The 56,083-nt window shown below is 67.8% G+C and carries 52 protein-coding genes and 3 pseudogenes (2 of these 55 cut by a window edge); 25 read left to right on the forward strand and 30 right to left on the reverse strand.

Features of this window, described 5'->3' with window-relative positions; genetic code table 11:
• The 6 genes from OHA61_RS39090 to OHA61_RS39115 form a co-directional block, all read right to left on the reverse strand.
• Positions 1–454, reverse strand: the 5' portion of a protein-coding gene (locus tag OHA61_RS39090; RefSeq protein ID WP_406307129.1) for a response regulator. Its footprint begins 206 nt before the window's first position; only the first 454 of its 660 coding nucleotides appear in the window; the start codon lies at positions 452–454; its stop codon lies beyond the left edge, outside the window.
• On the reverse strand, positions 454–2,574 hold the full coding sequence (locus OHA61_RS39095; RefSeq protein WP_406307130.1) for a sensor histidine kinase: 2,121 nt from the start codon (positions 2,572–2,574) through the stop codon (positions 454–456). The genes OHA61_RS39090 and OHA61_RS39095 overlap by 1 nt, the downstream gene beginning before the upstream one ends.
• 352 nt (positions 2,575–2,926) lie before the next feature.
• Positions 2,927–3,502 (reverse strand): hypothetical protein, encoded by a 576-nt coding sequence (locus OHA61_RS39100; protein WP_406307131.1) that lies wholly within the window; start codon positions 3,500–3,502, stop codon positions 2,927–2,929.
• Positions 3,503–3,590: 88 nt separating this feature from the next.
• A complete protein-coding gene (locus OHA61_RS39105; RefSeq protein WP_406307132.1) occupies positions 3,591–4,742 on the reverse strand; it encodes an ABC transporter permease in 1,152 nt (383 codons plus the stop codon).
• A gap of 122 nt (positions 4,743–4,864) precedes the next feature.
• Positions 4,865–5,590 (reverse strand): ABC transporter ATP-binding protein, encoded by a 726-nt coding sequence (locus OHA61_RS39110; protein ID WP_406307133.1) that lies wholly within the window; start codon positions 5,588–5,590, stop codon positions 4,865–4,867.
• Between the two features lie 5 nt (positions 5,591–5,595).
• Positions 5,596–7,047: a peptidoglycan-binding protein gene (locus OHA61_RS39115; RefSeq protein ID WP_406307134.1), complete on the reverse strand. Its 1,452-nt coding sequence runs from the start codon at positions 7,045–7,047 to the stop codon at positions 5,596–5,598.
• A gap of 335 nt (positions 7,048–7,382) precedes the next feature.
• Here OHA61_RS39115 and OHA61_RS39120 point away from each other — a divergent pair, with 335 nt between their 5' ends.
• On the forward strand, positions 7,383–8,090 hold the full coding sequence (locus OHA61_RS39120; protein ID WP_406307135.1) for a response regulator transcription factor: 708 nt from the start codon (positions 7,383–7,385) through the stop codon (positions 8,088–8,090).
• Position 8,091: 1 nt separating this feature from the next.
• Positions 8,092–9,981: a sensor histidine kinase gene (locus OHA61_RS39125; protein WP_406307137.1), complete on the forward strand. Its 1,890-nt coding sequence runs from the start codon at positions 8,092–8,094 to the stop codon at positions 9,979–9,981.
• Positions 9,982–10,363: 382 nt separating this feature from the next.
• On the opposite strand, the gene OHA61_RS39130 is transcribed toward OHA61_RS39125, so the two are convergent.
• On the reverse strand, positions 10,364–10,954 hold the full coding sequence (locus OHA61_RS39130) for a flavodoxin family protein (RefSeq protein WP_406307138.1): 591 nt from the start codon (positions 10,952–10,954) through the stop codon (positions 10,364–10,366).
• A 110-nt stretch (positions 10,955–11,064) separates the two neighbouring features.
• On the opposite strand from OHA61_RS39130, the gene OHA61_RS39135 reads away from it, so the two are divergent.
• Positions 11,065–11,499, forward strand: a complete 435-nt coding sequence (locus OHA61_RS39135; protein WP_406307139.1) for a winged helix-turn-helix transcriptional regulator — start codon at positions 11,065–11,067, stop codon at positions 11,497–11,499.
• Between the two features lie 578 nt (positions 11,500–12,077).
• On the forward strand, positions 12,078–13,658 hold the full coding sequence (locus tag OHA61_RS39140) for a carboxylesterase/lipase family protein (RefSeq protein ID WP_406307140.1): 1,581 nt from the start codon (positions 12,078–12,080) through the stop codon (positions 13,656–13,658).
• 378 nt (positions 13,659–14,036) lie between these two features.
• On the opposite strand, the gene OHA61_RS39145 is transcribed toward OHA61_RS39140, so the two are convergent.
• The gene (locus tag OHA61_RS39145; RefSeq protein ID WP_406307141.1) at positions 14,037–14,915 is read right to left on the reverse strand and encodes a tyrosinase family protein; all 879 of its coding nucleotides are present in this window, start codon (positions 14,913–14,915) and stop codon (positions 14,037–14,039) included.
• 37 nt (positions 14,916–14,952) lie between these two features.
• On the reverse strand, positions 14,953–15,399 hold the full coding sequence (locus OHA61_RS39150) for a tyrosinase cofactor (RefSeq protein ID WP_406307142.1): 447 nt from the start codon (positions 15,397–15,399) through the stop codon (positions 14,953–14,955).
• Between the two features lie 883 nt (positions 15,400–16,282).
• Here OHA61_RS39150 and OHA61_RS39155 point away from each other — a divergent pair.
• Complete coding sequence (locus tag OHA61_RS39155; protein ID WP_406307143.1) at positions 16,283–16,516, forward strand: hypothetical protein; 234 nt, start codon at positions 16,283–16,285, stop codon at positions 16,514–16,516.
• Positions 16,517–16,608: 92 nt separating this feature from the next.
• Here OHA61_RS39155 and OHA61_RS39160 read toward each other — a convergent pair whose 3' ends face one another.
• Positions 16,609–18,624, reverse strand: coding sequence for a DUF1996 domain-containing protein (locus tag OHA61_RS39160; RefSeq protein ID WP_406307144.1), 2,016 nt, complete (start codon positions 18,622–18,624; stop codon positions 16,609–16,611).
• A gap of 248 nt (positions 18,625–18,872) precedes the next feature.
• Here OHA61_RS39160 and OHA61_RS39165 point away from each other — a divergent pair, with 248 nt between their 5' ends.
• The 7 genes from OHA61_RS39165 (at position 18,873) to OHA61_RS39195 (ending at position 27,211) form a co-directional block, all read left to right on the forward strand.
• Positions 18,873–20,861 carry a pentapeptide repeat-containing protein gene (locus OHA61_RS39165; protein ID WP_406307619.1) on the forward strand — a complete coding sequence of 663 codons (1,989 nt, stop codon included), beginning with the start codon at positions 18,873–18,875 and terminating at the stop codon, positions 20,859–20,861.
• A 315-nt stretch (positions 20,862–21,176) separates the two neighbouring features.
• Entirely contained in the window at positions 21,177–21,776 is a 600-nt protein-coding gene (locus OHA61_RS39170; protein WP_406307145.1) for a TetR/AcrR family transcriptional regulator, read from the forward strand.
• Positions 21,773–23,401, forward strand: coding sequence for an isovaleryl-CoA dehydrogenase (locus tag OHA61_RS39175; RefSeq protein ID WP_361906044.1), 1,629 nt, complete (start codon positions 21,773–21,775; stop codon positions 23,399–23,401). The genes OHA61_RS39170 and OHA61_RS39175 overlap by 4 nt, the downstream gene beginning before the upstream one ends.
• A 232-nt stretch (positions 23,402–23,633) precedes the next feature.
• Positions 23,634–23,852 (forward strand): hypothetical protein, encoded by a 219-nt coding sequence (locus OHA61_RS39180; RefSeq protein WP_406307146.1) that lies wholly within the window; start codon positions 23,634–23,636, stop codon positions 23,850–23,852.
• 256 nt (positions 23,853–24,108) lie between these two features.
• Entirely contained in the window at positions 24,109–24,666 is a 558-nt protein-coding gene (locus OHA61_RS39185) for a PadR family transcriptional regulator (protein WP_406307147.1), read from the forward strand.
• A gap of 106 nt (positions 24,667–24,772) precedes the next feature.
• Complete coding sequence (locus tag OHA61_RS39190; RefSeq protein WP_406307148.1) at positions 24,773–26,494, forward strand: acyl-CoA dehydrogenase family protein; 1,722 nt, start codon at positions 24,773–24,775, stop codon at positions 26,492–26,494.
• 432 nt (positions 26,495–26,926) lie between these two features.
• Entirely contained in the window at positions 26,927–27,211 is a 285-nt protein-coding gene (locus OHA61_RS39195; RefSeq protein ID WP_406307149.1) for a hypothetical protein, read from the forward strand.
• Positions 27,212–27,293: 82 nt separating this feature from the next.
• Here OHA61_RS39195 and OHA61_RS39200 read toward each other — a convergent pair whose 3' ends face one another.
• The 3 genes from OHA61_RS39200 to OHA61_RS39210 form a co-directional block, all read right to left on the reverse strand.
• A complete protein-coding gene (locus OHA61_RS39200; RefSeq protein WP_406307150.1) occupies positions 27,294–27,542 on the reverse strand; it encodes a hypothetical protein in 249 nt (82 codons plus the stop codon).
• A 381-nt stretch (positions 27,543–27,923) separates the two neighbouring features.
• A complete protein-coding gene (locus OHA61_RS39205; protein WP_406307151.1) occupies positions 27,924–29,018 on the reverse strand; it encodes a lipocalin-like domain-containing protein in 1,095 nt (364 codons plus the stop codon).
• A 72-nt stretch (positions 29,019–29,090) separates the two neighbouring features.
• Positions 29,091–29,915, reverse strand: a complete 825-nt coding sequence (locus tag OHA61_RS39210) for a crotonase/enoyl-CoA hydratase family protein (RefSeq protein ID WP_406307152.1) — start codon at positions 29,913–29,915, stop codon at positions 29,091–29,093.
• Between the two features lie 59 nt (positions 29,916–29,974).
• Between OHA61_RS39210 and OHA61_RS39215 the strand changes: the two genes are divergently transcribed.
• From OHA61_RS39215 to OHA61_RS39235, 5 genes and pseudogenes are all read left to right on the forward strand, one after another.
• On the forward strand, positions 29,975–30,733 hold the full coding sequence (locus OHA61_RS39215) for a DJ-1/PfpI family protein (protein WP_406307153.1): 759 nt from the start codon (positions 29,975–29,977) through the stop codon (positions 30,731–30,733).
• Positions 30,717–30,935, forward strand: a complete 219-nt coding sequence (locus OHA61_RS39220; protein WP_406307154.1) for a hypothetical protein — start codon at positions 30,717–30,719, stop codon at positions 30,933–30,935. Before OHA61_RS39215 ends, OHA61_RS39220 begins: the two co-directional genes overlap by 17 nt.
• A 143-nt stretch (positions 30,936–31,078) precedes the next feature.
• Positions 31,079–31,201 (forward strand): annotated as a pseudogene (locus OHA61_RS39225) (IS5/IS1182 family transposase); the annotation flags it as partial.
• A gap of 45 nt (positions 31,202–31,246) precedes the next feature.
• Entirely contained in the window at positions 31,247–31,525 is a 279-nt protein-coding gene (locus OHA61_RS39230) for a hypothetical protein (RefSeq protein ID WP_406307640.1), read from the forward strand.
• 113 nt (positions 31,526–31,638) lie between these two features.
• Positions 31,639–31,767: a DNA-binding protein gene (locus OHA61_RS39235; protein ID WP_406307155.1), complete on the forward strand. Its 129-nt coding sequence runs from the start codon at positions 31,639–31,641 to the stop codon at positions 31,765–31,767.
• A gap of 182 nt (positions 31,768–31,949) precedes the next feature.
• On the opposite strand, the gene OHA61_RS39240 is transcribed toward OHA61_RS39235, so the two are convergent.
• A complete protein-coding gene (locus OHA61_RS39240; protein ID WP_406307156.1) occupies positions 31,950–32,417 on the reverse strand; it encodes a hypothetical protein in 468 nt (155 codons plus the stop codon).
• A 346-nt stretch (positions 32,418–32,763) separates the two neighbouring features.
• On the opposite strand from OHA61_RS39240, the gene OHA61_RS39245 reads away from it, so the two are divergent.
• Together OHA61_RS39245 and OHA61_RS39250 are read left to right on the forward strand one after the other, a co-directional pair.
• The gene (locus OHA61_RS39245) at positions 32,764–33,552 is read left to right on the forward strand and encodes a DUF3824 domain-containing protein (RefSeq protein ID WP_406307157.1); all 789 of its coding nucleotides are present in this window, start codon (positions 32,764–32,766) and stop codon (positions 33,550–33,552) included.
• A 344-nt stretch (positions 33,553–33,896) separates the two neighbouring features.
• Positions 33,897–34,634 carry an SAM-dependent methyltransferase gene (locus OHA61_RS39250; RefSeq protein ID WP_406307158.1) on the forward strand — a complete coding sequence of 246 codons (738 nt, stop codon included), beginning with the start codon at positions 33,897–33,899 and terminating at the stop codon, positions 34,632–34,634.
• Between the two features lie 730 nt (positions 34,635–35,364).
• Here OHA61_RS39250 and OHA61_RS39255 read toward each other — a convergent pair.
• Positions 35,365–35,589, reverse strand: a complete 225-nt coding sequence (locus tag OHA61_RS39255) for a DUF2750 domain-containing protein (RefSeq protein WP_406307159.1) — start codon at positions 35,587–35,589, stop codon at positions 35,365–35,367.
• Positions 35,590–35,878: 289 nt separating this feature from the next.
• Positions 35,879–36,451, reverse strand: a complete 573-nt coding sequence (locus OHA61_RS39260) for a DUF3455 domain-containing protein (protein ID WP_406307160.1) — start codon at positions 36,449–36,451, stop codon at positions 35,879–35,881.
• Positions 36,452–37,324: 873 nt separating this feature from the next.
• Here OHA61_RS39260 and OHA61_RS39265 point away from each other — a divergent pair.
• From OHA61_RS39265 to OHA61_RS39275, 3 genes are all read left to right on the forward strand, one after another.
• Positions 37,325–37,579, forward strand: coding sequence for a hypothetical protein (locus tag OHA61_RS39265; protein ID WP_406263021.1), 255 nt, complete (start codon positions 37,325–37,327; stop codon positions 37,577–37,579).
• 172 nt (positions 37,580–37,751) lie between these two features.
• Positions 37,752–38,960: a T4 RnlA family RNA ligase gene (locus OHA61_RS39270; protein WP_406307161.1), complete on the forward strand. Its 1,209-nt coding sequence runs from the start codon at positions 37,752–37,754 to the stop codon at positions 38,958–38,960.
• Between the two features lie 2 nt (positions 38,961–38,962).
• Positions 38,963–39,877: an AAA family ATPase gene (locus tag OHA61_RS39275; RefSeq protein ID WP_406307162.1), complete on the forward strand. Its 915-nt coding sequence runs from the start codon at positions 38,963–38,965 to the stop codon at positions 39,875–39,877.
• A 227-nt stretch (positions 39,878–40,104) separates the two neighbouring features.
• Here OHA61_RS39275 and OHA61_RS39280 read toward each other — a convergent pair whose 3' ends face one another.
• From OHA61_RS39280 to OHA61_RS39315, 8 genes are all read right to left on the reverse strand, one after another.
• Positions 40,105–40,623 carry an RICIN domain-containing protein gene (locus OHA61_RS39280; RefSeq protein ID WP_324973809.1) on the reverse strand — a complete coding sequence of 173 codons (519 nt, stop codon included), beginning with the start codon at positions 40,621–40,623 and terminating at the stop codon, positions 40,105–40,107.
• An 847-nt stretch (positions 40,624–41,470) separates the two neighbouring features.
• A complete protein-coding gene (locus OHA61_RS39285; RefSeq protein ID WP_406307163.1) occupies positions 41,471–42,643 on the reverse strand; it encodes a hypothetical protein in 1,173 nt (390 codons plus the stop codon).
• 370 nt (positions 42,644–43,013) lie between these two features.
• On the reverse strand, positions 43,014–44,243 hold the full coding sequence (locus OHA61_RS39290) for a hypothetical protein (RefSeq protein ID WP_406307164.1): 1,230 nt from the start codon (positions 44,241–44,243) through the stop codon (positions 43,014–43,016).
• Between the two features lie 32 nt (positions 44,244–44,275).
• Positions 44,276–45,421: a glycosyltransferase family 39 protein gene (locus OHA61_RS39295; RefSeq protein WP_406307620.1), complete on the reverse strand. Its 1,146-nt coding sequence runs from the start codon at positions 45,419–45,421 to the stop codon at positions 44,276–44,278.
• Between the two features lie 173 nt (positions 45,422–45,594).
• A complete protein-coding gene (locus OHA61_RS39300; protein WP_406307165.1) occupies positions 45,595–46,875 on the reverse strand; it encodes a glycosyltransferase in 1,281 nt (426 codons plus the stop codon).
• A gap of 160 nt (positions 46,876–47,035) precedes the next feature.
• Positions 47,036–47,527, reverse strand: a complete 492-nt coding sequence (locus OHA61_RS39305; RefSeq protein WP_406307166.1) for a hypothetical protein — start codon at positions 47,525–47,527, stop codon at positions 47,036–47,038.
• Between the two features lie 10 nt (positions 47,528–47,537).
• Positions 47,538–48,044, reverse strand: coding sequence for a SigE family RNA polymerase sigma factor (locus OHA61_RS39310; RefSeq protein WP_405594374.1), 507 nt, complete (start codon positions 48,042–48,044; stop codon positions 47,538–47,540).
• Positions 48,045–48,069: 25 nt separating this feature from the next.
• Positions 48,070–48,267: a DUF397 domain-containing protein gene (locus OHA61_RS39315; protein ID WP_406307167.1), complete on the reverse strand. Its 198-nt coding sequence runs from the start codon at positions 48,265–48,267 to the stop codon at positions 48,070–48,072.
• 1,107 nt (positions 48,268–49,374) lie between these two features.
• On the opposite strand from OHA61_RS39315, the gene OHA61_RS39320 reads away from it, so the two are divergent.
• Positions 49,375–50,994: a PucR family transcriptional regulator gene (locus tag OHA61_RS39320; RefSeq protein WP_406307168.1), complete on the forward strand. Its 1,620-nt coding sequence runs from the start codon at positions 49,375–49,377 to the stop codon at positions 50,992–50,994.
• On the opposite strand, the gene OHA61_RS39325 is transcribed toward OHA61_RS39320, so the two are convergent.
• From OHA61_RS39325 to OHA61_RS39335, 3 genes and pseudogenes are all read right to left on the reverse strand, one after another.
• Positions 50,970–52,463: a serine/threonine protein kinase gene (locus tag OHA61_RS39325; protein WP_406307169.1), complete on the reverse strand. Its 1,494-nt coding sequence runs from the start codon at positions 52,461–52,463 to the stop codon at positions 50,970–50,972. The two genes, OHA61_RS39320 and OHA61_RS39325, sit on opposite strands and share 25 nt — an antisense overlap.
• On the reverse strand, positions 52,456–53,325 hold the full coding sequence (locus OHA61_RS39330; RefSeq protein ID WP_406307170.1) for an FHA domain-containing protein: 870 nt from the start codon (positions 53,323–53,325) through the stop codon (positions 52,456–52,458). Before OHA61_RS39330 ends, OHA61_RS39325 begins: the two co-directional genes overlap by 8 nt.
• Before the next feature lie 213 nt (positions 53,326–53,538).
• Positions 53,539–53,664: pseudogene (locus OHA61_RS39335) on the reverse strand (IS110 family transposase); the annotation flags it as partial.
• A gap of 165 nt (positions 53,665–53,829) precedes the next feature.
• Here OHA61_RS39335 and OHA61_RS39340 point away from each other — a divergent pair.
• A complete protein-coding gene (locus OHA61_RS39340) occupies positions 53,830–54,093 on the forward strand; it encodes a transposase domain-containing protein (protein WP_406307171.1) in 264 nt (87 codons plus the stop codon).
• A gap of 108 nt (positions 54,094–54,201) precedes the next feature.
• Here OHA61_RS39340 and OHA61_RS39345 read toward each other — a convergent pair whose 3' ends face one another.
• A complete protein-coding gene (locus tag OHA61_RS39345; protein WP_406307172.1) occupies positions 54,202–54,402 on the reverse strand; it encodes a hypothetical protein in 201 nt (66 codons plus the stop codon).
• Positions 54,403–54,488: 86 nt separating this feature from the next.
• On the opposite strand from OHA61_RS39345, the pseudogene OHA61_RS39350 reads away from it, so the two are divergent.
• A pseudogene (locus OHA61_RS39350) lies at positions 54,489–54,695 on the forward strand (ATP-binding protein); the annotation flags it as partial.
• A gap of 600 nt (positions 54,696–55,295) precedes the next feature.
• On the opposite strand, the gene OHA61_RS39355 reads toward OHA61_RS39350, so the two are convergent.
• Positions 55,296–55,430, reverse strand: a complete 135-nt coding sequence (locus OHA61_RS39355; protein ID WP_406307173.1) for a hypothetical protein — start codon at positions 55,428–55,430, stop codon at positions 55,296–55,298.
• A gap of 342 nt (positions 55,431–55,772) precedes the next feature.
• A protein-coding gene (locus OHA61_RS39360; RefSeq protein WP_406307174.1) for a transposase crosses the window boundary here: on the reverse strand, positions 55,773–56,083 show its 3' portion. Its footprint extends 364 nt past the window's final position; only the last 311 of its 675 coding nucleotides appear in the window; the start codon falls outside the window, past its right edge — the gene reads right to left on this strand; it ends in the stop codon at positions 55,773–55,775.

Genomic DNA, 56,083 nt, shown 5'->3' on the forward strand with positions numbered 1-56,083 from the left:
AGGCTCCGTCGCGGCGGGCGGTGCGTAGTTGGTCGAACCAGGGGCGCATGCGGGCGGTGTCGGATAGGTGGAAGATCCAGGCGCCAGCGGCTACGTCGCGCACGGCGCGGGTGATCTGTGTGACGTCTCCGGCTTTGAGGAGGAAGCCGGAGGCGCCGGCGCGCATGGCGGCCATCACGGTGGGGTCTGCTTCGTGTTCCGAGTGGACCAGGACCTTGGTGCCGGGCCGGGCGCGCTGGATCTCCTGGGTGGCCCACAGGCCATCACCGCCTGGCATCCGCACGTCCATGACTACGACATCGGGTTGGAACTCAAGGACGCGACTGACCGCTGTGCGGCCGTCGCATGCCTCGGCGACCACGGTGATGCCGGGATCCGACTCCAGTAATACGCGCAGGCCGTAGCGGGTGAAGGGGTGGTCGTCGGCGATCACGACGCGAATGCCCTGATCCATCACACGCTCCTGCTCGGCTCGGCGAGGACCGTGTCTTCTGCGCCTGGCACGCTGACGGGCAGGTAAGCGACGACCTCGGTACCGCCGCCGTTCCGTGGCCGGATCTCGCAGCTGCCTCCGATCTCGGCGGCACGCTCGCGCATGGATCCCACCCCCACCCCAGGGCGTATCCGGGCAGGAAGGCCCTGTCCGTCGTCGGCGACCGTCATCTGGAGGGCGTCGTCGCCCACTTCAAGGGATACCCAGCAGTTGGCGGCTTGGGCGTGCCGCAGCACATTGGCCACTGCCTCGACCAGGACCCAGTAGGTGGCCTCTTCAACTGCCGCGGCAAGGCGGGGAATGTGCTGCGGCAGATCTGTGTGTACGGCCAGGGACACGCGGTCGGTGTAGGCCAAGACAGCCTCGCGCAGCCCGAGCTGGTCGACCGGCGAGCGCAAACCCATGGAGATCCGGCGCAGGTCCTGGGCGCCTTGCCGGATGTGGACCAGAGCGGTGTTCAGCAGGTCACAGGTGGCGTCGGGATTGGTCCGCAGCTGTGCGGTGGCCGCTTGAAGGGTCCAGGTGGCGCCGGTGAGGACCGGCCCAACGCCGTCATGGAGGTCGCGGGCCAGGCGGCGTCGCTCTTCCGCCCGTACAGCGACGGCGTGCTCTTGCGAGCGCAGAAGTGCCAGCGACAGCCGAACACCGGCGGCGGCCTGAGCGATGTGCCGGGCAACATCCCGTAACAGCCGCAGATCCGCAGCAGACAAAACCTCACCGGGCGCCCGTGCTCCCACCAGCAGAGTGCCGATCTCTTCTCCCTGATGCGCCAGCATCAGCCGCAACGCGACCGGGGATTCGGTTCCGTGAGCGGCGACGCGGGCACTGCCCGCGTCAGGCGCGGTGGCGTCATCGAGCTCGATGGCCACGTATGGCAGGCGCATTACCTCGGCCACCGTCGCAGCAGCCTGCGGCAGCACGTTCTTCGGATCATTGGTCGCTCCCAGGCGGCGGCCGAGCTGGGCCAGCGCCGCATACGGATCATCCCGCAGGCCGTACACGAGCCGGCTCACCACACGGTGCAACAGGCTGCGCAGCGGCTGCAGCGCGACGGCCACCACGCCGGTCGCCAGCAGCGGGGCCATGCCAGAGGCGGAGTGCTGCAGCACAAGCCCGAAAAGGCTCACGGACCCGATGTAGAGGCCGACTACGACGCCCGTCAGCCCCGCATAGAGCAGCGACCGGCTCAGGATGCGGTCGATGTCGAACAGATTGTGGCGCACGATCGCGATGGCGATGGACGCGCTCAGCACGACGGGGACCAAGTCCATCGCGATCGACTCGGCAGGGCCGTCCAGCATGGTGATGTGCACCGTCACCAGGAGGACGGTCGTCATCACCGCCCAGGCCACCCACTTCAGCTGCTGGCGCATTACGTCAGCAGATCCACGGAAGCGGAACAGCAGTGAGGCGGCCGACAGCAGGAAGGGGGTCAGATTGATCAAGATCGACACGACGCCCACGTTCTCCAGTGCGACCGACAGCGCAGGAAGACCGACCGGGTTGGGCGTCGAGGGGAAGTATTCTCCGCCGCCGAGAGGTCCTGGCAGGAATGCTGCGATCAACAGCACCAGTACGCCACACCCGCCGACGTACCAGGCCGGAATACGCCAGCGTCCAGAGGGCAGTTGGCCGTTCGGGAACAGCAGAAACAGGAAGAAGACCGGGAAGATGAAAAGAACGAAGGACCAGTTCGACACCCACGCCGCCAGGACTCCACCCAGGAGCCCTCGAGGAATCGCATAGAGCCCATAGGCGTGGGCCAGCAGATCGACAGCGGACCCGAGCCCAGCGAGCAGCAGCAGCCAGCCTGCCGGATTGCGTGGCTGGCGGGTCGACACGACCAGCCCCGGCAGCGTAAACAGCAAGCCGGTCACCGCCTCGATAACCATCAGCCACCACGGATGCCATTCGGGACGAGGCTCCGCTCGTGACAGGACCGCGAAGACCACCGTCACAGCCGCTACGACCAGCGTGGCGATCCACAAGATCCAGGCGGTTCGTTTCTGCGGCAGCTTCGCCAGCAGGGGCGCAGTGCTCGGGATCGTGCGTGCCTCTTGGCTTCCCGCGAGCTCGTTCATGGCTCACCTCCAGTACGGGCACTGTCGGCGGGCGGTGATCCCGGCAACAAGGGAGCCGTTTCCCGGGCATCCGGGAATGGCCACGCCAGCATTGCGGTGAGCCGGCCTCACCTGACAGGGCGTACCAAGGGGCGCGAGGGGGTCCAGTGGAGCTCTTCGGTGTGCGGGTCGCAGGACCACGCTTTGATCGTCCCGGCTTCGACGAGGTGGTCGAGCAGTGGGCCGAGCCCTGCGGCTGTGGTGCCGCACGGCTGAGCCGGTCGGTTTCAACGCCGGTGTGTGCGCGGGTGGCGGACACGCTCCTGCGGAACCCGGCCGGTCGGGCCGCCGTGTTCGGCGGTGCAGCCCGGGGCTATTTCGCGAGGAACGCTTCGGCCTCGCACTTCTTGGCCCATGTGAAGGCGTGGTCATCCACGTTTGAGTCGTCGAGCGCGAGCAATCCGTCGTCCTGGACAGTCGCTTTGACGTTGTGGGCGCGCAGGCACTTCACCCAGCGGTCGGCTTTCTCCCGGAAGTCCGGATCCTCTCTGGCGGCCCGCATCGTCAGGAGTTCAGGCTCCTTGCTCCCGCAGGTCTTCTGGGCTTCCGCGTACGTCGCGTCCTGGCGAAAGGGGCCTTTGTAGCTGCCGTCCGCGTTCTTCAACATCTTGACCCCCTTCTTGGCCAGGCAGTCCATCCATACCTGGCTCACCCTGTTCGACTCCTCCTCGGAGGTGTCCGGCCTGATGAGGGGCCGCTCGTTCTGCGCCGGCGGTGACGACGACGCCTTTGTGGGGTCCGTTACGCTCGCGACGCCCGCGTCACGCGCGTCCTCGGTCGAATCGGCCCCGCCTCCGCATGCCCCGAGCAGGCCTGTTGCGGCGAGCGCGGCGACGGTCGCGAGCAGGCGCACGGCGCTTGGTGAACGGGGCACATCGGCAGTGTGCATGGTGTGATCCTCTCCTGTGCGTTCCAGAAACGGGTAGGGGTGCGATGTGGGTAGGTGGTGGTCGGGTGGCTGCCGCCGGGGCACCGCGTCAGGCTGAGGCCAGTGCCGTGGTGGGGGAGAGCCGGGAGGCGCGTACGGCCGGGTATACGCCGGCGACGACGCCGACGAGTAACGCGCCGCAGAGCCCACTGCTCACCGCAGCGAGTGGGATGACCGGCGGCCACTCCTTGTACGCCGCGTAGCCCATGGTGCCGAGCACGCCGAGGGTGATTCCGGCGAGGCCACCGAGGCTGGACAGTGCGATCGATTCGGTGAGGAACTGGCCGCGGATCTGGCCCCGGTTGGCGCCCAGCGCGCGACGCAGTCCGATCTCTCGGCGGCGTTCCAGTACTGAGATGACCATGGTGTTGGCGACGCCGATGCCGCCGACCAGCAGCGCGACACCGGCCAGGCCGATGAACAGCCCGGAGAACGTGGCCTCGGTGGAGCGTTTCGCGGCCAGGGCGTCCGACGGTCGGCTGACCTGCACCTCGCTCGGGGACTGCGGGCTGATCGTGGCGGGGAGTACCGCGTGCACATCCTCGACCGCCGCTTCGTCCGCCTGGAGGAACAGTTGAGTCGGCCGGAGGTCGAAGCCGAGCGTGCTGTGGGCGGCCTCCCAGCCGACGAGAACGGAGCGGTCGATGTCCGGGGTCAGCGGGACGGAACGCAGGATCCCGATGACACTGAACCACCGGTCGTTGATCAGTACGAGCGGTGGCGGATCACTGGGGCGCAGGTCGGGGTAGCCGAGACGAGCCGCCGCGACCGTGCCGAGAACGGCGGTGGGGATCCGTCCGGTGGCCTTGGAGAGGTAATGGCCGGAGCGGACCTTCGCGTTGATCACGTCGAGCAGGTTCGGCTGGGCGGCCAGCACCGTCATTCCGGAGGCGTCGAGCGGACCCTGCTGGTCGGAACGCCGCACCACGGCGTGAGTGTTGGCCACCGCGGTCACAGCGTTCACGGGTCCGATGCGCTTGACCATCGCGACCGACTCGGGCGGGAACGAGGCCGGCTCGTCACCCAAGGTTTTGTTCGCGACGGCTTGGAGCCGATCGGTGCCGAGCGCGGTCAGCTCCTCGTTCAGGGCCTTCTGGCTGGAGGCCGGGATCCCGGTGACCACGATCATCGTGGCGATGCCGATGGAGATGCCGAGAGCGGACAGCGCCGCCCGAATCCGCCGGGTGCGAATGCCGATCATCCCGAGGCGAAGCAGATCGGCGGGCGAGAGCCGAACGGGCCGGTGCAGCGGAGTCGTTGCGGACGGGTGCCGCCCGCGTGTCGACAGGTACCACTGCGTGGCGCGGCGCCACGGGGCCCCCGTCACGGCGCGACCCCGGTGGCGCCGATCCTGTCGCTGTCGGTGTCCCTGTCGGCAGCGGTGTCGGTGATGATGCGGCCGTCCTGGATCTCCACCCGCCGTGGCAGATGCGCGGCGATGTCCCGGTCGTGGGTGATGAGCGCGATCGTGGTCCCCTCCTTGTTGAGCTGGGTGAGCAGTTCCAGCACCGCATGTCCGTTCGCGGTGTCCAGCGCGCCGGTCGGCTCGTCCGCGAGTACGAGCGTGGGTTCATGGACGAGAGCCCGGGCGATGGCCACCCGCTGGCGTTCGCCGCCGGAGAGTTGGTGCGGTCGGTGGCCAGCCCGGGGGGCCAGGCCCACCCGCTCCAGCGCGGCGAGGGCGAGCGGGCGGCGCCGCTTCCTCGGAACCCCGGCGTAGAGCAGACCGGTGGCCACGTTCTCGGTGGCGGTCAGCCCCTCGGAGAGGTGGAACTGCTGGAAGACGAAGCCGAGCCAGCGTCCCCGCAGGGCGGACAGTTGCCGGTCCGGCAGGGTGGTGACGTCCTGACCGGCGATCACGACGGTACCGCTGGTCGGCAGGTCGAGGGTGCCCATGATGTTCAGCAGGGTGGACTTGCCCGAGCCGGACGGGCCGACGATGGCCAGGAGTTCGCCCTCCCGTATCTCCAGACAGACCCCGGCCAGAGCCTTGACCCCGCCGGGGTATTCGACCGTGGCGTCACGTACCGACAGGACCGGGGTGTGCACGGCCGTCACGATGACGTCACCACCGAGGTGCCTTCGGCTATGCCGTCGCCGGTGATCTCGGCCATACCCTTGGCGATCAGTCCGGTCTTCACCGCGACGACCCGCCCGTCGGCGGTGCGCAGCCCGTAGCCGCCCTCGCGGAGCGCGAGCAGCGCGGTGACCGGAACCACGAGTACCCCGGCCCGGGTCTCGGAGACGAACTCCACCTGGACCGGCGCCGAGTCGAGTTTCTTCACCTTGTCCGGGTCCTTGAGCGCGACCGTGACGGTCATCTTCGCCGGTCCGGGTCCCTGCTCCGGTGCCTCGGCGGCGGTGCCGACGCCGGCCACCGTGCCGGCGGCCGAGGCGCCGTCCGGGAGGCGTACGGTCACCGGATCGCCGCGTCTGATGGAGCCCGCTTGCGAGGTGTCCACCGCCACGGTCACGGCCTTGGCGGTCGAGGTCACCTTCAGCAGCGGCGCAGCGGCTGCGTCACCCACCTGGGCGCTGGCACTGTCCACCCGGACTGCGCCGTTGAGCACCGCCACGTCACCGGGCGCGATCACACCGGTGGACGGCATCCCCATGCGGGTCTGCCAGCGTTTGATCGCCTGCACCAGCTTGTCTGTGAGGACGCCGTCACCGTGCTTGACCTTCACCCGCGTGACCGTACCGGCGCCTTCGGGGGACCCCGTTCCCGCTGTCGCTGTTCCCGGCGAGGCGACGGGGCCCGTACCGGAGTCCTGAGGCGCCGGGCTCGCGCCGTCGGCCCTTCCCTTGCCGGGGGAGGTCGAGGGTTTGGCCGAGGCGGAGTTGCCGGGTGTCGCGTCCTGTTCGCCGCCCGTCGGCGCCGTGTTGTTGGCCGGAGTGGTCACGGTGACGACGTGACCCGGCGAGGGCTGGGACCCGATGTCGTAATCCAGGGCCCGCAGGTTGTCGGCGATCACCTTCACGTCCCGCCCGACCAGGTTCCGGCCCTCGAGACGCCTGTAGAGGGGAACGGTGCCGTAGAAGACCGGCACCGGGCGGTCGTCGACGCGGTACAACTCCTTGCCCCGGGACACTGTCGTCCCGGCGGCGGCAAGCCATGTCACGATGCCGTCTTTTGCCCCTTTGAACGCCTGCGGCTTGGCGTAGCCGAGTGTGCCGTCGAGGGACCGGCTGTCGGACAGATCCTTTCGTACGACCTTGACCGTACTCGTCTTCGGCTCCGCCTTGGAAGGCTTCGAACTGCCGCCCTCTCCCCACGGCACCCCCACCACGATTCCCGCCCCGGCCAGCCCGATCACGAGCGCGGCAGCGATGATCAGGTTACGCCGCCGCCTGTTTGACGCACCGGCGCTGGTGGTGGCGGTGCTTGCGCCGGTGGGATCCTCGTCGGTCTGGATTTGGCCCCTTCCGTTTGGTGCAACTGCCCTGATGGTGATGGTGGCATCGTCGTCCGGCCGGGTGCCGGGGGCGCCTCCCTGGCGGGTCACCGCGAGACCACCGCGGCGGACGGGCGAAGGACCACCACCCCTGCCGCGCCGCAGGAACGGGGGCCGTCGTCTGGGACACCTGTGCGGCCCCGGACGTGACTCCACACGGCCGGTTCGGTGGCTTGAGCGGTGTCTCGGATCATGCGGAAGACTCCCAGAGTGACGCGGACGACCGCCGTGAACGCGGACACGTCCGGCGGTCGGAAGCGAGCCATGGGCCCGACTTCGGGTGCAGAGCCGACCATGCCTCACTGGTATCAGGACGCCCTCAGCACAAAGTATTCAGATTGTCAGAATGGCGAGCCCGACCGAAGCCCCTGCTTATAGTCACCGTCATGAGTGCACGGATCCTGGTCGCGGAAGACGACGCCAGGCAGGCACAGGTGCTGCGGATGTACCTGGAGTCCGAGGGGTACAGCGCGATCGTCGTGCACGACGGGCGCTCGGCGATCGACGCTGTCCGCCGACTCCAGCCGGACCTGCTCGTCCTCGATGTGATGATGCCGAACGTCGACGGACTCGATGTGTGCCGGATCCTGCGCCAGGAATCGGCCATGCCGGTCCTGATGCTGACCGCCAGGTCCAGTGAGAACGACTTGCTCCTCGGCCTCGACCTCGGTGCCGACGACTACATGACCAAGCCCTACAGTCCACGCGAGCTGATGGCCAGGGTCCGAACCCTGCTGCGCCGCGTCGAGCGCGCCGCGCCACCGGACGACGGGGTCCTGCGGGTGGGAGCGATCACGGTGGACCCGCTCCGGCACGAGGTATGGGGGGCATCCGGCCAGCCCGTCACGTGCACCCGCGGGGAGTTCAGCATCCTGTCGGCCATGGTGGCCGAGCCCGGCCGGGTGTTCACCCGCCAGCAACTCCTGGAGCGCACCCGGGGCTGGGACGTCTACTCGACCAGTCGCACCATCGACATGCACGTCATGAACCTGCGGAAGAAACTCGAACTCGACCCGCGCCGCCCCACCCACCTGATCACCGTCCACGGCATCGGCTACAAGCTGACCCCGGGAACCGGCCCGGCAGGGAACTGAGGTGCGCCGCTCCGGGGTTGCGCTGCACAACAGCCTCTTCGTCCGGCTGCTCGCCGCGTCTTTGCTGGTCGCGGCCTGCGCCGTGGCCGCGACCACCTGGCTGGCCGTCACCACCACGACACGGGCGATCAGCACGGAACAGGGCCGGTCGTCGAAGGCCGACGCCGGCATCTACGACGCCCTGATCGGCTACTCGGCCACGCACACCGACTGGGGCGGCGTGCAGTCACTGGTCCGCGAGCTCGCGGCGCGGACCGGCAGAGCGATCACCCTCACCACCGCCGCCCGCACCATCCTCGCCAGCTCCGAGTCGACCGTGCGTGTTCCGGACCGGCCGGCCGCCTCCGTCGACCCGCTGCGACTCGACCCGGTCCTGTCCCGTGAGAGCACCATCGGCCCGATCGACCCGCGCGCGGTGGGCCCGTTCCTCCTGGAGGGCGAGGACCGGGAGCTTGTCCGGGAGAGAGTGCAAAAGATCACCGACTGTCTCACCGAAGGAGGGGTCGCCACCAAGGTCAACCCTCTGCCCAGCGGGCGTTCGACGATCCAGCCCACCGGGCCCGAATCCGAAATCAGAGTGAAGCTGATGGAAGCCTGCGGCATCGATCTGCTCAAGGTGCCCACGTCGTTGGAGGAAATGCCGCTCACCCAAGTCAGCGAACTGGCTTCGGAGTGCCTCAAGCAGCAGGCAAGACCACCTGTCGAGGTATTCGCCGACTTTTCCTGGCGCTTCACCGGCCACAGCGAGCGCCAGGAGTACTCCGACCGCGCCGCGCAGGAGTGCGTGAACGAAGGCCGCCGACAGCAGCTGCGGCCCTATGTCTCGCCCCCCGTCCTGCTCTTCGTCGCCGATCCAGGACATCCGACCACCGAGACCGTCAAGCTCTCGACGGCGAACACCCTACGGATCTCGGGCGCCGCGGGCATCGTCCTGACCGTCACCTGCGCTGTGACCATCCTGCTGGGCCTCCGCCTGGTCCGACCGCTGCGCGCCCTGATCACGGCAGCCCAACGCCCCGCCGACGAGGCGGTGCGGGTCCCCGTGCTGACCAAGGACGAGATCGGCCACGTTGCCGCTGCCTTCAACGACCTCGCCGAGCGAAGGGAGTCCCTGGAGCTGCAGCGCAGGGCGATGGTCAGCGACGTTGCGCACGAACTGCGTACCCCGCTGACCAACATCCGCAGCTGGCTGGAGGCGGCTCAGGACGGTCTGACACCGACCGATCAGCAGTTGCTCGCCCTTCTCCTGGACGAGGCGATGCTGCTCCAGCACATCATCGAGGACCTGCGTGACCTTGCCGAGGCCGAGGCCGGCAGTCTCGTACTGCATCGTGAACCGCTGCCCGTGCGGCATGTACTGGAACACGTCGCGGTGGCGCACCATGGGGCCGCCGGTCCTGCGGGCGTCGAGCTTGCGATCGAGGCCGCCGAGGAACTCGAGGTGCACGCCGATCCGGTGCGGTTGCGTCAGGTGATCAGCAACCTGGTCTCCAACGCGGTCAGGCACACACCGAGCGGGGGCCGCGTCGTCCTGCGGTCCCGGGTGGAGGGCACAGAGCTGGTCGTGGAAGTCGCCGACTCCGGGAGTGGTATCGATGCGGCGGATCTGCCTCATGTCTTCGACCGGTTCTGGCGGGCGGACAAGTCCCGCAACCGGCAGACCGGCGGCAGCGGCCTCGGGCTGGCCATCACCCGCAAACTGACCGAGGCACACCACGGCACCGTCTCGGTCGTCAGCACACCCGGCGTCGGCTCCGTGTTCACCGTCCGACTCCCGTGCGGCGACGCCCTCGACGAAGGCGCACCACGCGCGTCATCCCCAGAAGTGAACGCCGGGCGGGCACCGTGCGGTCCTGATCCGCGACGATCCGCTCGGCCATCCACCTTCTGACAGCTCCCCTTTCGCCCCCGGCCTCGCACAGGGCTCTTGTGACATACCTCCTTCGCTCTCTGCCAGGTCAGTTCAGCAGCTGGTTCTCCAGGACGACCGTCTGGCGGCGGGACGGCCAGGGTGTCGCGCTTCCGCGATTGGACGATCAGTGCCAGGGTGTCGCCCGCGGCGATGTATGCCTGCCGGGTCTGAACAACGCGGTACATCGACGCCGCGGTCGCCCGGCTCCGCGCGGAGGGCCATGCGTTCGACGGGACCGAATGCAACGGGGACTGAGGCAGACACCTGGCACGCTTCCTCATTACCGCCACCAACAGGACACAGCGGAGGGGCCCGTCACCGATGTGACGGGCCCCTCCGCTGCGTGCGGCCTTGTACGGCGTCAGGCGGCGACGGCCGCCCGGCCTGCGATGAACGTGCGGGCGGTCTCCGCCACGCGGCCGCCGAGGTGCTGGGCGGTCGCGATGTCGGCCTTGTGTACGCCCTCCGGCCCCTCGTCGGAGTTCGTCTGGGCCGCGGCGCCGGAGAAGAAGCCGAGTCGGTTGAGGTCGTGCTCGGAGCCCTCGGTGGAGTTCCATCCGGGCTTCAGTCCGAGGTTCACCCAGTGCATGCCGTGCTGAGCGGCAAGCGTCGCGAAGTACTGCAGGGTGTGCAGCTTGTCGCCGCTCTTGGAGCCGGAGTTGGAGAAGCCGGCCGCCAGTTTGTTCTTCCAGGCGTCGGTGAACCAGCGCTTGGACGAGTCCTCGGCGAACTTGTGGAACGCGCCGGAGGCGGTCCCCATGTAGGTGGGTGACCCGAAGACGATGGCGTCGGAGCCGTCGAGCAGCTCCCACTGGGCTTCGTCGATCTCGTCGACCTTGATCAGGTGGACGGTGGCGCCGGCGGCGGCCGCTCCGTCGCGGACGGCATCGGCGATGACGGCGGTGTGGCCGTAGCCGGAGTGGTAGGCGATCGAGATAACAGGGGTGGGCACGGTAGTGGCTCCTCGAAAGCGATGTGCTCGGCGTTGGTGACCTCAGGGAAGCACTAACTTTTGTAAAGCGCAACCCTATGGTTAGCGCTGTGCGCGAGTATGGTTGCTGTATGGAGACCAGCGAGACCAGGCCCCAGGAAGAGAACAGCGGAGCCGGTACGGCCGATGACCTCGCCTTTGACGCGTTTTCCCGCAACTGCCCGTCGCGCGGCACGCTGGAGCACGTCACCGGCCGTTGGGGCAGCCTCACGCTCGGAGCCCTGCAAGAAGGCACGTTCCGCTTCAACGAGCTGCGCCGCCGGGTCGACGGCGTGAGCGAGAAGATGCTGTCCCGGACCCTGCATGCCCTGGAGCGCGACGGTCTCGTACACCGGGAGGCGCAGCCGACGAACCCGCCGCGGGTCGACTATGAGCTCACCCCACTGGGTCACGAGGTCGCCGAGCGGCTACTGGGCCTCATCCACTGCCTGGAGGGCCGGATGCCCGAGGTGCTGGCGGCGCGGGAGCGTTACGACGAGATGCGCGAGGGCATAGGCAGCCGCTGACAGCAGGGGCGCAGGGCCCTCACCGGTTCGTAGCCCACGCATCGCCCCGGCCGTCGCTAAGAAGCCCGGCGAGCTGGTCGCGGACGCGGCGCCGGAGACGGTCCAGGAGTGCCCGCGGGAGCCTGTGGACGACGCTGCGGGGGGCTCGGTCGGCGACCTGCCAGACGGTATGGACGATGGAGCCGCTGATCGGGAGCCGAGCGGAGTGGCCGCGATGTTGTGGACGTGGTTTGGGGTTGACCGTTGACCAACCGATCTCGCCGTCACGGTGTCCGCAGGTGGCCCCAACCTGAGCCGCTCCGCCCTCTTGAGGTGTGGACGTTCGCGAAGTTTCCCAGCCCGAGGTTCACGATCTTCCCCAAGGGGAAGGCGGCTCCGGTCGTCACCAGGTTCATGCCCGGGGTGGCGGTACAGCTTGATGGCTGCCGCCAGCCCGTTGGATCAGGGCCGGGCCGTCAAGGGTGGGCGCAGCTCGTCGCGGTGGTGACACCCGGAGGCTCAGGGTGGGGTTAGCACCACCCGGCGGTCGGTGGCTGACTGGCTGCTCGCTGGATCGCCAACTTCATACGCTCGTCTACATGTTGAAGCGGACAGCACACGCATCCATCGCCATCGCCCTCGCTGCAGGCACCGCGGGCGCTGTTGGCACCGCCGTTGCGGCGGGCCGTGGTGACGCCTCATTGGTACGGACCGACAGGGGCGCCGTACGCGGCACGGTGACCGACGCCATGCGTACCTTCCAGGGGATTCCCTACGCCGCCCCGCCCACCGGCGAGCGCCGCTGGGCGCCCCCCGCGCCCGCCAGGAGGTGGCACGGTGTCCGGGACGCCACCGAGCCGGGCACCGCCTGCCCCCAGACCGGCCTCATCCCGCCGGTCGGGCCCAAGTCCGACGACGAGGACTGCCTCTTCCTCAACGTCACCACTCCGCGCACCGCCTCCACCAAGCCCCGCCCCGTGATGGTGTATCTGCACGGCGGCGACCACACGGACGGCGAGGGCGCCATGCACGGTGCCCAGCGGTTGGCCGCCCAGGGCGATGTGATCGTGGTGACAGTCAACTACCGGCTCGCCGCCCTCGGCTACCTCGCCCATCCGGACCTGGAAAAGCGCGGTGAGTCCGGCAACTACGGCTTCCGCGACCAGCAGGCGGCCCTGCGCTGGGTGCAACGCAACGCAACCGCCTTCGGCGGCGACCCTGACAACGTCACCCTCTTCGGCCAGTCCGCCGGCGGCTACAGCACCTGCGCCCATTTGGTCGCCCCCTCATCGGCCGGCCTCTTCGACCGGGTCATCCAACAAAGTGCCCCATGCACGGCCACCATGGGCCAACGGGACCGTGAGGACGCCCTGGCGGAGGGCGAGGCGACCGCTGCCGGGATCGAGAAGGAGCACAGTCTGGACGACTGGCGCACCGCCTCCCCCGAGCAACTGGTGAATCCCTTCGGTATGGGCCCCGAATACACGCCCGTCTACGGCAGTAAGCTACTGCCCCGCACCCCGCAGGAGGCGTTCGCCACTGGGCAGTACAACAAAGTCCCCGTCCTGCAGGGCATCAACCGCGACGAAGAGCGGGCCAGAGTCTACGGCCTTGAGCTGGCCAAGAAAGCCGCCACCGGCGACCCGGACGCGCAGATCGACCAAGCCGACTACCACGCCCGCCTGAAAGAGGAGTTCGGCAAGGAGCAAGCCTCCGTCATCGCCGCCCGCTACCCCATCAGCACCTACGACAACTCACCGGCCCTTGCCCTCGCGGCGGCCCTGACCGACGGCAACTGGGCCCGGCACTCCGTCGACAGCGGTCGGGCGCTGTCCGGCCACACGCCCACCTACAGCTACGAATTCGCCGACAGCGAGGTCCCCTGGTACTCGGATGCGAACTACCAGAAGCCCGGGTTCGAGGTGGGAGCCGCGCACACCTTTGAGCTCCCGTACCTCTTCGAGCTCGACGCCTACGAATCGCTTACCCCGGAGCAGCAGGGCCTGTCCAGCGAGATGATCCGCATCTGGACGCACTTCGCCCGCACGGGCAAGACGCACTGGAAAACCACCACCCCGGCGGCACCGAACGTGGAGTCCCTCGCCTCGGGCCCGGGCGGCATCCACCCGGTGGACTCCGCCAAGGAGCACCGCTACGACTTCTGGAAATCACTTGGCTGACCGAGGCAGCCGGGGTGCAGCCCGGTTGCCGTCATAGACGCGGCCTCCAGGCTCTGCGCAGGGTGGGACGACGCCGAAAGAACTGCGACGTCGCCGGTGCGGAACCGCTGTGACATCGCGATGGTTTGAAGATCACCCCGGCGCGGTCCAGGAGGTAGTCGCGGTCACGGATGGTCGCCGGCGCTGTGCCCAGCGGCGAACTCTTCGAGGCCGGGGAAGAGGGCGGTATTGACCGTCCCGGTGCGCTCATACTGCTCTTTGCACAGCCGCCGGCAGGCCGATGACGCAGACCGGTGTGGACTGGGCGGGAATGCTTGTGTGCCTGCCCCCACAAGGTCAGAGCCAAGCGGCGGTATCCGCCTTGGGACGGGGTGTGTCTCAGCTGTGCAAGGTGCTGCGTGAAGTGAGGCCGGTGCTCGCCCTTTCGCCCAATCCATCGGTGTCGTAGGTGTAGTAGGCCGTGTGGTCAAGCATGTCGGCGGGGGTGACATCGTTCCAGGGCCGCATGGTTGCGTGCAGATCCACGACGTTGGTGGTGGCGGTGGCCGGCAGGTAGCTGGAATCGGGGTGCAGCCTCTGCCAGTCGGCCCACAGCTTGTCTATGAACGTGTGATGGAGCCAGAAGACGGGATCGTTGGGCGAGGCGCCGGTGGCCATATGGCCGCCTACCCACATATGCACCCTGTTGTGCAGATTCAGACCGCGCCAACCTTCCAAGAGGTTTCGAAAGCCGCTGGAGGCGCTGTTCCACGGGGGCATGTCGTAGGTCTCGATGGCCAATACGGAATCGACGTCCGCCCGGGTGGGAAGCGACACTGCGCCGTCGCCGAGCCTGCGCCGCAGGAAGGGGCGCGTGTCCACGCCCGTGCGGATCGACCAGCTTCCGGCGAGGTGAGCAAAGGGGCCGCTCATGACCTGCCCGTCACGGACACGTCCTGTGCCGCCGAGAAAGTCCGCGCTCCACAGAGAGGAGCCGATCTCCCGGTCCACCGTCCAGTCCCAGTAGGGCAGTGTCACAGAAGGGTCTATCTCCTGCAGCGCGGTCTCGAACTGCAGAAGGAACCTGCGATGCCACGGGAGGAACGACGGTGAACGATGCCCCACCCGCGGCCCGCGGTCCGTGTCGCTCATGATGAACTCGTTGTGCGTTTCGACGTAGAAGTCGTAGCTCCCGCGGCGTTTGAGCTCCAGCACAGCGTTGACGAAGGTGCGCTTCTCCCTACCGGTGAGACTGGCCTGGTTCTTGCGGACTGCCATGAGGCTGCTCCTCTCGGATCTGTTGCGCGCGGTGAATTCAGGCTTGAGGTGTGAGGTCGGCACCGGCCAGGTTGTCGACGGCTGAGCGGGCCGCTGCCCGCGGGCCGGCAAAGAGCTCGTAGTGGTCGACGATGCTGACCCATGTCCCGTCCACGTTCTGCATCACGTGCAGTTCGGTGCCGTCCACCAGCACGAGGTAGCCGGGGTCCTCGTGGTGGTGGCCTGATGCCACCGGAATTCCCTGTATGCGACGCCCCCGGTACAACTCGTCGAACGGCGCCGGACCTTCACATTGCTCTCCCTGGTGCGGGAGTCGGCCCTTGCCATGTCCGTCCGGTCCGGACCTGACGCTGTGTGTCCGGGCCTTTGCCGCCGGGGCCGCTGCCGCTGCCGTCGCACCAGCAGCTATTGCAGCCATGCAGCCTCGCATCACTCGTCGTCGCGTGAAAGTCGGCACACTGTCTCCCATCGTGAGTTCGCTCATGGAAAGCTTCCGAGCTCTACTGGACCCGGGCCCCGGATGGTGTCAGGCGCCCCAGCCGACAGGAAGAGGAGCAGGGACCAATGCGGTCACCCTGTGCTTAATTCCTCAACTTCCCAGGAACGGAGAACATCCGCAGCACCCGGTTCGATCTCCTCCGGGGCAGGAAAGTTGTGGCACATAGCGAGGCGCTGCAGAAAGATTTACGTGATGTGCAGATTCTGAGGACGTGTTCCCTCGCGCGAACGCGGCGTGAAGTCATCGCCCATCCCAAGCCCCGAAGACGGGGAATGGGCTCACCAATTGTTCGCTCGTGGGCCGCATCTGGGGAATCAAACCGGAGGGAGGCTGGGGGCAGAGCGTGCCGTCGCGCCGGGGCACACGCCCGTGGGTGTCCCAGTGGCCTACCTGGCTTGCATGAGGGCTCGGTCTGCGGCTCGGGGCTGGGCAGCATGGCAGCTGGGAGGTCACTTCCGCGCACCAGAAAGTGGTTCGCCGGCCTGGGTGTTGCGTGGGTAGCGTCGCTGTCCACGACCTCGTCTCTGCGGACCGAGCGGCTGCTCCTGGAGCTGTACGTACGGGCTGCCGTGACGGTAGGTCAGTCGGCCACAGCGTGAACTGATAACTGGGTTAAAAGTGCTGATCTGGCGTTCGTATCCACAGAAAAGCGATGCATCACACTGCTGGGCACGAGTGTTCCAGCGGCATAGCCGGCCGGACGCCCGACAGACAGGGAGGAAGAACATGCCGATCACTCAGAACCAGGGTTCTACCCCTCGGGGAGCCAGACGGTGACCTGTTCGAGCGGCAGGCGAGTCGGTTACATCGATCCGGGATCCGCGTTGACGGTCCGGAACGTCCAGGCCGAAAGGCTGGCACCTGCGAGGTGGCGATCGCCTGCACCCACGGAGAGCCGGATGCCCTGGAAGCGCAGATCAGCGCGAACGGCAGGACCCCGGGCACCTTCTCCTTCGACCCCACCGAGGCCTACAACACCCCTCGCTGGGTGACCATACCGCTGGTCCTTGCCGCTGGATCGAACACCATCCGCTTAGAGAATCCCTCGGGAGCGGCTCCGGACATCGACGTGGTCAGCGTGCCAGGCGCCCCCACCGGCTGAGCGTCGGGGCATGCGCCGCAGGCCGAACACCGCAGGCGGCCCTGGCCGGGCCCGCGTCGCGGATCCCGGCCAGGGCCGATGCGAAGCCCACTTCACCGATGACGGGCGGCCTCACGGCGCTTGCCCGCACGGAGAAGCACAATGCCTGCGATCAGCAGCACGGCTCCGGCCGCGGAGGGCCACAATTGGGCGCCGGTAGATGCAAGTCCGCCCTCTGCGGTCTGCGGCCTGCCGGCGCCGTCCGGCACCGGTTGGTTCCCACCGGACTCCGGCTTGCCTTGCGCACGGGGAGTTGCGGCATCCGATGCCACGGCGGCCTTCGGCTTCTGCACCTCTGGCGTGGCGGACGGCTTGCCTTGCGCACGGGGAGTTGCGGCATCCGATGCCACGGCGGCCTTCGGCTTCTGCACCTCTGGCGTGGCGGACGGCTCGCCCTGCGCAGGGGGAGTGCCGACGGCCGGACCGGCCGGGTTCTCGGGCCTCTGCTCCTCATTCGCGGGATCCTGCGTGTCCTGCGCACCGGGAGTGGCCGCACCGGAGGGCTCATCCGCGGGCTCTTCTGTATTGCTGGCCGGAGGGGTGGCCGGGTCGCCGGAGCCGCACTTGCGTCCGTCGTTGATGCAGCGAACCAACTCCTGCATGAGGTCGTCATCGAAGACGTTGATGAAGTCGCCGTGGTCGGTGACCGGCTTGTGCAGCTGCTCGGGGAAGGAGTCGACCGCGAACACAGCGGGGTTGTCCCCCTCGAGGGCCGGCGGCGGCACGTTGTAAACGATCCGCTGCACGAGCTGCGGGATGGCCCGGAAGCCGTTCGCGCAGCGGCCGTTCTGGTCGGCGAAAGCTACGTGCGTACGATGGTTGGCACTGTCGATGTTCTGGCCGTCCCAGCAACTCTGGAACTTGAAGGAGCGGACCACCTGGCTGCCTTCGGGGCAGATCGGGTACTTGTCCTTCAGCTGACGATCCTCGAACCCGGTGCAGCTCCAGGAGGCATTGGCGTTTGCGTTGCCGTTGACATGGGCTTTGGCGTCACCTGTGATGATCCGCAGGAAGCGGGGCATCGCGGTTACCTTGCCGACCGGGCTTCCAACGAAATTCAGCGTGACCTGAGACGGAGTCTGGATCTCTCCGACATTCTGGTCCTTGCCGCCGCCGTCCGCATTGGCGTCGTTCTCGTTCTGGCCGTTCCGCAGACGCAGAACCGGCCAGTAGTAAGTCGATTTGTCCCCTTGATTACGGCAGGTGGTCTCCCCGCCTGCGAGATCGTCGTCGCTCGCAAACGCGTCGTTGGCCTGATTGCCCACGTAGTCGTGCATGTGGTGGGCACCGTTGCTCACACCGGGGGCGACGATCACGTTGTCCGGGTTGAACTTTCCGTTCGCGTTGACACCGCAGTCGGTGGCGAACACGCCGCGGGAGGCGTCCCCCAGCTCATCGGGCTTGCGGACGTTGGGCTGCACGGCCTCGATGTCGACGAAGTCGGAGGCCTTGGGGCCATTGCCGGTCTGGCCGCCGTCACCGCTGCCGTTGCCGGCCTGATTGCCGTTGTCCTGCTTGCCGTCGCCGTTCTGGCCATCGCCCTGGTCCTGGCCCTGTCCCTGGTTCTTGCCCTCGTCCGTGTCGTCCACCTGCAAGGTGCACGGCGCCAGCGCCTCCAGTACCTGCGGACGCGTACCCGTCACCCGGCTGACGGCTGCAGAGATGCGGTCGATGCTCGCTGCGCGCTTGTCCTTCAGCGGCTCGAGGACGGCCTTCTGGGCGAACTGCGGATCCTTGCCTATCTGCTCCTTCTGGTCCACGAACCGCTGGTACGCCTCAGTGATCTGGCTGTCCATCGTGGCCAGTTCACGGTCGACCTCGGGCTTCGCCGTCTCCGGAACCTCGGGCAGCGCGTTGGCAACCTCAGGGCATTTGATGGTGGACGCAGAGGATTCGGCGCTCCGGGTCTGGCTCTGCTGTTGCTCGCCACCGGTCGAAGAACCCCACACTTCGCCGGCAGAGGCGTAGGAGTTGACCGCGATGAGACCACCCCCGCCCAGCATCAGCGCAATCGAGGCAACGAAAGCTCTCCCGCCTCGTCTTGAGCGTCTTCTGGCTGAATGTCCCATTGCAACTCCTATGCTTCATAGCCGGTCGGCCCGGTACCTGGCCCGGCTGCGGGGGAAGCGCTGAACTACATACGGAAGTGGCGCGTGATGCGTTCAGTCCATGAAGGATTTCGTAGCAACATCCAAACCGGGCTGCGACACCCGGTTGACCTGCCGGCGTATCGCCGCTCAGGCCGGCGCAGGTGCCAGCGCCGACTGGGGCCGGATGTGGCAACTGTCCGGGGGTGCCGGAACGTCTTTGGGTCATGATGCATCCGAGCCCCGATCTCCCGCCGCGCTGGCCGCACTGCGGCCACGGTGCGGCGCAGGCCGCCCCGGTTGGCTGCCGCGGCATCCACGTCCCCGGACACGACGCCTGCCTGGCCCACCTGGACGATGCTGATCGCACCGCCTATCTGGCCACCCTGGCCCCCGGCGCCGATATCGACCACCGCGGCACCGTCTTCACCGAGGAACTGCTGAGCGAACTGCTCACCGCGCTCAGGGACTTGGCCACAGACCGGCCCTGCCTCGGTCGCGCCCAGTTCGGCGGGGCGAAGTTCAGCGGCGACGCCCGGTTCGGCTGGGCGAAGATCGGCGGCGACGCCTCGTTCAACGGCGTGGAGATCGGCGGCGATGCCCGGTTCAATGGCGTGGAGATTGGCGGCGACGCCTGGTTCGACGGCGTGGAGATCGGCGGCGACGCCTCGTTCAGCGGGGCGGAGATTGGCGGCGACGCCTGGTTCGACGGCGCGAAATTCGGCGGACACGCCCGGTTCGACGGGACGAAGATCGGCGGCCACGCCGGATTCCGCAGCGCGGAAATCGGCGGCCACACCTCGTTCGACGCGGCGGAGATCGGCGGCCACGCCGGATTCCGCGATGCGAAGTTCAGCGGCGACGCATGGTTCAGCAAGGCGGAGATCGGCAGCTACGCCGGATTCCGCGGGGCGGAGATCGGCGGCGACGCCTCGTTCAGCCAGGCGAAGATCGGCGGCGACGCCTGGTTCGGCTGGGCGGAGTTCAACGGTGACGCCCGGTTCAACGGCGTGGAGATCGGCGGCGACGCCTCGTTCAGCCAGGCGAAGATCGGCGGCGACGCCCGGTTCGGCGGGGCGTTGATCGGCGGCGACGCCCAGTTCCTGGGGGTGTTGTTTGAACGCGCTGCAGTGATGGGGCCGCTGGCCTGCACGGGGACGCTGGATCTGTCGGAGGCGGTGTTCGAGAAGGCGGTGATCATCGAGGCGGCAACGGCGGCCTTGATGTGCTGGCGGACGCGGTGGGCCCAGACTGCCGCGCTGCGACTGCGGCACGCCACCGTGGATCTGAGCGACGCGGTTCTGGAATACCCGGTGAGCATCGCCGCCCGCTCCCGGCCCTTCATCGTAGACAGCGAAGAGATGGCCGAAGCCGGCCTGACGGATCCCCGCGTACGGGCCGTATCGCTGCGAGGTGTGGACGCGGCGCATTTGGTGCTCACCGACATCGACCTCACCGACTGCCGGTTCGCCGGGACCGTCCACCTCGACCAGTTGCGGCTGGAAGGGCGATACACCCTGGCCGCCGCCCCCTCCGGTCTGCGTCGACGCGGGATGCGACCAATGCGCTGGACGCCGCGCCGGACGCTGGCCGAAGAGCACCACTGGCGAGCCGGCCGCGGCACTGCCACGAGCGGCTGGAAGCCCGCACCGGAGGGGGAAGAGGTACTGGAACCGGCCGCGCTGGCACCGGTCTATCGGCAACTGCGCAAGGCCTTCGAAGACGGCAAGCATGAACCAGGCGCCGCCGACTTCTACTACGGCGAGATGGAGATGCGCCGCCACGCCGACGACATCCCGTGGGCCGAGCGGAGTCTGCTCACCGCGTACTGGGCGCTGTCCGGCTATGGCCTACGGGCCTCTCGTGCTCTGGGATGGTTGCTGGCAGCCATGACCGCCACCGTGCTGGCGATGATGCTCTGGGGCCTGCCGCAGGGCGACCCGAAGCCCACCAGCACCGGCACACTCACCGGCCGCAGCATCACGACGACCACCGAGACACCCGATCCGGTCAACCCCGACGGGCCGTTCCGTGAGCGTCTGCTGTCGACCGAGCGGTTCGAGAAGTCCCTGCGGGTGGTGATCAACTCGGTGGTGTTCCGCTCCTCCGGCCAGGACCTGACCACCACCGGCACCTACACCGAGATGGCCACCCGCCTCACCGAACCAGTACTGCTGGGCCTGGCCGTCCTGGCCATCCGCGGCCGCGTCAAACGCTGACAGCTGCCGCTCCCGCCTCTCTTGTGTCACTGGAGGGTGGTGGCGTGGCCGTGCGGAGCCGCGGTGGGTCTCGGGTGCCCGCCACGGCCCGGGGGTGCCAGCCGGGATAGCGGCGGACTTGGTAGTCGTCCAGGCCGCGCGCCTGCTTCGCGGTCTGGAAGCATTCCTCAACGGCCCACCGGCTGCCTGCAATGCGGATGCGGACCGCTTCGTGCCGTCGGAGGGCGCGCCCGGAGCCGTCCCTTCGTGTGCTGTCGGGAACTCGGTAGCGGACGCCTCTTGAGCCAAACAAATGAACCATGGTTCACTTCTTGTGTGGCCTACCGCAGAACACCCGAGATGCAGGCCCGGCTGACCGCTCTGCGCGGGCGGATCCTCACGGCCGCGCTGGACATCGTCGCCGAGCAGGGCTACGCAGGCTGCTCGGTCGCCACCGTCGCCGCGCGGGCCGATGTGGCGACCGGCAGCGTCTACCGCCACTTCCCGGCCAAGTCCGACCTGGTGGCGGAGGTCTTCCGTACCGCGTCGCAGCGCGAGATCGACGCGGTGACCCGGGCGGCGGACCTGGAAGAGACCATGGACGCCCGGCTGGCCGCGATCGTCGAGACCTTCGCCGGCCGCGCCCTCGCGTCGCCCCGGCTCGCCTATGCCCTGCTCGCCGAGCCCGTGGACCCCGCCGTCGACTCCGAGCGCCTGGCCTTCCGCCGCGCCTACGCCGACGGCTTCGCCCGCTACATCACCGAGGGCATCGCCCGTGGTGAACTGCCCGATCAGGACCCCGAGGTGAGCGCCACCGCGATGGTCGGCGCCATCAGCGAAGCCCTGGTCGGGCCCCTCGCGGCCGGTTCGGCCGGGCCCGACACCATTCCCGCCCTCATCGCCTTCGCCCGCCGCGCCCTAGGAGTCCAGCCGTGACGACGCATGACGTGTTCAACCAGGTACCCGAGCTCGTGGGCCACGACACCGCCGAGGACCTCGCCCTGCTCGATGGTCTCGTCCGCGAGGGCGCGGGCTGGGCCACCGACGAGGTGCACCGGCTCGGGCGACTTTCGGGCTCCGCCGAGGCCCAGGAGTGGGGACGGCTGGCCAACGAGCATCCGCCGGTTCTGCGTACGCATGACCGGTACGGGCACCGCATCGACACCGTGGAGTTCCACCCGGCCTGGCACGAGCTGATGCGCACCGCCGTGACTCACGGCCTGCACGCCGCGGTCTGGGCCGACGACCGCGAGGGTGCGCACGTCGCCCGCGCCGCCAAGTTCTACACCTGGCGGGCCGAAGCGGGCCACGGCTGCCCCGTCTCCATGACCTACGCCGCGATACCTGCCCTGCGCCAGAGCCCCGAACTGGCCGGCCAGTACGAGCCGTTGCTGTCGGCGGGATCGTACGACTTCGGGCTGCGCGCGCCGCTCACCAAGACCGGACTCCTGGCCGGCATGTCGATGACCGAGAAGCAGGGCGGCTCCGACGTCCGCGCCAACACCACCAGGGCACAGCCGCATGCGGACGGCTCGTACCGCCTGACCGGGCACAAGTGGTTCACCTCCGCGCCGATGTGCGACGTGTTCCTGACGCTCGCCCAGGCACCCGAAGGCCTGTCCTGTTTCCTGGTCCCGCGTGTGCTGCCCGACGGTACGCTCAACCCGCTGCGGCTGATGCGTCTGAAGGACAAGCTCGGCAACAAGTCCAACGCGTCCTCGGAGGTGGAGTACGAGAACGCGGTCGCCTGGCGTGTGGGCGACGAGGGCCGGGGCGTGCGCACGATCATCGAGATGGTCAACATGACCCGGCTGGACTGTGTGATCGGTGCCGCGTCCGGGATGCGACAGGGTGTGGTCACGGCCACTCACCACGCCGTGCACCGGCAGGCATTCGGTAAGTACCTCGTCGACCAACCGCTGATGCGCAACGTCCTGGCCGATCTGGCGGTCGAGTCCGAGGCCGCGACCGTGCTCATGTTGCGGCTGGCCGGTGCCACCGACCGGTCCGTGCGCGGCGACGCGTCCGAGACAGTGTTCAAGCGCCTTGCACTGGCCGTCAGCAAGTACTGGGTCTGTAAGCGCTGGCCGGCGCACACCGCCGAGGCGCTGGAGTGTCTGGGAGGCAACGGATACGTCGAGGAGTCGGGCATGCCCCGGCTGTTCCGCGAATCCCCGCTGATGTCCATCTGGGAGGGATCGGGCAACGTCGCCGCACTGGACGTGCTGCGGGCCATGGCCAAGGAGCCGCAGGCGGTGGAGGCGTTCTTCACCGAGGTGTCTGCCGCCACCGGAGCCGATGCGAGGCTGGACGACGCCGTGCGCCGGCTGCGAGCCGAGCTCGCCGACCTGGAGGACATCGAGATGAGGGCGCGCCGCATCGTCGAGCGGATGGCGCTGGTGCTCCAGGGTTCCCTGCTCGTCCGGTACGGGCACCCGGCAGTGACCGACGCCTTCTGCGCCTCCCGGCTGGGCGGCGACTGGGGCCATGCCCTGGGCACTCTTCCGTCCGGTGTCGACCTCGCTGCGATCATCGCCCGAGCCACGCCGAAGGTGAACTGACCGGCTCGTGCCGACCAGTGCGTTCGGAGGCCGGGAGCTTGCCCATCGAAGGGCGCTGCCCGGCTGAACAGCGCCTCGTGCGGCTCGACAAGCTGACCCCACGTTTCCTGCCGTGACCACCGTGCGCTCGACGATGTGACGTTGGGCCAGGACGGCCTCTGTCCCGCAGCCCGGTTCCAGTCACTCACACAGGGGAGCAGCGCCGCTCTTCCGGGTTCGACCTGCCGGGACGGTGGCGGCGCTGCTTCCGTCGGTGGGCGGTCTGTATCTGTCCTGGGCGGCGTTCTGCGCCGATCGGCAGGAGGCGGCCGAGGGGCGTGGACACTGCGTGGCCGAGATCGCTGATTGGCTGGCGGTCTCGGTGCGCGGTCAATGGGACGCCGAGGCTCGGGTGCGTCGACTGAACGACCCCTACCGCGGGACGACCACACCGATCGGCACCTGGCGCTAGTTCGAAGCGTCGGTGGCATACGTACCGCGGCTCTCCACATCGAAGCGCACTTCCCCCTCGATGCGAGTGCGCAGAGCCTTCTCCAGGGCCGCCACGTCCATCGCTGGTTCTCACTCTCGTCGGTCGCCCGAGTACCCGTGCAGCGCCGTCGAAACCGTCGTGGCGCTGCAGCTCTGCCCGGCCTCAGGGGTGAGCCGTGTCTCACCCGGGCGGTGCCCACTTGTCTATGCAACGAGTTGCATAGAAAGATCGTGGCATGGCGCTCGAACACGCGATCCTCGTCTCTCTGCTGGAGCAGCCGGGCTCCGGCTATGAGCTGGCCCGGCGGTTCGAGCGGTCCATCGGTTACTTCTGGACCGCCACCCATCAGCAGATCTACCGCGTCCTCAAGCGAATGGAGAGCGGTGGCTGGATCGACGTCCGCGAGGTCCCGCAGCAGGCCAGGCCCGACAAGAAGGAGTACTCCGTCGCCGCCCCCGGCCGGGCCGCCCTCTCCCAGTGGCTGCACGAGCCGATCGAACCCGAGAGTGTCCGACACGACCTCGCCGTGAAGATCCGTGGTGCGGCCTTCGATGACCCGGCCGCGCTGATCCGGGAGGTCGAGCGGCACCACCAGACGCACACCCGCCGCCTCGCGCACTATCTCGCAGGAGAGCTGCGTGACTTCACCGGACCCAAGGCCCCAAGAAAGCCCGACGCCGCGCAGGAACTCCAGCATGTCGTGCTGCGCGGCGGCATCGCGTACGAGCGGATGACGCTCGCCTGGCTCGACGACGTACTCGCGACCCTCCACCGGCTCGGGGCCGAGCGCTGAACCGCACAACGCGCCACCGCCGGCCCCGACGACTCCGTTCACCGTCCCGCACCTGGTGCTCTCCAACCCGCCAACCCTCAACTCTCAGGCCGAAAGGCGAACATCCATGGCCGACCCGCTGCTGTTCAACCCGCGCACCTACGACCCGGCGCACTTCGACCCCGAGACCCGCAGGCTGCTGCGCGCTACCGTCGACTGGTTCGAAGATCGCGGCAAGCGCAGGCTGATCGAGGACTATCGCTCCCGTGCCTGGCTGGCGGATTTCCTTGCGTTCTCCGCCAAGGAAGGGCTGTTCGCGACCTTCCTCACGCCGGCCTCCGACGCCCGCCGGCAGGACGACAAGCGGTGGGACACCGCCCGGATCGCCGCCCTCAACGAGATCTTCGGCTTCTACGGGCTCGACTACTGGTACGCCTGGCAGGTCACCATCCTCGGTCTCGGCCCGGTCTGGCAGAGCGACAACGCCGCAGCCCGCACCCGCGCGGCCGAACTCCTCTCCCAGGGCGAGGTGTTCGCCTTCGGCCTGTCGGAGAAGGCTCACGGCGCCGACATCTACTCCACCGACATGCTGCTGGAGCCCGACGGGGACGGCGGCTTCCGGGCCAGCGGCTCCAAGTACTACATCGGCAACGGCAACGCCGCCGGTCTCGTCTCCGTCTTCGGCCGCCGCATCGACATCGAGGGCCCGGACGGCTACGTCTTCTTCGCCGCCGACAGCCGTCACCCGGCGTACCACCTCGTCAAGAACGTCGTCGACTCCTCGAAGTACGTCAGCGAGTTCCGCCTCGACAACTACCCGGTCGGCCCGGACGACATACTGCATACCGGCCGCGCCGCCTTCGACGCCGCCCTCAACACCGTCAACGTCGGCAAGTTCAACCTCTGCACCGCCTCGATAGGCATCTGTGAACACGCGATGTACGAGGCCGTCACCCACGCGCACAATCGCATCCTCTACGGCCGCCCCGTCACCGCATTCCCGCATGTACGTCGCGAGCTGACCGATGCGTACGTCCGCCTCGTCGGCATGAAGCTGTTCAGCGACCGAGCCGTCGACTACTTCCGCTGCGCCGGACCCGACGACCGCCGCTACCTGCTCTTCAACCCCATGACGAAGATGAAGGTGACCACCGAGGGTGAGAAGGTCATCGACCTGATGTGGGACGTCATCGCCGCCAAGGGCTTTGAGAAGGACACCTACTTCGCCCAGGCCGCCACCGAGATCCGTGGGCTGCCCAAGCTGGAAGGCACGGTCCACGTCAACCTCGCGCTGATCCTCAAGTTCATGCGCAACCACCTGCTGCGCCCGGCCGAGTACGCGCCCGTGCCGACCCGCCTCGACGCGGCCGACGACACGTTCCTCTTCCGGCAGGGACCGGCCCGCGGTCTGGGCTCCGTACAGTTCCACGACTGGCGCCCCGCCTACGACGCGTATGCCGATGTGCCCAACGTCGGGCGCTTCCGGGAGCAGGCGGACGCCCTGTGCGAGTTCGTCACCGCCGCCGCGCCCGACGAGGAGCAGAGCCGCGACCTCGATCTTCTCCTTTCCGTCGGCCAGCTGTTCGCGCTCGTCGTGCACGGCCAGCTGATCCTGGAACAGGCACGCCTGACCGGCCTGGACGAGGACGTGCTCGACGAACTGTTCGCCGTCCTCGTACGCGACTTCTCCGCGCACGCCGTCGAGCTGCACGGCAAGGACTCCGCCACCGAGGAGCAGCAGCTCTGGGCGCTGGCCTCGGTACGGCGTCCGGTCGTCGACGACGCCCGCTCGGCGCGTGTCTGGGAGCGGGTCGAGGCGTTGTCCGGGGCGTACGAGATGGCGCCATAACAACGGAGCAAGCCGGGCTGCCCGCCCGCGATGCCCGTAAGGGCGCCGGAAGCCACGGCGCTCCCCGCGGCTCGGAGGTGGGCAGCCGGGGTGCGACGCCCGGGACCAGATGTGCAAGGCGAGGGCCAGCAGTGTGTAGCCGGCCGCGGTGACCGTGAACAGCGCGACGGCGGCTCGCACAGCGGCGCGCGGTGCTTGCAGGGCCGGTCGTATCCCGCCATCGTGCTCGGCCAGGGGGACACCTCAGACGACCGGTGCACCCCGGTGGCTGGTCGTGTCTCGCCAGACCGTCCCTCCTGGGCGCAGTGGCGAATGGCCGCCTGGGATGCATGGGCGGCGCTGCAGTGCGACGATTGAATTCAGCGAACGGTCACTGAACATGCTCGCGGGGCACGAGAGCGAGTGGCGCCTTCTGATGTCAGGAGAAACGTCATGACCACACAAAGGCCTCTTTCTGACTTTCCATCAGCAGTCGGCGTCCAATCGCCAATGGGCGCTTGTGGCATTATGAAGCACTTTGCAGCACTGGGCGCGAAAGAAATTGAAGAAGAGGAGAGGCGCCTCGGGTTCCTGAACAACAGGCTTCGGAACGAGTCGGATCCGGTCAAGGCCGAGCAGTTGAGGCAAGATATCGCTGCTCTGGAAGCGGAGCTGGAGAGTGACAGGCTCGCGCAGACCGTCATCGAGGAAGAGATTTCTGCGCGGTGCGGGCCGTAGCCGACTTTCGTGACGGTCCGTCGGTTGTTTGCCAGTTGTGCCGCCAATTGGTGGAGCCAGTCCCGTAGCGAACTTTCTCTCGTCACGGCTCCCAGTCGAGTACGGGAGCGCGCGATCGCAGGGAAGCGGCCGCCGGAGTCAGGCGCAGCACCAGGTCTCGGAGTGCGGCAGCGACAGGCGAGGACGACTGGGCGACGACGCCGATGCGCTCTGCACGCCGGGCAATCATCTGGGTGCGTGGGCGGCGCGCGAGGTCGTGGGCGGCGAGCCCGTCGTCGCCGTCGAGGGCCGCAGCGAGTTCGACCGCAGCGGCCCTCTCTGCGAAGCTCACTTGGCGTAACCGCCGAGGCCAGACCCGCAGTCTGAAATACGTCGTGGAGGGCCGTCTCGTACGCTCGATCAGCCTCCAGGGGGTTCTACTGTCTGACCTCCCAGTCCGCCGGCGAGTTGGCGGAGGTCATGGGCAACGCCGTGTGAGCCGTGGCGTGTCGCGGGGAACAGCGAAGCATGCGCTGGGCGCCGTATGTGGCTGCTAGGTCACATCCAGCGAGACATGGTGCTCTCGTCACTGGCGAACATCTGCTGCGGTCTCTCACTCGAATGTCCAAATGGGTTCTCACTGGGTTAGGTCGCTCTGTCTGCCAACCACCTCGAAGCCGAACGCACTTCACCCCTGTGCCGACGCCCTGTCAGTCCCTCGTAGCCCGTTCCGTCAGGCATGGTGCCCGATGACGGGAATGCGGACGGGCCCCGTCTCGTGCGGGTCGCCATCTTGCGCGGGTGCCTTCGGGGCGAAGTGCAGCAACTCCCAAAGGGTGTGGCCCGTCACCGTCTGCGAGCGACTCACCCCTCCGAGCCGCAGCTCAACGGCGCCCAGGAACCGGTGATAGGCGCCCGCTGTGCCGAAGTCGAGGAGAAAGGCGTCTTCCTCGTGACGGAAGGTGATCGTGTAGGTGTCGTCATGGTCGGCCACCCGGTATTCCAGCTCTGACCCGACCAGCACGTGCGTTGTGGGATGGACGCTGGTGCCACGCTCGGCGAAGCCGACGGAATCACTCCCGACCGCCGAGACCACGACATCACCGGACCGGGTCACCAGGACTGCCGGGAGCAACGCTCTGTCGTACTGCTCGTGGCTGACGAACATCAGGGTGACAACCGTGTATTCGCCGAGCTGTGCACGGCCCCAGTACCAGTGGTCCAGCACTTTGCGCGGTGCGACGTTCCCCCAGTTGTGGTCGTGGTAGCCGCTGCCGGTCAGTTGTCGGGTCTCCCCGTCGAGGGCCAGCGTAGCGAAGACGGAGCCACGGGCGACTGTGGGCAGCCAGGCGATGTACTGCTCTTCGTCCGCGCCGAAGAACGCGTGTCCCGTCGCAGGCCGCCAGGGAGGGACCTGCGCGGAGAGCTTCAGGTCGAGCACCATGTTCTCGATCTCGACATGGATGGTGTAGCCCTCAGGACCGCCACGAAATGTGTTGTTCCCAATGGTGACGTCGCACTGCTGCGTGGACGCCCGGAATTCGTGTGGCGCAGCGGTGTGTGTCCTGTCGATTCTTGATCCGTCGGCACGGGTCAAGGTGACCAGGACGAAGGGTGTCAGCGGCGCCTTGGGGGAAACAAAGGGCGGTTTCGTGTGGAACTCGACGGTCAGGGTGGACCCGTCCTCCAGGTGGGCGTCGCAGTACCACCATTCGAAGGTGCCGTCGACCGCGCCGGTGCGCAGACCGTCCTCCCACGTCTGGACGACATCGGGTATCAGGTTGAGCCGCTCGTAGTGGCGAGGCTGGTCGCCAATGACAGCAGGCATGTGTGGTCTCCTCTTGTCCGCAGGCCGGATAGCCCGGCCTGCCAGGTCGCAGGAACGTACGGAGAGGTCTGATCAGGTGCCCGTGAATTCGGGCGCGCGGCGGTCCACCATCGATGTGATGCCTTCCGCCGCGTCGGCTGTCGCGAACAGTCGCGGCCCCGCATCGCTGCGCAGGCTCAATGCCGAGGCCGCGATCTCTTCCACCAGCCCGGCGCGCGCGTCAGCCATCGTGGCCTGTACGGCGAGCGGGGCCTGGCGGGCTATGCGATGAGCCAATTCCAGCGCGCGCTCGAGCTGCTGCCCTGCTGGCACGACCTCCTGGACAACGCCCAGATGCAAAGCCTCCCGTGCGTCGAATTGGTCGCCCGTCAGCAGATACCGCATCGCGTTGCCCCAGCCAACGCGCTGCGGGAGACGGACGGTTGCTCCACCGAGCGGGACAATGCCGCGTGTGACTTCCTGCTGCCCGAAGACACTGTCCTCCGCAGCGATGCAGATCTCGCTGTTCAGTACGAGCTCCAGACCAGCCGTGAAACACCGGCCGTGAACTGCGACCACGACCGGTTTGCCGGCTGCCTCGCCGTACATGCCCCAGGGGTCACGGCCGTCCTCGGGGATGATCCCTTCGCCACCGGTAGCGAGGCGCGGCGCCAGGGACGCGAGATCGAGACCGCCCGTGAAATGGGCGCCCACGCCGCTTACCACCGCGACGCGGAGCGCATGGTCGTCGGACAGTCTTGCCAGGGCGTACGACAGGTCCGTGATCATGTCGGAGTCGATGGCGTTGGCCTTCTCCGGCCGATTGAGTGTGATGCGCAGGACCGGCCCCTCCCGCTCGACGAGTACCTTGGCCGGCTGCGCAGATGGTTGTGCTGACGGCGTGCGAGTGGATGACATGCGCTCACCGTAGGGAGCATTCTGATGCAGAATGCGACATGCGAAGGGGATTCTGCGACATGAAGACAGGCGTGGTGGCCCTCAGCGGATGCTGGGACTCAGGGCTGACTACCATTCTCGATGTCCTGCGGACCGCTGACGCTGCTCGGCCACGTGTGGACCGGAACATCCCGCCGCTCGAGACCCTGACCGTCGCAACCTGCCTCGATCCGGTACACACTGCCGGAGGTCTTACGGTGCCGGTGGACCGCACCATCGATGACTGTGCGGCGGACACCGACGTCGACCTGCTCGTTGTTCCCGCCCTCGCCGCCCAAAGTCCCGCGATGATGGTCGACGCTCTGATGCGTGAGGAGACGCAGGCCGTCCGCGCAACGCTGCGGCTCTGGGCCGCAGAAGGCCGGGACCTCGCCGCTGCGTGCACGGGCACGTTCGTCCTTGCGGAGGCGGGGCTGCTCGATCACCGTCACGCCACGACGAGCTGGTGGTTGAGCGACATCTTTCGGCACCGGTATCCCGCTGTGGAGCTGGACATGTCCCGGATGGTGGTTCTCGACGGCAACATCGCCACGGCCGGTGCCGCGTTTGCTCACATCGACCTCGCGATGAGTCTCGTTGCCCGGGTCAGCCCGGCGCTGGCCAGGGAGACGGCGAGCGCCCTGCTCATCGATGAACGTCCTGCAGAGAGCGTCAACGCGGTGACCCACTACCTTTCGGACCACGATCAACTGGACCCCGGGCACGTGGTACGTCGGCAAGCTCGCCGGTATCAAGGAATACATTGCCCACTACAGGCGGCCGGTGCTCGTCGCCGGTGACGCACCCAGTGACTGGTTCATGCTCTTCGACACCGATGTGCAGTCCGGCGGTGAACGGGTGTGGGTCAACCGCAAGCAGAAGTACACCGACGCGCTGCAGTTGGAGAGGGCCAAGCGGGCCGATGAGCAGAAGGAGGCGGGAGTTCGCGTCGACGCCGACCGCAACTGGATCGTCGTCAAGCCTGCAGAGATCGGCGGCTGAGCGCGCGCACCCCTGCACACTGAGCACCACCCCGAACTTCGGCGCTGCGGCTGGGCGGTAAGCCCGGCCGCAGCGCCTTGCGGTGCCGACCGGGCATTCCGTCAGGACGCGATGTGCCCAGAGGGGGGCTTGGTGCTGCTCCGGTCGGGCGGATCCCGCGAAGCGGACTCGGCAGGCCAAGAACCCGCCCTGCGGTCGTCCTTGCGGATCGCGCCTATTCTTCCCGCGCGATCCGTGGGCACCTCCGTCGACGCGGCATCCGCGCCACAGGCCTGCCCATCGAGTCCCTCGGCTTCAGCAGAGTCGTGCAGATGGCGCGCGTCTCCGAGGACGGACACGGCGGCCACGACGTCGAGGCGTCCGCGAACGGCGTCGCCCCCGCGGCGACCGCCACACCGATGGCCGAACCGCAGGGCTCCCGGAACTACTCGGGCGTGTGGGTGTCCCGCTACGAGTACTTCTCCAGCGGCCGTGATTCGTCCTTCACCGGCCAGCACTACGTGGTCGTGCTCCAGCACGGCAACCGCCTCACAGTCCGCAGCCTGCCCGGTTCCAGCGACTCGCCGCTGACAATGGATTTCTGGAGATAGACGGTCACGTCGCCACCGGTACGTGGACCGAGCAGACTTCGACCGAGGGCTACTACCGAGGCGCCCGTTATCACGGGGCGATTCAGCTGCTCGTCGAGCCGACCGGGCGGCGCATGACGGGCAAGTGGGTCGGCTTCGGCAAGGAGTTCGACGTGAACACCGGACCGTGGGAGCTCGTGTTCCAGGACCCGTCGACGAACAAGGCGACGCTCGCGGCCTACAACAAGCGGCCCGACGCCTGATTCTGGACGCACGAAGGCGCCCCCTGCCCCCGAAGGCTTGAGTTCACCCTGATCGCCGAACCCCGAGGCGCAGCCTGACTGGCTGCGCCCCGTCCCGGGCGGGGGCGAGCAGCTTGGAGGTGACTTGTTCACGGGTCTGGCGGCTTCGGTTTGCTCTTTGGGAGGCGTGGTGGGTGTGGATGTCAGCGTGTCGGGGTGAGGGTGGCGCGCATGGCATCCATCAGGGTTTTGCGGGCGGCTCGGAATGCTCGTCGTGCCGCTGTGCACACCTCGTCTTCGCGTGTGGCTCCGCTGACGACGGCGTCGCGGTAGTCGACCAGGCCCTGCGTTGCTGATATCACTAACTCCACCACGGCGGGAGGTGCCGACAGCTCCAGTTGGTATTGCTTGGCGAAGACCTCGTGGTCGCGCATTGCCTGGTTAGCGGCCAGCCTTCGCTCGTCCAGTGGCTGCCCGACATCGGCGCTCGCCCGGGATATCTCGTCACGAGCTGAGGCGATTGCCTCTAGGTACTTCACGTAGAGCAGACGCAGCGTCTCTTGTTCATGTGCTCGGCTCTCCCGTTTCCATCGCACGCGGTCGGCGAGCAATGTCGCCCCCACGCCCACGATTGCGCCCAGACCTGTCCCCGCGAGCGTCATCCACTCCATGCGGTTGGAGTGTAGGCACGCGTGTCCCTGTAATTGCCGGGTTCTGCAACCCTGCTGGATCGCTGGGAGCGGGGCGTCGCTCATCGTGGCCCGGGGGAGTTGATGCGGTAGCTCTCGCAGGGTGAAGTTCCCGTGACAACCCGTCAACGGCTCGATTAGAGACCTCAACCGGATTGCGAGTGAGGGGGTGCTGTGCAGGGCTGGGGTTTGTGCCGCGAAGGCGCGGTACTGATGGTCCTGACAGCCTGCCGCGGTGCCCGCGCAGGCGTGGGGTTAGGGTTTCCGGGTCGCCGTGTCCGGCGATGACGACTGGCATGTCATGGTCATGAATCTGAGGGGGATTTCCGTGGCGACTCCGCCACCGCCGTACGGCAACGGCTCGCACGCCTGGGGGTCGCAGCCCGTCAGCCCGTATGCACTGCCTCCGGGCCCGTACTCGCCGCAAGCCAACTCCTTTCCGCCACCGCAGGGCGCCGCCTCCCCCTACCCGCCTGGCCCCTACGCGCCGCAGGCGGCCGTGCCCGCGTGTCACATCTGTGGGGCGCTGCCCGCCGTTCCCGCCACTGTGCGGGGTCATCAGGGCATCGTCGTCGTGATGCGGTTCCTGAGCCTGCGCGGGCCCTTCTGCCGGGACTGTGGCCTCTCCACCGTCCGCGACATGTCCGCGAAGACCCTGTGGCAGGGCTGGTGGGGACCGCTGTCCGTGGTCATCGCGCTCGTCACCCTGCTGGCGAACCTCGCCCCGTGGGGTCGCTTCCGTAAGCTCGCCGCCCCGACGGGGGGCTTCCGACCGGCGCTTGCCCCGGGCAGGCCGCTGACGCGCCGACCCGAGGCTCTGGTCTTCCTGGTGCCGATGCTGCTGGTCGCCGTCGCGATCCCGGCCCTGTTCGTGACCGGCGTGCTGGTCGGTGACGGCAGCGCGCCCACGCTCCCGGTCGGCGCGTGTGTGCGCAACGACGGCGACTGGGCCGACCAGGACTTGCAGATCACCGACTGCGGTGCACCCGGCGCCGAGTACAAGGTGACGCGCCGACTGGAGAAGGCCGGTTCGACATGCGCCGGCGGCGACTACCTGGCCGACCCCAAGTACGGCCCGGACGGTGCGACCATCTCCTGCCTCGAGCCGCTTCACTAGCCCCTCCGGTGGCTCCCTGGCAGCGACCGGAGCCGCCGGATGCCAGGGGCAAATCGCTGGCTTCGGTCCGCTGCTACCACGTCGGTTGAATGTCTTTGCAAGTAAGGACACGGACTTCGCTCGCCAGCTGCGCGCCCGTGCTGACGGGTGACCGGCCAGTCGGCGCCACAGCAGAACCAGGCGGCGCCGCAGTGCCGTCGTGCCGCTTCGCGATCTCAGATCCAAGATCTGAGGGCGAGAAATGACTCCGCCCTGAGTGCCCGGGTGTTGCAGTTGTCCGGTACCCGTTCAGCTATGGGGTTAAGCAGATGCGAAGAGCGTCCGACCCTGACAGGCTGCGCGGCATGGACCGCGAAATGATCTCTCGGCTGTCACGTGCTGGTCACCCCATCAACAGCCCTCTTGACGATGCGTCGGTGCGCCGACTGCTTCATCGAACCGTGGTCCGGGGCGATGAACGCGTGCTCGACCTCGGCTGCGGTGGGGCGGCTTGGCTCCTGCGGACCCTGGCCGCTCATCCGGATGTGACCGCCGAGGGCGTCGACAACTCAGCTCAGGCCCTGGCCGAGGCCCGGAAGGATGCGGCCGATCTGGGAGTCGAACAACGACTCGTACTTCACCACTTGGACGCCACGGAGTTCGCGTCTCCCCACCCCTTCGACGCAGTGCTCAGCGTCGGTGCCACCCATGCCTTCGGCGGTCTCCTGCCCACCCTCGACGCTGCCCACAGATACCTCGTCCCCGGCGGCCGTGTCCTGGTCGGCGATGCCTATTGGGAGTGCGAGCCCACCACCGAAGCCCGCGAGATGCTGGGCGAGTACGAGGACCTGGCGACCACTTTGGACCGCGTCGTCGCCCACGGCTGGACCCCTGTCTTCGGACACATCAGCACTCGCCAGGAACTCGACGACTTCGAGTGGTGTTGGTCCGGATCCCTGGCGACGTGGGCGCTGGACCACCCTGAGGACCCCGACAGCGCCGAGGTTCTCGCCGTTGCCTCCACCCACCGCTCTCAATGGCTGCACAGCTATCGCGACAGCTTCGGCTTCATCACCCTTGTACTTCGCCGAACCTCCGAGTGACCACGGCGGGTGGCAGGCCAGGGGCCCGGTGCCCCGATCCTGCAGGGCATTGCCCCGGATGGAAGTGATGGCGCCGTGGGCTGCTGTTCGACCCGCGATGGAGACGGGCACTTGCGCCCCCTTGCTCCCAGCAGCAACCCCGGTACTCCCAGCACCACCCGCCAGCGGAGGTAAAGCTCACCGATACGCATACCCCCGGCCAGGTGGAGTCAGAACTCACCTTCCACTGGCCTCACTTCTCACCAATGGAGCCACCCTCTATGCATCGGGGCGGCCTCCGCACCCGAGAATTGAGCCACGGTCCATTCGGGGCTGCAACGACACCGGGTTCGCCAGCGGAGGATGAAATGCCGCAAGGACACATCACATCGCCTCCGGGTGGTGGGGATCCTCACGTGGACAGGAGGAGGTCCCCAGCTCAACTCTCACAACGAACTTGACCGGAGGCGAACGTGACCTCAGCGCGGTGCGGCGGGTCTTCGGTACAAGTCCTTCCTGTACCGCCAGGACCGTTTCCCCGAGGTTGCCTGCAAACGGCGCTGGTCACCGACTGGATGCACTCATTTGCTGGCGCCGACTGCTCGCTGAGGCACCGACGGTGGAGGGCTAATCAGCATCGGCAAGCCGTTTCAGCACTTCCACAAGGGTGAAGCTCCACCCCACGAGACGGGGACCGGACCAGTTGATGCCGATAAGCAGACCGTCCCGGCCCGCGGCTGGAAGTTCCACATCACGCCAGACATCCAACGGCATCGACTCCACCCACAGGCTCGAACCCCAGACGGCAGGCCGCCCGCGCAGCGCGAGCCGCAGACGACCAGAAGGGCAGGCTGCGCCTGCCGTTGGCTCCCAGAGGCGCGGGGCAACCGTCGCCGTTCCGGATAAACCAGACCTTCTCTGTCGCACGGACATCGCGAAAGAAGGCCGCCGCTTGAGCAAAGCTCTTAGAGAGCATCTGATCAGCGTTCAGGCTGACTTGACCGCTTCTCCCGGTTCGATTCGCCAGGATGGTGTGGATTCTCCTGCGAGAGCGCAAAGGGTGTAGCAGAGGGCTCGGTGCTGGGCATTTTCCCTCTATGGGTGGGGTGTTGTGGGGTGAGCCGGTCGCGCCTCGGCCCAGGGCGCCCGGCCGACTGTTCCGGCCGGGCGCCTGCACGGAGTCCTGTGCTTTCACCGATCAACTGTCAGGCGGTGCGAAGGACTCTGCGATCCCCTCGTGGGGGAGCGCCCGAATGCTCTGCGTGTCAGGGGCGTGCCGGAGGTGTGGGTGCCGAGGTGCGCCGGCACACACTGATGAACTCGTAGTCGGCGCCGTAGGGCACTTCGGCGGTCGGAGTCTTCGCCGGGTCACAGGATCCGGCCGGGGCCACGCCGCCGCTGGTGTTCACGCGGCGGATCTTCACCACCTCGGCCAGTTTGCCGGTGGACTTGCCCGATTGTGTGGCGGTCAGCTCCAGTTCAGGGATATTGCCCGGGCCGTGCGGGGTCTTGCTCACCACCTTGCCGGTCACTGCGCTGCCGTCCCGGGCGATCCACTGTGGGGGGCCCGAGTCCGGGCTGACGAACGAGTGCTTGATGCCGCCCTGAAGCGTGGCGCGGACGCCGCGCTGGGTGAAGGCGAAGGTGCCATCCGCCTGCTGGGTGCAGGCGTAGATCTGGACGCCGGAGACCACCGATGCCCGGAGGGTGCGCTCGACGGTGCCCTGAGCTACGGCAGTGGCATGGGGCGCGTCGGCTTGTGCCGCGGTCTGAGAGGCGAAGCCGGATCCGGTAGTCACGGCGAAGCCGCCCGCGACTATGCCGGCGCCTGCGACCACCCAGGCAATCTTCTTTCTCCGGGTAGCGGTTCGTTTCCTTGACATTCCACTCCTCATTTCGTCATCGCCTGCCGAGAGTTGAGAATCGCACCGTGGAAGCGTGAAGGATGCATTCCAGGGCGAGGTGGTGCGCGCTTTCCGGTCAGCCTCTCCATTCTCCGGAGCGGATGTCAACCCAGGACAACCCTCTTACCGGAGCCACTTGGGCGGTGATTGCCGGGATCCGTCCCGGCTATTCGACCGGTGCAGAGATCTGCTCTGCGCCCTGATGTACGTGTCGGGTCCACCAGGCACTCAGGTGTCGCCGAACTGCTTGCAAGAACATGCCGGGAGGCGGTGCCGGGGGAGTGTCCAAACCCCGGTGTGAGGAGCACTTATCAAGGATAACTGCAGGTCAGGGTGGATCTGGGAGACCTCGTTTGTGTTCCCTTCGGGGGCCCCGAAATCTTTTGGTCTGAGAACCGAAACGCTACACCGGAGCGACCGAAAAATTACGGTCCGCGGGCCCTTGCGCTTGCCTGCGTCCACCGTGCCCTGATGTCATGGCCCCTCGCCCTGTGCGCCTCCCTCGTCAGGTTTTCCGAGAATGCTGTCAGCGCGCGATTCGGGTCGACGGCGGGAAGGCGGCGGGAGAAGCGTTTCCGGACTTCCGGAGGTGATCTGCGTTGTTTTCCCAACCTGTCTGCCCGGTGACTGTTTCGCCCTTCTCGCCACAGAGCGGCCTTGCGTCAGGACCGTTGCAAGAATTCGGGTCTGAGCAGTGCGCGCGCTTCGGTCTCCGCCACGTCAGGGCCGGGTATGAGTACCTGAGGACGAACCAGCTGAGTACGATGCCGGATTCCCGCCCCGGCGGCCGCTGATCGAATGAGAACCATGAATCCTGACGCACGGCGGCGCGCCCGTATGCAGCACGTCACCTGCACCGGCACGGCCCTGGCCATGGCCCTGCTCCCGCTCGTTGTCGGCGCGCTGCTGGCCAAGGCCATGGCGGCGGATCCCCTGACGCCGGTGAACGCGTTGATCACCAGCGGTGGGCAGCGTGCACGCATCTCACCATCTGAATGGCGCAGATCCAGCAGGAACGCGGCAGCCGCGCTGCGCAGATGGAAGGCCGCCGAGCGCATGTGACCGGACTCCGGGCTACCTGCGCCGACGCTGCGTCACTGTCGGGCCCCTGATCGCGCCACGCCCCCACCGCCACCCCGTCCTCGAGCGAAAACGAGCGGAACCTGCAGGTAAATCGGTATTCACCCGGGCCTCCCGCACGTGAGAATCAAGGACCACTACCGGGAGGAACACAATGAGCCAGGCGTACCTGACTCTCCACGAGCTGCTGCCGCCACAGGAGTTGGCGGCAGCCCTCGATGCCGGGCACGTATCGCGCAAGGCGCACCCCGAACTGCCGCTGTCCATCTACACGTACACTCGGACATGTCAGTACGAGCGCGTGTGGAACCAAGTGACCACGCGTTGCCGTGGCCTGGTCGCCGACGACGACACCGGGGAGATCGTCGCGCTTCCGCTGCCGAAGTTCTTCAACGTCGGCGAGCATGAGGCCGGTCGGCCGTACGCGCCCGCTCTCCCGGACGAGCCGTTCGAGGTGTACGACAAGGTCGACGGCAGCCTCGCAGTGGTGTTCCACTACGCGGGCCGGTGGCGGGTCGCGTCCAAGGGGTCCTTCATCAGCACCCAGGCCACCTGGGCCCAGCGCCTGCTCGACGGCAAGGACACCTCAGCCCTGCTCCCCGGAGTGACCTACCTCGCTGAGATCCTCTACCCGCAGAACCGGATCGTGGTCGACTACGGCGACCGCCGGGACCTGGTCCTCCTGGCTGCCTTTGCCAAGGACGGCACGGAAGTTCCCCTGGCACAGGCCGCCGCCGACTGGCAGGGCATCGGCTCGGTCGTCACCGTCTGGCCCGCCATGCCACTCGCCGAACTGCTCGCCCTGGCCGAGGTCAACCAGCTGCCCGGAGGGCGGACCGCCGAAGGCACCGACGCCGAGGGCTTCGTGCTGCGCTTCGAGTCGGGTGTACGGGCCAAGGCCAAGCTCTCCGAGTACATACGGCTCCACAAGGTGCTCACCGGCGTCACCGAGCGGGACATCTGGCGCAGCCACGGTATTCAGCGCTTCGCCGGCCTGCCCGCCAAGCAGCTGGCCCAAGCGCTGGGTTGCTCGGCGTCGGACATCGAAGCGTCCGGAGGCAAGCCCCTGGACACGCTGCTGGAGCAGGTGCCCGACGAATTCGACGCCTGGGTGCGTGAGGTGATCGCGCGGATCGAGAAGGACGTGACCGACCGCGAGCGCGCGATCGACGAGGGATATCAGTCCCTCTCCCATCTCGCCGGTGACCGGGGCGCGTTCGCGCGCGCCGCCAAGGCGCTGCCCGACGCCGCCGTCCGCCCCGCCCTGTTCCTGCGCCTGGACGGGCGCCCGACCGAGCTCGTGACGTACCGTTCCGTCCGGCCGGAGGCGTCCGACCCGTTCAAGACCGACGAGGAGAACTGACCGTGCCCGTAGTACATGTCATGACGGGGCTTCCGGCCTCGGGCAAGACGAGCGCCGCGCGCAGCTTGCAGGCGGATTCCGAGGGCCGGATGCGTCGGGTGAATCTGGACGACCTGCGGGCGATGCTCGACATCCCGGCGCCTGAGCGTGGCCGGTCTCATGCGCATGAGCAGACCGTACTGGCGATCCAGGACGCGGCGGTCCGGGCGGCCGTCGACGACGGCTTCGACGTTGTGGTGGACAACACGCACCTGACGCCCCATATCCCCAAGCGTCTGAAGGCCGCGGTGGCGGGGCAGGCCACGTTCGTGGTGCACGACTTCACCGATGTGTCGGTCGAGGAGTGCATACGGCGCGACGCCGACCGGGATGAGGCAGTTGGCGAGGAGATCATCCGGATCCTGGCCGACAAGCACCTGAAGGCCAGGAAGGGCGGCTGGCGGCTCACCGAGACATGGCTGAACGACGAGCCCTCGGTCGAGCCGTATGTCGCCGACCTGGCGCTGCCGTCAGCGGTGATGTGCGACATTGACGGCACGCTCGCCATCAGGGGCGACAGGTTCCCCTACGACTTCACCCGCTGCGACGAGGACCTTCTCAACGTGTCGGTGCGCGGGGCCCTGTGCTCGTTCCGGCGCGCCGACAGTGACGTCATCGTCCTGCTCTCGGGTCGCGGCGAGGAGCACCGCGAGAGAACGGAGGCGTGGCTGCGTCGGCACGAGGTCCCGTACGACGAACTGTGGATGCGGGCCGTCGGCGACGGCCGCCGCGATGATGTCGTGAAGGCCGAACTCTTCGACCGGCATGTTCGCCACCGCTTCGCGGTGCGCGTCTCCCTGGACGACCGCGACCGAGTCGTTGCTGTGTGGCGCCGCATGGGTCTGCCGACATGGCAGGTCAACTACGGCAACTTCTGAACAGTGGGTCGCGGGGGTTGAGCACGCTCCACCCCCGCGACGCGAGTCGGCGAGCCGTGCCCATCGGTGTGGCAATGGGCGGGCACTTGCCCAGGGGTTCGGCGTCGTCGTCCTCGGCCGTCAACGCTGAGACGGCTGGCAACTCGGTGTCGACGGTCCTCGCGGCCAGGGCGCACGGCCTCGGCGACGAAGCCCGCGTGCCTTCTGCACGCGGGCTTCGTCGCGGCTCAGCCGACGAACGTGAACCGCTGGTAGGACAGAGCGTTGTACCCGAACGCGCGCAGGCCGTAGGCGGAGCTGTCGTCGATCACGCGGCCGGTGTTCTGGTTCTTGAGCGTCTTCGTCCCGTCGGACTGGTAGATGATCGTCCACCGCTGGTACGACAGGTAGTTGCAGCCGAAGGCGCGCAGGCCGTAGGCGGAGCTGTCGTCGATGCAGCGGCCAGTGTTCTGGTTCTGGATGACCCAGGTGCCGTCGGACTGGAGGTACCAGTTGAAGTTTTGATAGTTGAGCCCGTTGCAGGTGAACGCGCGCAGGCCGTAGTCCCAGGAATCGTCCACGCAGCGGCCGGTGTTCTGGTTCTTGAGTGCGTAGTAGTAGACCGTGCCGTGGGCGATGGCCGGACCCTTGGGCTTCGGGGCGGCGGCGTGCGCGGCCGTGGTGCCGGTCAGCAGCAGCGTCGCCGTGGCGAGCACGGCTGCCGCCGATCTCGCGGTGCGGGTGGCGAGGGCAGTGCGCAGGCGCATGACGGTCCTCCCGTTTGATGGTGGCCCGCCTGGTCGGAGGGCGGGCATGGGCCGCGGCCGCGTGTTGTGATGCCGGTCAGCATCCGGCCGCGCGTGCCCCGCACACGCTAGGAGTTCGCCTTGGACGCTTCAATACGGTGCGCGGTGCATTATCCGGTATGGCCGATTCCGTACGGCCTGACCCGCTACAGGCCAATGACGATGAGAGCGCGCCTTTCTACTGGCTGGCGTCTCAGCGCCGGCGTCCCATCCGGACACAGCCCGTATCTCGTCCACGTCAACGCCTTGGGCCACTGTGATGAGCCCCATGCGCCGAGCCAGATCCGCAGGCGACGCCGCATCAACACCGGCCGCGGCCCGAAGCTCAGCCTCTTCGCCGCCTGTTGCGATAGGCGCCCCCACGATCGCGATGACTCGGACGGACACGATTTGCCGGTCCGCATCGGGACAGTGCACGTCCGCTGACAGGCGTAGTCATCACGAAAGCGCCGTCACAACGCATTAGTTGGCACCGCTCCTCGCGAGGTGAGTGATCGGATTTCCCTGGATGACCAGCCACGCCCTCGGTCTCCTGCTCGCGATCTGGGCGGCCGCCGCGAGCGCCTGCGACAACGCCGGCGGCATCCGCGTACATCCCAGGCTGTGCGCGGGCGCGCGGGAGACCCCACTCACGCCCAAAGCGGCCCCGCCATACGCCAGACGCTCGTCCGCCGCGTTCTGGTGCTCTCGGGCCGGCCGGCCAGGCATGCAGCGTGGCAATGCCGTGATCAACGATGAACACATGACCGGTTGGCATTCACCTGCACTCTCGCGTTGGTCTGGGAGAAGATGACGGCTGCAGACACCGTCAGGCCAGGAGGACTTCGATCTCATGCTTGGCGAGGAACTCCAGGATCTGCTCGAAGGTCGGGGACGCGTCGTGTGTAAGGGGGCTCGGACCGAGGCAGGTGCGGGCGATGTGGTGGTCGTCCCAGACGAGAGTGAACGGCCGCTGGACTCCGGGGTTTTCCTCGAGGCAGTACTCGATGGTGCCGAAGCACGAGCCGAAGTACCCGCCTGGTCCGTGCATGGCTTCGCCGAGGGCAAGGCTGAAGGCCAGTACGTCGGTGACGTGCCTGCCGTCCAGGTGGTACGTGGCGCCCGATAGCGCGTCGGGCGAAGGTCGGGCCGAGAGATTTCTCTGCGCGGCTCTGGACCACGCGGCGCGGCCGGCCGTGCCAAGTGCAGCCCAGAGATTGGGTTCGGTCGGCGGTCCGGCCGACCAGAGCTCATGGGCTTCGCGGGCCCCGGCAGTCCGGAAGTCGTCGCACGAGACATTCAGCGTGAGGTCGACCTGGCCGGTTCCGGGAGTGGAGTACGACCAGGACTCGACGTGCAGGCATGTCCAGCGTTCCTCGATGGCGCGGCCCATACGGTCGAGCGGGCACAGATAGGCCCCGCCCAGGTCAAACTGGTCGTCACCTGATTCCAGTGCGGCGAGTAGTCGCCCGCTCGGCTCGCACCTCAGCAGCCGCAGCGGTATCGGGTCGGGCTCAGGCTGCTTGTCGATCAGGGCCACCTGCCTGCACGATCCCCAGGGCTCTTCGCTTCTGCCGGAGAGGTGGAAACCCTGGAACAGTGGGGGCACCTCCGGAATCTCCGGCTGCTCGTTCACCCCAGCCGCCACATTGTCCTGGCGTCCCTCGACAGTGATGTCGACCAGGGTCGGGTCGCCGAAGCTCGGGCGAACGTTCAGCACCCGCGCATCCCCGAGGCACCACACGTCCCAGATGGGCTCGACGGGCCTTGCGTTCCGGTCCAGGGCACGCACCGTCAGCAGACCGAGCGGCGCAGAACCGTCGTTCTGTGCCTGAGCCGCCGCACTCGCCATCTGTCCCTCAGGAGCGCAGTCCCGAAGTTCGTAGTGGTGGCGGGCGGGAGGCGGCGAGTCCACGTAGTACCCTTCAGCCTCTGCGCAGAGGGCCAACGTCTCCTCGGACTCGTCCCCGTTCTCGGTCTCGCCGGTTATCCGGAACTGCACTTGCGGGCTCACCTCGCTGTGAAGGGCGTGAACGTCGGGACGATCTCCCTGCCGAACGGCAGAATCGAGACGCAATCAGCATGAAGTCGGCGATCCCCAACGAGACTTGGGATGATCGTAGTGCGGAAGCCAGCGGGATGCCGAGTGTCGGGTGTGTGCTCGAACGACACTGTGGGCAGCGAGGAGAACGGCCCGACACGCGTTGACGAGCGACCACGACTCGGTCGTGGTTCCTCACCGAACTCAAGCGGACCGCCATGCGTATCGAAGCAGCCGTGCAGCCGCAGGTACCGGGTGTCGCCTTCGGCCCTTCCCTTGAGGTCGTGGGTTTCGTGGACCGGCCGTCGTCGGTTCACTGGCTGCCGAGGGGTCAGCCGCTCCAGTGGCCAGACGTGAAGGTCACCGCGAGCACCACGGTCAGCGGGGCCACCGCGCCGACGTATGCCTCCTTTACCCAACCGCGTCGCAGGCTCCAGTGAGCCAGGCCGGTCCACAGGGGCCACCAGAGCAGGGTGGCGCGGGGGATGGACAGATACCAGTACGACGTCCCCAGGGCCCAGAGGGAGAGCGCGATGTAGACGGCCTCCGGCCAGCGGCGGCGGTACAGCAGCCAGGCCATCAGCAGGAGCCCGGTCGCCATCGCGGCCAGCTCCAGTTGGAACTCCCAGGCGTAGCCGGTGGTCTGGAGGTGGTCGAAGGCGTTGTGCCAGGTGTTCCGGAACGCTTCGGCGGGGGTGTGGAAGTTTCGGTTCCAGCCGCGTTCCTGGGCGTGCTTCCAGGCCATCCAGTCGCCGGTGTGCGCGTACAGGTAGGCGGTGTAGGCCGCGGCGGGCAGGACGGGCAGCGCGCACCAGAACAGGGAGCGCAGGCGGGGGTGCACGCGGCGGTCGTCGTGGGCCAACAGGAATTCGACCGTGATCGCGGCGGCCAGGAACAGACCGCTGATCCGGGCGGTGGTGGCCGCGGCGGTGAGGAGACCAGCGAGGGGCCACTTGCGGTTCTTCGCCGCGAGCCAGGCCGGCAGCGCGAACGCGAGGAAGAGGGATTCGGTGTATCCGACGGCCAGGAACACCGCGGCCGGCGACAACAGCAGGAAACCCGTGGCCCGTTGGCCAGCCAGGGCGCTGTCCGGTCGGCCGAGTCCGGCGATCCGGGCCAGGGCAACGACCGCCACCGCACCGCTCACCAGGGAGATCAGCAGGCCGGCCACGGTCCAGTCGGTGATGACGGTGTGTACGGCGCGCAAGGTGAGCGGGAAGCCCGGGAAGAACGCCACCAGGTTGTCGGATGCGCCTTCGTCCCCCGTGAAGGCGTCGAAGTATCCGTACTCGGCTATGTGTTGATAGTGCGCCCAGTCCCACTGCTCCCAGCGGGACAGCCAGCGGGCGGGTGTCTTGGCGTCGGATCCGGCTGGCGACAGCCAGGAAGTGCAGTAGGCGACGAGCCACAGCCCGAGGCGCGTGAACAGATAGAGCCGTAGCACCCTGAGGTCCGCGGGGGTCAACTGGTCGAGCAGGCGTCGCCGCACCGGAGCAACCGGGGGCTTCTTCCCTGTGGGGCTTAAAGGGTTCCGTTCGGCGACGGGCAGGGTCGTGGTCATCGGGCATCCATTCCTGAGTCCGTGTCCGTCGGCTACGGGACGCCGAGTTCGAAGAGGGCATAGCCCGCGTACGAGCCGGAGGCCAGGGCCGCGATGCCGAGCAGCGTGAACTGGTGGATCGCGCTGAGGCGGCGCAGGGCGAGGGCGAGCGGGAGGAAGAGCGGGAAGACGGGGAGCAGATAGCGGGAGACGTTGCCGAATATCTGCTGGCTGCCCAGAACGAGGACGAGGGTCAGGACGGTGTAGACCACCAGTACAGCCGGGGGACGCAGCCGGATCAGCAGTGGGAGCAGCGCGAGTGCGAGCAGGACGACACCGACGCCGATCAGGTCCGCGAAGGGCCATGCGGAGAGGTAGTCGGAGTGGCCCACCGGGACGGACGTGAGGACGTCGAGGGTGTGCTTGCCGTAGTCGAACTCGTGGGCCCAGGCGCCGGACTGGAGCTTGAAGTAGCCTGCGTAGTCACCCATTTGGTGACCCACCCAGCCCAGGTAGGAGATGAGGCCGAGCGGTGCGACGGCCATCGCGGTCAGCGGGCGCAGGACGCCGTCCCGGTCCCGGTGCCGGTGGAGTGCGAGCAGGGCGGCGACAGCCAGGGCGGCGATCAGCGCCACGGCGGTGGGGCGGTTGAGCCCGGCCGCGCAGGTGAGGAGACCCGCGGCGAGCCAGCGGCGGCTCATCACGGCATGGCAGGCCCAAACGGCCAGGGCCACGTAGAGGGAGTCGGAGTAGACCGCCCACTCCACACCGGAACCGGGCCAGACGGCCCACAGTCCGGCCGCGGCCAGCCCGGCCCGCCTGCCTCCGAACCGCGCGGTGACGGCGTAGATTCCGAGGGCGGCGACGATGGAGGCGACCACGGAGACCAGCAGGCCGGCGCCGTACAGGCCGAGGCCGGTGACCTCGGAGACCAGCCGAATCAGCGCCGGGTAGAGCGGGAAGAACGCGGCCGAGTTGCCCTTGAGGGTGATCAGGCCGGTGGCTCCGGGGATCTGGACGAGTTCGGGGTGGTACCCGTGCTCGGCGATCTGCTGGTACCACCAGCCGTCCCAGGTGGCCAGTACGTCCCAAGGGTGGTCGCCGCCGCCGAAACGCGGGTGCTTCTCCCGGTAGTCCCCGGCGGAGTACAGCAGGTACATGAAGACGGAGAAGCCGATGAGTTTCAGCGTGCCGTACATGGCCAGTACGGGGCCGTAGCGCCTGGCTGCACGGCGCAGCAGCCCCCACCGGTCAGGAGGGCGATGGCCAAGGGGCTCGTCCGACAGCCTCGGGTTCCGGGCACTCGTGTGGGGGGTGGGCGGGTGAGTGGCGGTCGTCCGGGCGGCGGTCGCATCCATGCGGGTGGTCTTCATCAGGCCACGGACCCCGTCCGGTCACGACGTGGTCCGGCGCGGAACACCCACGCCCGGAAGAGCAGAAACCGCAGCAGTGTCCCTGCCAGGTTGGCGACGACCAGTACGGCGAGTTCGGTGCGGGGCGCGGCCGAAGGCACCACGTGGTGCAGAGCGGCGAGCGATCCACCGGTGAGCGCCAGTCCGGCCAGGAAGACCACCAGCCCCCTGCCCTGGTGGCGCAGCGCACCGCCGCGGCCGCGTAGCCCGAAGGTGAGCCGCCTGTTCGCGGCCGTGTTGGCGACGGCACAGACCAGCAGCGCGAGCGCGTTGGCGGCCTGGGATCCCGCCGCCGGGCGCAACGCCGCGTACAGCAGCAGGTGTCCGAGGGTGCTCACCGCTCCTACGGCGGCGAAGCACGCGAGTTGGGTGACCAGACCGCCCGGCGGCTCGCCGCCGCCGCTGCGGCGCAGCGTGATCGGCAGGAGTGTGCCGCGGGCCAGCGCCGCGCCGATCCTGGCGATGCCGCGCAGGTCACCCAGTGCCGTGGCGAGGATGTCGACCCGGCTGTCGGGATCGTCCACCCAGTCGACAGGCACCTCGTGGATACGCAGCCCAGCCCGCTCGGCGATCACCAGCAGCTCGGTGTCGAAGAACCACCCGGAGTCCCGCACCAGAGGCAGCAGCCGCTCGGCCACATCACGCCGCACCGCCTTGAAACCGCACTGCGCGTCGGAAAATCCCACGGCGAGGGTGGAGCGCAGGAGGGCGTTGTAGCAGCGGGAGGTGATCTCCCGTTTGAGGCCGCGCACCACCCGGGAGCCGGGGGCCAGGCGGGTGCCGATGGCCACGTCGGAGTGCCCGGAGATCAGTGGCGCGACGAGCGGCAGCAGCGCGGCCAGTTCCGTGGACAGGTCCACGTCTACGTATGCGAGCACCGGGGCCCGCGACTGCGACCAGGCGGCGCGCAGCGCCCGGCCGCGCCCCTTCTCTGCGAGCCGCAGCCACTGCGCTTCGGGTAGTTCGTCGGCCAGCCGGGCGGCGATCTGCGGGGTCCGGTCGGTGCTGGCGTTGTCCGCGACGGTGATGCGGAACGGATAGGGGAAGGTCTCGCGCAGGTGTGCGTGGAGCCGCCGCACGCTCGGCTCCAGATCCGTCTCCTCGTTGAACACCGGGACGACCACGTCCAGGACGGGCTCCGGGTGGTGCGTCGGCACCGGTGCGCGTTGCGGCAGACGGTTCAGACCCTGAACCGCGACCTGGTTCTTGTCCTTGAGGGCGAACAGCCCTTGATTTCCCATGATTTGTCCTTGTTGTGCTCTGATGCAGGGCATGCCGAAGGCACTCGGAGCAGTGCCCCGTGGAGCAGGGGTTACGGATTGCTGATGACGGCCGCGCGTTACGGGGTGTGGGTCGCGGGCTACGGATTCGGGGGGCGGGTTCGGCGCCCCGCCGGACCCGCTATCCGGACCCGGGCGGCGGCGGGCTCTGCGTGGTCGCCGTGCCCGAAGGCGGGGGTGGCGTCGAGAACGGTGGCGTGGTGACCGCGCTGCCGGACGGAGTGCCGGAGGTCGCGGTCGAACTGCCGGTATCGGCAGGCGGCGTGGCCGGGTTGGTCAGATCCGGGAGCGCGGGGGCGGTAGAAGTGGCCGAGGAGGAGGGCGCGCTGGGCGACACTTCCGGCGTCGCATCCGGCGCGGAGGGCGAGGGGCTCGTCGCGGGCTGTGGACGGGGACCGCTGGGCTCGACCCGGCCTGAGGCGTGGGGGAGAAGGAGCAGCCCGACGGCGAGTCCGGCGACAGCCAGGGCCGAGCCGGCGGCCCGCTGTGCGGTCCGGGTGCGACGGCGTGCCGAAATGCCTGCCTGGAGACGTTCCCGGTGCTTCGGCTCGAAGGATGCGGGTTCCTGGGTGTCGCGCATCATCTGCGCCAGCCGCCACTCGAAGTGATCCATGGTTCCCCCTTCACCACACCGGGTCGATGACATCGGCCAGGATCTGCCGCAGTCGCGCCACTCCACGTGCGGCATGAGACCGAGCCGTGCCCACCGGGCACCCCAGCACCTCCGCCACATGCCGCTCGGGCAGATCCTGGTAATAGCGCAGCACCACAGCCACCCGCTGCCTCGGGGGCAGCTGAGCCAGCGCGGCCTCCAGTCGAGAGCGCTCCGCCACGTCCGCGGACAGATCACCCACCATCGCCTCCTCGGGCAGCCGTTCGACGGGGCGTTCACCCCACCAACGCCGGAGACCCGAGCGTGCCGCGGCGCGCACCATCACCTTGCGGACGTACGCCTCCGGTGCGTCCTCCGCGACCTTCGGCCAGACGAACCAGAGCTTGACCAAGGACTCCTGCAACAGATCCTCGGCCCGATGCCGATCGCCCCCGACGAGCAGACGGGCGAGGTGGACCAACGCCGACCAGCGGGCCGCCACGAACTCGTCGAACTCACCGGCCCGAGCCTGCTCCATTCGCACCCCCACTCTCGCCAGTTGCCTACACCATGGGAAAGGCACTGGCACGCGCCTCGCTATGCACCCACGGCCCGTGAGCTGGATCACGCAATTGCCGCACAAGGCCGCGGGCCACGCCTGCACCGCACACCGAACCGCAGTTGCCGCCGCTCCACGGCTTGTGCCAGCCCTCTTCGCCCAGTTGGGCGGTCGGCATCCCGTTGTATCTGTGGTGATTCATTACAACTCCTTGCGGAGGCGGACCGCGGCATCAAGGAGAGTCTTCGCTCGGCCGCTGCCTGCCCGTTGGCGGGGCGGCGCGTCGGTTCGGCGTTGACGCGGCTGTGTGGTGTGTGCGTGTGGGGTTCGGGTGTGTTTGCTCAGGCCGTTGCCGACTCAGCCGCTCGCGCGGGAGGAGCTCGTCGAGGCCCTGGCGGTGTCCGTGGCCGAGAACACCGTAGTGACTGCTCGACGCTCTGTGGGTGGACAGTCCGCTGTGGCGGGCAGTGTCGCTGAAGCCCGCGCCGACGCTGGCCTGGGCGACGTACGGAGAGGACTTGGCGTTCGTGACAAGTCGGTGCGGGGCGTTACCGGTGCGGCCCAGGTGCGTGGCGCGTAGTCCGAGGACGGACAAGCCCCAGGGGTCCAGCTGGCAGGTGCGGCCGCACGTGCGGGTGGCACCCCACGTGGTGATGTGCCGGGTGGTGGGGTCGAGGTCGGATGTCGTGGCCGCTGCTGGATTGGCGGTGTCGGCGCCGAAGAGAGTTACTGGGGCGCTCGTGCGGACGGTCGCCGCCGATGCCGAGGGCGGCAGGTGGACCAGCAGCTCCGTTGGAGCAGGAGCAGTAGGAGCCGCGTCGTACCAGGCCGACAACCCACCAACGCCGGCCACCACACCCCCAACTCACAATGTCCGCGGCGGCGGCCAGGACAGCCCTGCCGTGGCTCGATGACGGAAACCGCTCAATGATGGCGATTGAGGGGATGGCGACCGAAGATCCTTCAGACCTGGGACGGTTTCCATGACGATCGATTCGAAATACGCCTGGGAGCAGCACAGCCTGTTCGAGGAATCCCGGACGAGAACAGCGCCGACCGGCCGGCGGTCGCAGTGCCTGGGCCGCTGAATGGTGCAGTGCAGCGGTGGCACGCATTCTCGGCGCCTGAGCCCGGGGCGCGTTCGTCTTCACGGTTGCGGCCGGATCCGCCGTCTTCATCATTCTGGCAGCCACCTGCCACATGTGAACTCCCGCCCCTGCCGGACGCAGCCGAATCCTCCTCGATGCGGAATCCCGACAGGGGCGGGACTCCGCTCACGTGCGGTGCGTCGGAAGAGAAGAGGGGTCAGATGACAGAGGAGTACGCTCAGTTGTCCCTGAAGGGCATTCTCGCTCTGTTCGAACCCTACGAAGCCAGACTCCTCACCCCTGAGCCGCAGGCCGACGTCCAGGTGACCGCACACGCGATCCTGGATCTAACGGAGCAAGCCGGGCCCCTGCACCGGGGCGCTCTTCTGATCGCGGTCGGAATCTCTCCCGCCGACACCGCACTGCTCGACGCACTGCCCGCTCTCGCCGACGCGGGTGTTGCGGCGATCGCGCTGAAAACACGTGGTGCACGGGCCGAGCCGCTGGTCGAGACCGCCACCGCGGCGGGAGTCGCCGTGGTGGACATCGCCGAGGAGCTCCCCTGGCGGCATGTCGACGCCCTGCTGGGCGCCGCCATGGGCGAGGTCCGGCATGGCACACCCAGCTCCTCCCCGGCTGACGCGGTCGGTGACCTCGCGGCGCTGGCCGATGCCGTGGCGGCGAGGGTGGGCGGTGCCGTCACGATCGAGGACCCGCAGAGGCGGGTGCTCGCCTACTCCAATCTCCCCGGCCAGCCGATCGACGACCTGCGCCGCGAAGCCATCCTCAGGCGGCAGGCTTCCGATGACTTTCTGCAGGCGTGGCGACGAGTCCAGGTCACCCAGGGCGTGATCCGGATCGACGACCTCTCCCCTTTGCCCCGCCTCGCGGTGGCCGTGCGGGCGGGAACGGATCTGCTCGGTTCCATCTGGGCGCTCCAGTCCCCGGGTACACGGTTCAGTCCCGAGACGGAGCGAGTTCTGTGCGGGGCCGCCCAGAGTGCGGCACTGCAGCTGCTCAGGCTCCGCCGTGCCACGCACCGGGAACGCCAGGCACGCGGTGAACTGCTGCGCGCCCTGATGGCCGGTGAGCCAGACTCCTCGCCGCCGGCCAGGCTCGGCATCGAGCGCGGCCGCATGACCGTACTCGCCTTCTGGCTGCCGTCCTCGCCGGAGACCTCCGCCGATGTCGTCGGCCTTCAGGCGGCCGACCTGGTTGCCGCATGTGCCGAGACGATGGCACCCCACTCCTCCTGTGTGGTGGAGGGCGACGTCGTCTACGCCCTGCTTCCGCTGCCGGACGAGCTGCCCGAAGCGCACGGGGCAGTTGCGCTGGCCAGGACAGTCCTGGGCTGGGCAGAGACGTCCTTGCGTATCCGGTTGCGCGCGGGGATCGGCTCGGCCGTGGCCTACCTCACGGAGGTACCGCGCTCACGTCAGGATGCCGACCGGGTGCTGTCCGTGCTCGCAACAGGGCATCACGGCTGCCGGATCGCGTCCATCGAGGACGTACGCTGCCAGGCGATCCTGCTGGAGCTCGGCAACACCGCCGTCCACGACCCGCGGTTGCGGCTGGGCTCGGTGGCCGCGATTCTGCGCCACGACACGGAGAAGCAGGCAGAGTACGCCAAGTCCCTGCTGACGTACCTCGAGGCGTTCGGCGACATCGCCGTCGCCGCGGACCGGCTCCATGTGCACCAGAACACCCTCCGGTATCGCCTGCGCCGGATCACCGATCTGTTCGGCGTGAATCTCTCTGACGCCGACGAACGCCTCGTGCTCTGGCTGCAACTGCGGCACCTGTGCCGGGCCCGGCATCAGAAGAAGCGCCATGCCTGCTGAGGAACTCCGCTGCACGTCCGCATCTCGATCGGTGTTCCGTTCGCGGGCTCAGGACCTCTCACGTCCAGGCACAGGCCCTGGTACCCGACGAGTTTGCTGTCGGACGTGAGACTCCATTGCTGGGCCGGAGTGTCCGCGCAGGACCAGAGCTGCACCGGGGTACCAGCTTCTTCCGTTCGCGGGCCGCGTCGCACCTCGAGACACTTGCCGGCCAATCCCTTGATGTGCCCGTCGCCGGTCAACACCCATCGTTCATCTGGGACGTTGATGCAATCCCACAGCTGGAACCCCGTCCCGTTGTCGAACGGCGGACCGTGGACGGTCATGCACTTGCTCGCATAGAGACTTTGTAGTTGAGATGTGACCGTGGCGGTCGCGGACGAAGCCGGTGTGGTGGCTGTTCGTGTCGTCGACGGAACGGGGGAGCTGGAGTTCGCGGGCGAACTCGCCCGAATCGTCGGGGACTTCGTGCCGACTCCCGCGCTGGCGTTCTGGTTGTCCAGCCTGGATTCCAGAAAGGCCATGGATCCGGCCGCGGCCGCGATCACCGCGAGCATCATGAGTGCGCGACGGACCGAACGCGGGGGAGAGCTGTCGCCTGAGCGGTGCTCCCACGGCCTGGTGAGTGGCTCGGTGGTGGATGGGTCGACCTCGGTCGGTTTCGCCCCGCGGTCGCCGTGCTCTCCGGGCCGGGGGGCGGTGTCCTCCGCGGAGGGGGCGGCGTACTTGGCGCGCGCCGCCTGGAGGCGATCCAGGAAGACACCGGCGTCCGGGGGCCGGTCCGCGGGTTCGCTGGAGGTGGCACGCGTCAGCAGACGTTCGACGCCATCTGGTGGGTTCTCACCGAAGATTCCGTAGAGGGTGACCGCCGCCGAGTAGACGTCACTTCGGGGGCCGGGTTGCCGACCCCGGCCCAATTCCGGGGCGAGGTAGCCTGGTGACCCCGCCGGCGCGTTGAGCGTGTGCCGGTCGACAGGTTTGGCAATTCCCATGTCGCACAGGACGGCCCTTCCTTGCCGCAGGAGAATGTTGCCGGGCTTGATGTCGCGGTGAATGTGACCCTGCCGGTGGATCTCGGCCAGGCCCGACAGCACGTCCTCGGCGAGTTCGAATGCGTCCTCGCCCGACAGGGGAGGGCTGCGGTGCAGTCGATCGTCGAGCGACTCGTCGCACAATTCTGTAGCGATCCACGCCGAACCATCGGCCGGTGCATCAGCCCACAGAAGGCGAACGATGTTCGGATGGCCTGACAGCCTATGGTGCAGGGAGCATTCTTGCCGAAATCTGATGCGTTCGTCCTCGGTGAGCGACCGCTGCCAGACCTTGAGCGCGACGACATCGTCGAATGTTGTGCTTTTTGCCCGGTGGACGACCGAGGAAGAGCCCCTGCCCAAAACGCCCAGACTCACGAAATTGGCGGGCCACAGGGGCACATGACGATCCTGTCCTGGTATGGCACGCTCAGTCATCCCTGAACTCCTCCGCGGGGAGCCGTTCCACATCGGCGGCCGTGACCCGGAAATGCGAGACGAGTATCTGCGCGACCTCGTAGTAGTCAGGCAGAGCAAGTGCCCGCCGCCGGTTGCCCTCCTCCGCGCCCCGGTCTTCGGTGGTTCCCGCCCGGGCCTGTCCGAACGTCCACAGCCCGCGGCGCAACTGCGGATCCGAGGGTATGCCGAGTTGTTCCTGCTCCCGGACCAGTCGCACCAGCAAACGGTCCTTCAGCTCGGGAGAGGCATCGGTGTAGTGCGTGCACAGCTCGCCGACCAGCATGCGGACCTTCTTGAGGCTCGGTTCACCGATGCGTGACATCACTTCGCGGTACGAAGCCGGCAAATACCCGCCGGCAAGGAGCGGCTCGCACAGAGCTGCGGCTATGTGCCGCAGATGGCCGGGGACTTCGGGGACCCTGGAGAGGGTGGGGTTGTCCGGGCCGTAGGTGAACATCTCGGGTGCGGGCTGGTTCACTTGGCGTACCTGAAGTTCGCAACCGTCCGGACCCAGCACGGTGCACACGGGCCTGGGAATGCTGCGGGCGTCTCCGCGTGCCAGCTCGTCACGGCGGCGTCGCAGTGGCTGTTCCGGCGGCATATGAGGTATCCGCAGGTGGAGCTCGTGAGTCGTGGACAGGTTCCGCAACCACAACTCGCCCTCCATCCGCCAGATTCTTCCGGCGACCCGGGAGAGCTCGCGGCCGTTGAGCGCTGACCAGATCACTATGTCGCACGAGGTGTCGTCCCTGCCGAACAAACGGGAATCGCCCTCCTTGGCGAACTCGAATACGATGTCGGGTTCACCTGTGTAAGTCACTGTTAAGAACGGCTCAGTCATGGACCTGTTCCCCTCGTGCAACAGTGCGCCAAGCCTAGCCCAAAGGTTGCCTTCGTCTGTCGTTGTCGGAGAGCAGGACGCCGCTCACCTGAGGGGTTCTGAAGGGGCAGTTGGCACCATTTCTGAACGTTCCCCAGGTATGGCCGTACCGGTCCCGTCGCCGGCGACGGGACGCGTGCCACACCGCCCCTGGGGGCGCCCCTATGGGTTTCGTCAACCCATGGGGGCGGGTTGGGGGCCGTAAGAGGTGCCGTCGCGGAGCATCGCGAAGAGCACGTCGGCTCGTCGTCTCGCGAGGCAGAGGAGGGCTTGGTTGTGGTGCTTTCCCTGGGCGGTCTTCTTGTCGGTGTAGGGCCTTGACTCAAGGCCCGGGTAGTTAAGGCATTCGGCATTCGTGCTGGTGGCAAGCGAGTTGATGGGAGTTCGGCGGCGGGGCGAACATGACCAAGGGAGCCACGTTGGAGCAGCTAGTCCGTTAAGACCAGCTGCTGTTATGGAGCTCCGTTGCCTGCAGGTCATTGTGCCCTGGCGACTGTCTTCCACGAGTTCACGGTGGCCGCCTGGGGCCGGTTCGCTCCCGACCATCTGGGGGAGCTGACTCGGGTTGTGCCGTTCGATCTCGTCGACGCGGTGCTGGAAGAGACCTTGATCATGGAGCGCCGACTGCGCGACCTGCCCTCAGGGGTCGGGGTCTACCTCCTACTTGCGATGTGCCTGTTCCCGGAGGTCGGCTACCGGCTGGTCTGGCAGAAGCTGACCGCGGGCTGACCGGGCTGGACGTGGCACAGGCAGCCGCCAGATCGGCGACTTGAAGCCCAATGATGTCGACGTCGGCAGAGGTCCCGGGCAAGGAAGGCAGTTCGAAGGCGAGCACGGTCATGGGCCGCGCTCGATGCCGAGCCTGGCTGTCGGGGAGACAGGCTCACCGGCCAGCAGGGAGCGCAACAGTTCGCTGCGGGCGCGGCGTTCCAGGTCTGTGGCATGGCGGACCCTGAGCAGGTGAAGCGCGGCACTCGTGGCGGCCTCGGTAAGTGCTCGTTCCGCTTCGGGGTCGAGCGTCTCATCGGAGGATCCCACCGCCCAGATTGAGGCGAGCAGGTCTGCTCCGGCTCGCACTGCCACCGCGATGCGGGGCAAGGGCGTGCAGCGAACCCGGGCATTGGGTCCTGACCGAACGCCAGAAGAACAGCGTCGCCATCGCCTCGAACCAATCATCCAGCGGCTGAACCAGGACCTTCACCGACCCGCGCCTTTGCGCCGCCATCGTCGACCGCCTCACCCTCGGCGGCAACATCATCGAAACCGCCACCGACTCCTACCGCCTCGCCACCACTCGCGCCCGCGCCGAACAACAGCAAGCGGCTGGCTGACTTGGCCTCGTGCTCAAGCGCGATCGGCCGGTACTTCAGGGCCTCATCAACGATCTCCTCCGCAGATGCATCCTGGAGGTCTTCCGGGGGATGAAAGATCAGACCGCTCACCCCAGGGTGCAGCACGTTCGCTTCGAGGAGCCGCAGGTAGTAGTCGCTCTCCGGGGAGGCAACGAGGACTCTGCGGACAATCTCGGCGAGTTCGTCCCGCGTGATGCCTGCAACCGGGAGGCAAGCCGGCCGGGCCGCCTCCCTGGCAAACTCCTCAACGCTGCTGCTTCCGTAGTACTCGATGAAGTCGAAGGCTTCGTAATCGTGGCCGGTCATAGCGTTGAACGCCCGGATCGCGTCGTCGGCGTCCTCAGAACGGTCGGCCACCAGGGCAGCGATCCGATCGATCTCGCAACTCAACTCATCCAGCCGTTGCCTGCTCACAGGCGGGGGCAGCAGCTCCGGTCTCAGGTCCACAGCCCGCACTATGTCCACCGGCTCCGACATGCCGGACCACTAGCCCTCTGGGTGCTGCCAGTTCTCATCAACATTTCTGAGCATCTCGATCAAGAAACGACGCCAGGGCCCACCAACATCCGCTCTCCGTTCTCACCTACGAAGCCACCCAGTCCTGGTCGTCCTTGCCAGTTCGGGGCCGACGAGGGTCAGGGAGCCGCCGCCGTAGTTCTTGTCCTTGAAGAACGTGCCCACGACGACGCGGCTGCCCGCGCCGGAGTCGGACATGAGCCGTAGTGTCTCCTCCCGGAGCCCTTGGAGTCCCGAGCCCTTGGAGGCCGCCTTCGGGTTCTCCGGCGCGTCTGTGATCTTGTCCGTCCGACGCCGCGGCGAACGCTGCCGAGAACTCGCCGTAGCAGGTCTGGCAGCCTGTATCGAGGTCCAGTACGCAGTGTTCGAGGGCGGATTGATCCGCCGGGGCGGGCGGCGCCGTGGCCATGGCACCCAGGCCCCCGGCCACGACCGCCGCCGCGGCCAGGGGACGCCGCGGGAGATTTCTGATCATTGCAGACTCTCTTTCCGTGGGTTCGCTTGCGGTCTGATCAAGCACTTTCCGTGTGGTCCGCGATGCTAGTGAGCTGCCTGCAGAAGCCTGCAATGATCAGGGGGTTCAAGTCTTTGTCGTCCGCCATCAGATGACCACCGCACATTCGTGGCCGATCCCAAACGACCAGCGTCTGCCGATCGAACGTCTCCGCCAAGTCGGGCCCTTAGTTCGATTCCTGGACACGGGCTATGCGGCTCGGGCCAGCTAGTTGATGGTTCCTCGAGCGCCGTTTCGAAGGCGATAGGGCGCTGCCCGAGCCGGGAGTGACGGCGCCCGGTGTTGTAGCGGTGCAGCCAGCGGAAGGCGTCGAGACGAGCCTCGCGCTCGCTGGACC

This window comes from Streptomyces sp. NBC_00885, assembly GCF_045207475.1.
Lineage (GTDB): Bacteria > Actinomycetota > Actinomycetes > Streptomycetales > Streptomycetaceae > Streptomyces.

What these genes read in the sequence shown, in the direction of transcription:
- OHA61_RS39095 (WP_406307130.1), bottom strand. Translation starts at nt 2,574, where the DNA reads ATGAACGAGCTCGCGGGAAGCCAAGAGGCACGCACGATCCCGAGCACT.
- OHA61_RS39100 (WP_406307131.1), bottom strand. Translation starts at nt 3,502, where the DNA reads ATGCACACTGCCGATGTGCCCCGTTCACCAAGCGCCGTGCGCCTGCTC.
- OHA61_RS39105 (WP_406307132.1), bottom strand. Translation starts at nt 4,742, where the DNA reads ATGATCGGCATTCGCACCCGGCGGATTCGGGCGGCGCTGTCCGCTCTC.
- OHA61_RS39120 (WP_406307135.1), top strand. Translation starts at nt 7,383, where the DNA reads ATGAGTGCACGGATCCTGGTCGCGGAAGACGACGCCAGGCAGGCACAG.
- OHA61_RS39135 (WP_406307139.1), top strand. Translation starts at nt 11,065, where the DNA reads ATGGAGACCAGCGAGACCAGGCCCCAGGAAGAGAACAGCGGAGCCGGT.
- OHA61_RS39140 (WP_406307140.1), top strand. Translation starts at nt 12,078, where the DNA reads ATGTTGAAGCGGACAGCACACGCATCCATCGCCATCGCCCTCGCTGCA.
- OHA61_RS39145 (WP_406307141.1), bottom strand. Translation starts at nt 14,915, where the DNA reads ATGGCAGTCCGCAAGAACCAGGCCAGTCTCACCGGTAGGGAGAAGCGC.
- OHA61_RS39150 (WP_406307142.1), bottom strand. Translation starts at nt 15,399, where the DNA reads ATGAGCGAACTCACGATGGGAGACAGTGTGCCGACTTTCACGCGACGA.
- OHA61_RS39160 (WP_406307144.1), bottom strand. Translation starts at nt 18,624, where the DNA reads ATGGGACATTCAGCCAGAAGACGCTCAAGACGAGGCGGGAGAGCTTTC.
- OHA61_RS39165 (WP_406307619.1), top strand. Translation starts at nt 18,873, where the DNA reads ATGCATCCGAGCCCCGATCTCCCGCCGCGCTGGCCGCACTGCGGCCAC.
- OHA61_RS39185 (WP_406307147.1), top strand. Translation starts at nt 24,109, where the DNA reads ATGGCGCTCGAACACGCGATCCTCGTCTCTCTGCTGGAGCAGCCGGGC.
- OHA61_RS39190 (WP_406307148.1), top strand. Translation starts at nt 24,773, where the DNA reads ATGGCCGACCCGCTGCTGTTCAACCCGCGCACCTACGACCCGGCGCAC.
- OHA61_RS39195 (WP_406307149.1), top strand. Translation starts at nt 26,927, where the DNA reads ATGACCACACAAAGGCCTCTTTCTGACTTTCCATCAGCAGTCGGCGTC.
- OHA61_RS39205 (WP_406307151.1), bottom strand. Translation starts at nt 29,018, where the DNA reads ATGCCTGCTGTCATTGGCGACCAGCCTCGCCACTACGAGCGGCTCAAC.
- OHA61_RS39210 (WP_406307152.1), bottom strand. Translation starts at nt 29,915, where the DNA reads ATGTCATCCACTCGCACGCCGTCAGCACAACCATCTGCGCAGCCGGCC.
- OHA61_RS39215 (WP_406307153.1), top strand. Translation starts at nt 29,975, where the DNA reads ATGAAGACAGGCGTGGTGGCCCTCAGCGGATGCTGGGACTCAGGGCTG.
- OHA61_RS39230 (WP_406307640.1), top strand. Translation starts at nt 31,247, where the DNA reads ATGGCGCGCGTCTCCGAGGACGGACACGGCGGCCACGACGTCGAGGCG.
- OHA61_RS39235 (WP_406307155.1), top strand. Translation starts at nt 31,639, where the DNA reads ATGACGGGCAAGTGGGTCGGCTTCGGCAAGGAGTTCGACGTGAACACC.
- OHA61_RS39240 (WP_406307156.1), bottom strand. Translation starts at nt 32,417, where the DNA reads ATGGAGTGGATGACGCTCGCGGGGACAGGTCTGGGCGCAATCGTGGGC.
- OHA61_RS39250 (WP_406307158.1), top strand. Translation starts at nt 33,897, where the DNA reads ATGGACCGCGAAATGATCTCTCGGCTGTCACGTGCTGGTCACCCCATC.
- OHA61_RS39255 (WP_406307159.1), bottom strand. Translation starts at nt 35,589, where the DNA reads ATGCTCTCTAAGAGCTTTGCTCAAGCGGCGGCCTTCTTTCGCGATGTC.
- OHA61_RS39265 (WP_406263021.1), top strand. Translation starts at nt 37,325, where the DNA reads ATGAATCCTGACGCACGGCGGCGCGCCCGTATGCAGCACGTCACCTGC.
- OHA61_RS39270 (WP_406307161.1), top strand. Translation starts at nt 37,752, where the DNA reads ATGAGCCAGGCGTACCTGACTCTCCACGAGCTGCTGCCGCCACAGGAG.
- OHA61_RS39280 (WP_324973809.1), bottom strand. Translation starts at nt 40,623, where the DNA reads ATGCGCCTGCGCACTGCCCTCGCCACCCGCACCGCGAGATCGGCGGCA.
- OHA61_RS39290 (WP_406307164.1), bottom strand. Translation starts at nt 44,243, where the DNA reads ATGACCACGACCCTGCCCGTCGCCGAACGGAACCCTTTAAGCCCCACA.
- OHA61_RS39295 (WP_406307620.1), bottom strand. Translation starts at nt 45,421, where the DNA reads ATGTACGGCACGCTGAAACTCATCGGCTTCTCCGTCTTCATGTACCTG.
- OHA61_RS39300 (WP_406307165.1), bottom strand. Translation starts at nt 46,875, where the DNA reads ATGGGAAATCAAGGGCTGTTCGCCCTCAAGGACAAGAACCAGGTCGCG.
- OHA61_RS39305 (WP_406307166.1), bottom strand. Translation starts at nt 47,527, where the DNA reads ATGGATCACTTCGAGTGGCGGCTGGCGCAGATGATGCGCGACACCCAG.
- OHA61_RS39310 (WP_405594374.1), bottom strand. Translation starts at nt 48,044, where the DNA reads ATGGAGCAGGCTCGGGCCGGTGAGTTCGACGAGTTCGTGGCGGCCCGC.
- OHA61_RS39315 (WP_406307167.1), bottom strand. Translation starts at nt 48,267, where the DNA reads ATGAATCACCACAGATACAACGGGATGCCGACCGCCCAACTGGGCGAA.
- OHA61_RS39320 (WP_406307168.1), top strand. Translation starts at nt 49,375, where the DNA reads ATGACAGAGGAGTACGCTCAGTTGTCCCTGAAGGGCATTCTCGCTCTG.
- OHA61_RS39325 (WP_406307169.1), bottom strand. Translation starts at nt 52,463, where the DNA reads ATGACTGAGCGTGCCATACCAGGACAGGATCGTCATGTGCCCCTGTGG.
- OHA61_RS39330 (WP_406307170.1), bottom strand. Translation starts at nt 53,325, where the DNA reads ATGACTGAGCCGTTCTTAACAGTGACTTACACAGGTGAACCCGACATC.
- OHA61_RS39355 (WP_406307173.1), bottom strand. Translation starts at nt 55,430, where the DNA reads ATGTCCGACTCCGGCGCGGGCAGCCGCGTCGTCGTGGGCACGTTCTTC.